Origin of the sequence: Microbacterium sp. 18062, from assembly GCF_902706225.1 — a bacterium.
Taxonomy (GTDB): domain Bacteria; phylum Actinomycetota; class Actinomycetes; order Actinomycetales; family Microbacteriaceae; genus Microbacterium.
This window is the reverse complement of record NZ_CACSKB010000020.1, coordinates 1-54,366: the sequence shown is the minus strand read 5'-3', so window position 1 is coordinate 54,366 and position 54,366 is coordinate 1. Positions and strand designations below refer to the sequence as shown.

The 54,366-nt window shown below is 70.0% G+C and carries 59 protein-coding genes, 2 tRNA genes and 3 pseudogenes (1 of these 64 only partly in view); 31 read left to right on the top strand and 33 right to left on the bottom strand.

All coding sequences use genetic code 11. The features are described from left to right. A protein-coding gene (locus tag GVL03_RS09445; RefSeq protein WP_159500741.1) for a Rieske 2Fe-2S domain-containing protein crosses the window boundary here: on the bottom strand, positions 1-1,030 show its 5' portion. It extends 308 nt beyond the left edge of the window; only the first 1,030 of its 1,338 coding nucleotides appear in the window; it begins with the start codon at positions 1,028-1,030; its stop codon lies beyond the left edge, outside the window. A 49-nt stretch (positions 1,031-1,079) separates the two neighbouring features. Then, the gene (locus GVL03_RS09440) at positions 1,080-2,024 is read right to left on the bottom strand and encodes a PDR/VanB family oxidoreductase (protein WP_159500740.1); all 945 of its coding nucleotides are present in this window, start codon (positions 2,022-2,024) and stop codon (positions 1,080-1,082) included. A 143-nt stretch (positions 2,025-2,167) separates the two neighbouring features. On the opposite strand from GVL03_RS09440, the gene GVL03_RS09435 reads away from it, so the two are divergent. After that, a complete protein-coding gene (locus GVL03_RS09435; RefSeq protein WP_159500739.1) occupies positions 2,168-2,875 on the top strand; it encodes a GntR family transcriptional regulator in 708 nt (235 codons plus the stop codon). A gap of 269 nt (positions 2,876-3,144) precedes the next feature. Here GVL03_RS09435 and GVL03_RS09430 read toward each other — a convergent pair whose 3' ends face one another. From GVL03_RS09430 to GVL03_RS09410, 5 genes are all read right to left on the bottom strand, one after another. Then, positions 3,145-3,660, bottom strand: a complete 516-nt coding sequence (locus tag GVL03_RS09430; protein WP_159500738.1) for a hypothetical protein — start codon at positions 3,658-3,660, stop codon at positions 3,145-3,147. A 3-nt stretch (positions 3,661-3,663) separates the two neighbouring features. After that, positions 3,664-5,634 (bottom strand): primary-amine oxidase, encoded by a 1,971-nt coding sequence (locus tag GVL03_RS09425; protein WP_159500737.1) that lies wholly within the window; start codon positions 5,632-5,634, stop codon positions 3,664-3,666. 91 nt (positions 5,635-5,725) lie between these two features. Beyond that, positions 5,726-7,222, bottom strand: coding sequence for a gamma-glutamyltransferase (locus tag GVL03_RS09420; protein ID WP_159500736.1), 1,497 nt, complete (start codon positions 7,220-7,222; stop codon positions 5,726-5,728). A 1-nt stretch (position 7,223) separates the two neighbouring features. Next, positions 7,224-8,336: an N-methyl-L-tryptophan oxidase gene (solA, locus tag GVL03_RS09415; RefSeq protein ID WP_159500735.1), complete on the bottom strand. Its 1,113-nt coding sequence runs from the start codon at positions 8,334-8,336 to the stop codon at positions 7,224-7,226. Then, on the bottom strand, positions 8,333-9,589 hold the full coding sequence (locus GVL03_RS09410) for an aminotransferase class V-fold PLP-dependent enzyme (RefSeq protein WP_159500734.1): 1,257 nt from the start codon (positions 9,587-9,589) through the stop codon (positions 8,333-8,335). The genes solA and GVL03_RS09410 overlap by 4 nt, the downstream gene beginning before the upstream one ends. Before the next feature lie 72 nt (positions 9,590-9,661). On the opposite strand from GVL03_RS09410, the gene GVL03_RS09405 reads away from it, so the two are divergent. The 5 genes and pseudogenes from GVL03_RS09405 to GVL03_RS09390 all read left to right on the top strand — a co-directional run bounded on the left by GVL03_RS09405 (position 9,662) and on the right by GVL03_RS09390 (position 13,034). Then, complete coding sequence (locus GVL03_RS09405) at positions 9,662-10,456, top strand: class II glutamine amidotransferase (protein ID WP_235038100.1); 795 nt, start codon at positions 9,662-9,664, stop codon at positions 10,454-10,456. A 134-nt stretch (positions 10,457-10,590) separates the two neighbouring features. After that, positions 10,591-11,322 (top strand): annotated as a pseudogene (locus tag GVL03_RS09400) (DUF2252 family protein); the annotation flags it as partial. Positions 11,323-11,389: 67 nt separating this feature from the next. Next, a complete protein-coding gene (locus GVL03_RS22305) occupies positions 11,390-11,620 on the top strand; it encodes a DUF2252 family protein (protein ID WP_373683835.1) in 231 nt (76 codons plus the stop codon). A gap of 539 nt (positions 11,621-12,159) precedes the next feature. Further along, on the top strand, positions 12,160-12,678 hold the full coding sequence (locus tag GVL03_RS09395; RefSeq protein WP_159500732.1) for a DUF6328 family protein: 519 nt from the start codon (positions 12,160-12,162) through the stop codon (positions 12,676-12,678). A gap of 50 nt (positions 12,679-12,728) precedes the next feature. Further along, the gene (locus tag GVL03_RS09390) at positions 12,729-13,034 is read left to right on the top strand and encodes an ATP-dependent DNA ligase (RefSeq protein WP_159500731.1); all 306 of its coding nucleotides are present in this window, start codon (positions 12,729-12,731) and stop codon (positions 13,032-13,034) included. 223 nt (positions 13,035-13,257) lie between these two features. Here GVL03_RS09390 and GVL03_RS09385 read toward each other — a convergent pair whose 3' ends face one another. The 5 genes from GVL03_RS09385 to GVL03_RS09365 all read right to left on the bottom strand — a co-directional run bounded on the left by GVL03_RS09385 (position 13,258) and on the right by GVL03_RS09365 (position 17,767). Beyond that, a complete protein-coding gene (locus GVL03_RS09385) occupies positions 13,258-13,704 on the bottom strand; it encodes a MarR family transcriptional regulator (protein ID WP_159500730.1) in 447 nt (148 codons plus the stop codon). A 464-nt stretch (positions 13,705-14,168) separates the two neighbouring features. Next, on the bottom strand, positions 14,169-15,329 hold the full coding sequence (locus tag GVL03_RS09380) for a glycerate kinase (protein ID WP_159500729.1): 1,161 nt from the start codon (positions 15,327-15,329) through the stop codon (positions 14,169-14,171). A gap of 9 nt (positions 15,330-15,338) precedes the next feature. Next, complete coding sequence (locus GVL03_RS09375; RefSeq protein WP_159500728.1) at positions 15,339-16,136, bottom strand: SDR family oxidoreductase; 798 nt, start codon at positions 16,134-16,136, stop codon at positions 15,339-15,341. A gap of 20 nt (positions 16,137-16,156) precedes the next feature. Further along, positions 16,157-17,161, bottom strand: a complete 1,005-nt coding sequence (locus GVL03_RS09370; protein ID WP_159500727.1) for an alpha/beta hydrolase — start codon at positions 17,159-17,161, stop codon at positions 16,157-16,159. A gap of 63 nt (positions 17,162-17,224) precedes the next feature. Continuing rightward, positions 17,225-17,767 carry a TetR/AcrR family transcriptional regulator gene (locus tag GVL03_RS09365; RefSeq protein ID WP_159500726.1) on the bottom strand — a complete coding sequence of 181 codons (543 nt, stop codon included), beginning with the start codon at positions 17,765-17,767 and terminating at the stop codon, positions 17,225-17,227. Positions 17,768-17,862: 95 nt separating this feature from the next. Between GVL03_RS09365 and GVL03_RS09360 the strand changes: the two genes are divergently transcribed. From GVL03_RS09360 to GVL03_RS09340, 5 genes are all read left to right on the top strand, one after another. After that, the gene (locus GVL03_RS09360) at positions 17,863-18,756 is read left to right on the top strand and encodes an alpha/beta hydrolase fold domain-containing protein (protein WP_200847124.1); all 894 of its coding nucleotides are present in this window, start codon (positions 17,863-17,865) and stop codon (positions 18,754-18,756) included. Positions 18,757-18,928: 172 nt separating this feature from the next. Continuing rightward, positions 18,929-19,948 carry an ABC transporter substrate-binding protein gene (locus tag GVL03_RS09355; RefSeq protein WP_159500725.1) on the top strand — a complete coding sequence of 340 codons (1,020 nt, stop codon included), beginning with the start codon at positions 18,929-18,931 and terminating at the stop codon, positions 19,946-19,948. Between the two features lie 2 nt (positions 19,949-19,950). Beyond that, positions 19,951-20,709: an ABC transporter ATP-binding protein gene (locus tag GVL03_RS09350; protein WP_159500724.1), complete on the top strand. Its 759-nt coding sequence runs from the start codon at positions 19,951-19,953 to the stop codon at positions 20,707-20,709. Beyond that, positions 20,706-21,506: an ABC transporter permease gene (locus tag GVL03_RS09345; RefSeq protein WP_159500723.1), complete on the top strand. Its 801-nt coding sequence runs from the start codon at positions 20,706-20,708 to the stop codon at positions 21,504-21,506. The genes GVL03_RS09350 and GVL03_RS09345 overlap by 4 nt, the downstream gene beginning before the upstream one ends. Next, positions 21,503-22,228 (top strand): GntR family transcriptional regulator, encoded by a 726-nt coding sequence (locus tag GVL03_RS09340; RefSeq protein ID WP_159500722.1) that lies wholly within the window; start codon positions 21,503-21,505, stop codon positions 22,226-22,228. Before GVL03_RS09345 ends, GVL03_RS09340 begins: the two co-directional genes overlap by 4 nt. 116 nt (positions 22,229-22,344) lie before the next feature. Here GVL03_RS09340 and GVL03_RS09335 read toward each other — a convergent pair whose 3' ends face one another. From GVL03_RS09335 to GVL03_RS22715, 3 genes are read right to left on the bottom strand one after another with little or no spacing between them, the layout of a single operon-like run. Continuing rightward, positions 22,345-22,536, bottom strand: a complete 192-nt coding sequence (locus GVL03_RS09335; RefSeq protein ID WP_159500721.1) for a hypothetical protein — start codon at positions 22,534-22,536, stop codon at positions 22,345-22,347. Positions 22,537-22,548: 12 nt separating this feature from the next. Beyond that, positions 22,549-22,917 (bottom strand): hypothetical protein, encoded by a 369-nt coding sequence (locus tag GVL03_RS09330; protein WP_159500720.1) that lies wholly within the window; start codon positions 22,915-22,917, stop codon positions 22,549-22,551. A 49-nt stretch (positions 22,918-22,966) separates the two neighbouring features. Next, complete coding sequence (locus GVL03_RS22715) at positions 22,967-23,281, bottom strand: hypothetical protein (RefSeq protein WP_373683836.1); 315 nt, start codon at positions 23,279-23,281, stop codon at positions 22,967-22,969. 412 nt (positions 23,282-23,693) lie between these two features. On the opposite strand from GVL03_RS22715, the gene GVL03_RS09320 reads away from it, so the two are divergent. From GVL03_RS09320 to GVL03_RS09305, 4 genes are read left to right on the top strand one after another with little or no spacing between them, the layout of a single operon-like run. Beyond that, positions 23,694-23,975, top strand: a complete 282-nt coding sequence (locus GVL03_RS09320) for a type II toxin-antitoxin system prevent-host-death family antitoxin (RefSeq protein ID WP_159500718.1) — start codon at positions 23,694-23,696, stop codon at positions 23,973-23,975. Further along, positions 23,972-24,421, top strand: a complete 450-nt coding sequence (locus GVL03_RS09315) for a PIN domain-containing protein (RefSeq protein WP_159500717.1) — start codon at positions 23,972-23,974, stop codon at positions 24,419-24,421. The genes GVL03_RS09320 and GVL03_RS09315 overlap by 4 nt, the downstream gene beginning before the upstream one ends. Before the next feature lie 40 nt (positions 24,422-24,461). Continuing rightward, positions 24,462-24,923, top strand: coding sequence for an addiction module protein (locus GVL03_RS09310; RefSeq protein ID WP_159500716.1), 462 nt, complete (start codon positions 24,462-24,464; stop codon positions 24,921-24,923). 54 nt (positions 24,924-24,977) lie between these two features. Then, positions 24,978-25,406: a hypothetical protein gene (locus GVL03_RS09305; protein ID WP_159500715.1), complete on the top strand. Its 429-nt coding sequence runs from the start codon at positions 24,978-24,980 to the stop codon at positions 25,404-25,406. Positions 25,407-25,453: 47 nt separating this feature from the next. On the opposite strand, the gene GVL03_RS22620 is transcribed toward GVL03_RS09305, so the two are convergent. Further along, positions 25,454-25,582, bottom strand: a complete 129-nt coding sequence (locus GVL03_RS22620; protein ID WP_306770325.1) for a hypothetical protein — start codon at positions 25,580-25,582, stop codon at positions 25,454-25,456. Between GVL03_RS22620 and GVL03_RS09300 the strand changes: the two are divergent. Further along, positions 25,577-26,008, top strand: a pseudogene (locus GVL03_RS09300) (DDE-type integrase/transposase/recombinase); the annotation flags it as partial. The gene GVL03_RS22620 and the pseudogene GVL03_RS09300 sit on opposite strands and share 6 nt — an antisense overlap. Further along, on the top strand, positions 25,900-27,006 hold the full coding sequence (locus GVL03_RS09295) for a recombinase family protein (RefSeq protein WP_306770326.1): 1,107 nt from the start codon (positions 25,900-25,902) through the stop codon (positions 27,004-27,006). The pseudogene GVL03_RS09300 and the gene GVL03_RS09295, both read left to right, overlap by 109 nt. A 59-nt stretch (positions 27,007-27,065) precedes the next feature. On the opposite strand, the gene GVL03_RS09290 is transcribed toward GVL03_RS09295, so the two are convergent. The 3 genes from GVL03_RS09290 to GVL03_RS09280 form a co-directional block, all read right to left on the bottom strand. Further along, positions 27,066-27,245, bottom strand: coding sequence for a hypothetical protein (locus tag GVL03_RS09290; protein ID WP_159500713.1), 180 nt, complete (start codon positions 27,243-27,245; stop codon positions 27,066-27,068). A 493-nt stretch (positions 27,246-27,738) separates the two neighbouring features. After that, positions 27,739-28,035, bottom strand: coding sequence for a transcriptional regulator (locus GVL03_RS09285; RefSeq protein ID WP_159500712.1), 297 nt, complete (start codon positions 28,033-28,035; stop codon positions 27,739-27,741). After that, positions 28,028-28,681 carry a hypothetical protein gene (locus tag GVL03_RS09280; RefSeq protein WP_159500711.1) on the bottom strand — a complete coding sequence of 218 codons (654 nt, stop codon included), beginning with the start codon at positions 28,679-28,681 and terminating at the stop codon, positions 28,028-28,030. The genes GVL03_RS09285 and GVL03_RS09280 overlap by 8 nt, the downstream gene beginning before the upstream one ends. Positions 28,682-28,799: 118 nt before the next feature. Here GVL03_RS09280 and GVL03_RS09275 point away from each other — a divergent pair, with 118 nt between their 5' ends. The 3 genes from GVL03_RS09275 to GVL03_RS09265 are packed head-to-tail and all read left to right on the top strand — an operon-like array spanning position 28,800 to position 31,214. Further along, positions 28,800-29,735, top strand: coding sequence for an ABC transporter ATP-binding protein (locus GVL03_RS09275; RefSeq protein WP_159500710.1), 936 nt, complete (start codon positions 28,800-28,802; stop codon positions 29,733-29,735). Continuing rightward, positions 29,732-30,616: an ABC transporter permease gene (locus tag GVL03_RS09270; RefSeq protein WP_159500709.1), complete on the top strand. Its 885-nt coding sequence runs from the start codon at positions 29,732-29,734 to the stop codon at positions 30,614-30,616. The genes GVL03_RS09275 and GVL03_RS09270 overlap by 4 nt, the downstream gene beginning before the upstream one ends. After that, a complete protein-coding gene (locus GVL03_RS09265; protein WP_159500708.1) occupies positions 30,609-31,214 on the top strand; it encodes a hypothetical protein in 606 nt (201 codons plus the stop codon). Before GVL03_RS09270 ends, GVL03_RS09265 begins: the two co-directional genes overlap by 8 nt. Positions 31,215-31,437: 223 nt before the next feature. Here the strand turns inward: GVL03_RS09265 and GVL03_RS09260 are convergent, their stop codons facing one another. The 3 genes and pseudogenes from GVL03_RS09260 to GVL03_RS09250 form a co-directional block, all read right to left on the bottom strand. Further along, positions 31,438-32,001 (bottom strand): alpha/beta fold hydrolase, encoded by a 564-nt coding sequence (locus tag GVL03_RS09260; protein ID WP_235038099.1) that lies wholly within the window; start codon positions 31,999-32,001, stop codon positions 31,438-31,440. Continuing rightward, positions 31,979-32,664: pseudogene (locus GVL03_RS09255) on the bottom strand (IS3 family transposase); the annotation flags it as partial. The pseudogene GVL03_RS09255 and the gene GVL03_RS09260, both read right to left, overlap by 23 nt. A gap of 288 nt (positions 32,665-32,952) precedes the next feature. Continuing rightward, the gene (locus GVL03_RS09250; RefSeq protein WP_159500706.1) at positions 32,953-33,564 is read right to left on the bottom strand and encodes a TetR/AcrR family transcriptional regulator; all 612 of its coding nucleotides are present in this window, start codon (positions 33,562-33,564) and stop codon (positions 32,953-32,955) included. A 107-nt stretch (positions 33,565-33,671) separates the two neighbouring features. On the opposite strand from GVL03_RS09250, the gene GVL03_RS09245 reads away from it, so the two are divergent. Then, positions 33,672-34,016, top strand: a complete 345-nt coding sequence (locus GVL03_RS09245) for an EthD domain-containing protein (protein ID WP_159500705.1) — start codon at positions 33,672-33,674, stop codon at positions 34,014-34,016. A gap of 37 nt (positions 34,017-34,053) precedes the next feature. After that, a complete protein-coding gene (locus tag GVL03_RS09240; RefSeq protein ID WP_159500704.1) occupies positions 34,054-34,881 on the top strand; it encodes an SDR family NAD(P)-dependent oxidoreductase in 828 nt (275 codons plus the stop codon). A 97-nt stretch (positions 34,882-34,978) separates the two neighbouring features. Here the strand turns inward: GVL03_RS09240 and GVL03_RS09235 are convergent, their stop codons facing one another. Both GVL03_RS09235 and GVL03_RS09230 read right to left on the bottom strand, forming a co-directional pair. Continuing rightward, a complete protein-coding gene (locus GVL03_RS09235; protein WP_159500703.1) occupies positions 34,979-35,389 on the bottom strand; it encodes an IS3 family transposase in 411 nt (136 codons plus the stop codon). Between the two features lie 5 nt (positions 35,390-35,394). Further along, positions 35,395-35,700, bottom strand: coding sequence for a transposase (locus tag GVL03_RS09230; protein ID WP_159500702.1), 306 nt, complete (start codon positions 35,698-35,700; stop codon positions 35,395-35,397). A gap of 531 nt (positions 35,701-36,231) precedes the next feature. Between GVL03_RS09230 and GVL03_RS09225 the strand changes: the two genes are divergently transcribed. Then, a complete protein-coding gene (locus GVL03_RS09225) occupies positions 36,232-36,687 on the top strand; it encodes a hypothetical protein (protein ID WP_159500701.1) in 456 nt (151 codons plus the stop codon). A gap of 120 nt (positions 36,688-36,807) precedes the next feature. On the opposite strand, the gene GVL03_RS09220 is transcribed toward GVL03_RS09225, so the two are convergent. Continuing rightward, positions 36,808-37,518 (bottom strand): hypothetical protein, encoded by a 711-nt coding sequence (locus GVL03_RS09220; protein WP_159500700.1) that lies wholly within the window; start codon positions 37,516-37,518, stop codon positions 36,808-36,810. A 107-nt stretch (positions 37,519-37,625) separates the two neighbouring features. Here GVL03_RS09220 and GVL03_RS09215 point away from each other — a divergent pair, with 107 nt between their 5' ends. Beyond that, positions 37,626-37,838, top strand: coding sequence for an AlpA family transcriptional regulator (locus tag GVL03_RS09215; RefSeq protein ID WP_159500699.1), 213 nt, complete (start codon positions 37,626-37,628; stop codon positions 37,836-37,838). Beyond that, the gene (locus tag GVL03_RS09210) at positions 37,835-38,950 is read left to right on the top strand and encodes a hypothetical protein (RefSeq protein WP_159500698.1); all 1,116 of its coding nucleotides are present in this window, start codon (positions 37,835-37,837) and stop codon (positions 38,948-38,950) included. The genes GVL03_RS09215 and GVL03_RS09210 overlap by 4 nt, the downstream gene beginning before the upstream one ends. Positions 38,951-39,001: 51 nt before the next feature. Here GVL03_RS09210 and GVL03_RS09205 read toward each other — a convergent pair. The 6 genes from GVL03_RS09205 to serS form a co-directional block, all read right to left on the bottom strand. Next, a tRNA-Ser gene (locus GVL03_RS09205) sits at positions 39,002-39,093 on the bottom strand. A gap of 123 nt (positions 39,094-39,216) precedes the next feature. After that, positions 39,217-40,497: an LCP family protein gene (locus GVL03_RS09200; protein ID WP_200847122.1), complete on the bottom strand. Its 1,281-nt coding sequence runs from the start codon at positions 40,495-40,497 to the stop codon at positions 39,217-39,219. A gap of 14 nt (positions 40,498-40,511) precedes the next feature. After that, positions 40,512-41,777 (bottom strand): LCP family protein, encoded by a 1,266-nt coding sequence (locus GVL03_RS09195; RefSeq protein WP_235038095.1) that lies wholly within the window; start codon positions 41,775-41,777, stop codon positions 40,512-40,514. 148 nt (positions 41,778-41,925) lie between these two features. Further along, positions 41,926-42,010, bottom strand: a tRNA-Ser gene (locus GVL03_RS09190). A gap of 326 nt (positions 42,011-42,336) precedes the next feature. Beyond that, positions 42,337-43,260 (bottom strand): HAD family hydrolase, encoded by a 924-nt coding sequence (locus GVL03_RS09185; RefSeq protein ID WP_235038094.1) that lies wholly within the window; start codon positions 43,258-43,260, stop codon positions 42,337-42,339. After that, positions 43,257-44,522: a serine--tRNA ligase gene (serS, locus tag GVL03_RS09180; protein WP_159500696.1), complete on the bottom strand. Its 1,266-nt coding sequence runs from the start codon at positions 44,520-44,522 to the stop codon at positions 43,257-43,259. Before serS ends, GVL03_RS09185 begins: the two co-directional genes overlap by 4 nt. 185 nt (positions 44,523-44,707) lie before the next feature. Between serS and GVL03_RS09175 the strand changes: the two genes are divergently transcribed. The 3 genes from GVL03_RS09175 to GVL03_RS09165 all read left to right on the top strand — a co-directional run bounded on the left by GVL03_RS09175 (position 44,708) and on the right by GVL03_RS09165 (position 48,382). Continuing rightward, the gene (locus GVL03_RS09175) at positions 44,708-45,706 is read left to right on the top strand and encodes a diacylglycerol kinase family protein (RefSeq protein ID WP_159500695.1); all 999 of its coding nucleotides are present in this window, start codon (positions 44,708-44,710) and stop codon (positions 45,704-45,706) included. Positions 45,707-45,878: 172 nt separating this feature from the next. Then, complete coding sequence (locus tag GVL03_RS09170; protein ID WP_159500694.1) at positions 45,879-47,231, top strand: deoxyribodipyrimidine photo-lyase; 1,353 nt, start codon at positions 45,879-45,881, stop codon at positions 47,229-47,231. A 98-nt stretch (positions 47,232-47,329) separates the two neighbouring features. Further along, complete coding sequence (locus GVL03_RS09165; protein WP_373683834.1) at positions 47,330-48,382, top strand: LLM class flavin-dependent oxidoreductase; 1,053 nt, start codon at positions 47,330-47,332, stop codon at positions 48,380-48,382. A gap of 185 nt (positions 48,383-48,567) precedes the next feature. Here GVL03_RS09165 and pheA read toward each other — a convergent pair whose 3' ends face one another. Then, on the bottom strand, positions 48,568-49,521 hold the full coding sequence (pheA, locus tag GVL03_RS09160; RefSeq protein ID WP_159500692.1) for a prephenate dehydratase: 954 nt from the start codon (positions 49,519-49,521) through the stop codon (positions 48,568-48,570). Positions 49,522-49,644: 123 nt separating this feature from the next. On the opposite strand from pheA, the gene pgm reads away from it, so the two are divergent. Further along, the gene (gene pgm / locus GVL03_RS09155; protein ID WP_159500691.1) at positions 49,645-51,288 is read left to right on the top strand and encodes a phosphoglucomutase (alpha-D-glucose-1,6-bisphosphate-dependent); all 1,644 of its coding nucleotides are present in this window, start codon (positions 49,645-49,647) and stop codon (positions 51,286-51,288) included. A 37-nt stretch (positions 51,289-51,325) separates the two neighbouring features. On the opposite strand, the gene GVL03_RS09150 is transcribed toward pgm, so the two are convergent. Further along, positions 51,326-52,369 carry a LacI family DNA-binding transcriptional regulator gene (locus tag GVL03_RS09150; protein WP_235038092.1) on the bottom strand — a complete coding sequence of 348 codons (1,044 nt, stop codon included), beginning with the start codon at positions 52,367-52,369 and terminating at the stop codon, positions 51,326-51,328. A 129-nt stretch (positions 52,370-52,498) separates the two neighbouring features. Here GVL03_RS09150 and GVL03_RS09145 point away from each other — a divergent pair, with 129 nt between their 5' ends. Together GVL03_RS09145 and GVL03_RS09140 are read left to right on the top strand one after the other, a co-directional pair. Further along, a complete protein-coding gene (locus tag GVL03_RS09145; RefSeq protein ID WP_159500690.1) occupies positions 52,499-53,419 on the top strand; it encodes a carbohydrate ABC transporter permease in 921 nt (306 codons plus the stop codon). Further along, on the top strand, positions 53,416-54,294 hold the full coding sequence (locus GVL03_RS09140) for a carbohydrate ABC transporter permease (RefSeq protein ID WP_159500689.1): 879 nt from the start codon (positions 53,416-53,418) through the stop codon (positions 54,292-54,294). Before GVL03_RS09145 ends, GVL03_RS09140 begins: the two co-directional genes overlap by 4 nt. Positions 54,295-54,366 lie beyond the last annotated feature (72 nt).

Sequence of the window (54,366 nt, the reverse complement as noted above, 5' to 3'; positions counted from 1 at the left end):
ACTGGTCGTGCACATTGATGTCCAGGCCCATCCCGGTGTAGGTGAGCTCCTTCTGCTCCCGCGGATCGAAGCCCCAGTTGTTGCTCCGGTTGCGCAACGGCCGGTAGTCCGGAAGGCTCACCCCGTCCAGGCGCTGCTGCAGCAGGGTGTCCTTGTCCGTCGTCTCCGCGAAGTCGTACCAGATCATGTACCAGTAGTGGTTCTCGTCATCGATCGGCACATGCCACTGCGTGAACACCTTCGTGTTCCCGAACGGCACCACGAACGCGTTCGGGAACATCAGGTTCGTCACCCGCACATGCTTGATGTCCTCAGTGAGCTGACGCAGCGCATACACCCGCAGGCCGTGCTCGGCGCTCTCCACCTCGATATCGGGGCGATAGCTCTCACCGACGAGCATCGAGAGCTTCTTGCCCGTCCCCTCGACCTCCTCGGCGAACTGCTGCCCGTACATCTCGCGAGGGTCCTCCTGGATGAACCGGTGCAGGAACGAGACGTGGCTCGGGTCGATGCCGCCCTCCAGCCCCTGCAGCCAGTTGCACTCCCACAGGCCCTTGAACGCGAACGTGTACTCCTCCGGCGCCACGAAGCAGTCGTAGTCCGGGAACGGCGGCGCCTCCCCCGCCCCCATATACGCGAAGATGATCCCGTTGCGCTCGACACACGGATAGTTCGCGATCCGCACCTTCCCCAGGAACTGGCTGTGATCCGGCTCCGCCGGCTGCTCCACACACCGCCCCTCACCGTCATAGAGCCACCCGTGATACAGGCAGCGGATGCCGTCCTCCTCCAACCGCCCGTACGAGAGATCGACGCCACGATGCGCGCAATACCGGCTGATCAGACCCCACCCCTCACGCTTCTTGAACAGCACCAGATCCTCGCTCATGATCCGCACCTGCTTCACCGGCCGCTCCCCCGGCATCTCCGACACCAACCCCGCCGGCTGCCAATACGACCGCAACAGATTCCCCAGCGGCGTCCCCGGACCCGACCGGGTGATCTTCTCGTTATCTTCCTGCTTGAGCATGCGATGCGCTCCTTCAGTGCGGTTCGGGGGTCGGGATTCGGTGGCGTTCTCAGGCGTCGAGGACGAGGAGCGGACAGGCGGCGCGCGAGACGCAGACCATCATGCAGTCGCCGTGCGCCTTCTCCTGGGCGGTCAGGACGAAGTCGCGGTGCTCCGCCTCGCCGTCGACGATGCGCGTCTCGCAGCTGCCGCAGATGCCCGACTCGCAGTCGGAGAGCACGTCGACCCCCGCCCCGCGCATGACCTCCAGGATCGACTCCTCGGGCTGCACCTCGAGCTCGAGTCCGCTGCGATCGAGGCGGATGCGGAAGGGCCCGCCGGGCTCGTACTCGATCTCCGGCGCCGAGAAGTACTCGACGCGAAGACGCGTCTCGGCGTCGGGCACGGCCTCGGCCAGGGCGGTCAGCATCCGCTCGGGTCCGCACGCGTAGACGAGTGCGCCGGGCGACGCGGCGACCTCGGCGACGAGATCGGCCCTCGTGCCCTCGTCACGGGCGATGACCGTCACGGCGTCGCCGAGCGGCGCGAGCTCGTCGAGGAACGGCATGCGGGTGCGCGAGGCGCCGAGGTAGAGCAGCCGGAATGCCGCTCCCGACCGCGCGGCAGCGCGCGCCATCGGCAGGATCGGCGTGATCCCGATACCGCCGGCGATGAAGAGGTACTCGGGCGAGGGCTCGAGCGAGAAGTGGTTGCGCGGCTCTCGCAGCACGAGCTCGTCGCCGGGGCGGAGCCGTTCGTGCACGGCGCGCGAGCCGCCGCGGCTGTCGGGCTCGCGGAGGACGGCGATGCGGTAGCGGGATGCCGCGGGGTCGCCGCACAGGGAGTACTGGCGCACCGGCGCGCCCGCCACGACCAGATCCACGTGCGCGCCCGGCTCCCACGCCGGCAGGGCGCCCGAGAGCGGCTCGAGATCCACCGAGAGCACGCCCTCGGCCTCGCGGACGAGCCCACGCACCCGGACGCGGATGTCGACGATCTCCTCGGCAGTGGACATGGATGGATCCTAACATGGCTTTCCTGGATCCAATATGTTCCTCTTGGGACGCCACGCGATGGCGATCGGGGTCCACGACGCCGCCTTCTGCTACCGTTCCCCTCGTGCGGCAGGGGGTCTGTGCGCGGGAGGAGAAAACGCATATGGCCGGTGCTGACGAAACGTCCGCGCACGCGCTCGTCGACGAGATCGCCGCGAAGATCCGCGCGCGAATCATGAACGGCGACATCCCGATCGGGTCCCAGCTGCGTCAGGCGGAGCTCGCGACCGACTTCGGCGTGAGCCGTACCCCGGTGCGCGAGGCGCTGCGTCAGCTGCAGACCGGCGGCCTCATCGACGTGGTGCCCAACCGGGGCGCCGTCGTCCGCGTCCCCGCCCCCTGGGAGGTGCGCGAGGCGTACGAGGTGCGCGCCGAGCTCGAGGCCCTCGCCGCGGCCCGCGCGGTGAGTCGCATCTCGAGCGCCGATCTCGAGCGGCTCCGCACCGCCAACCAGGACATGTACGAGCGCTCGGCCGTCGCCGGCCGCTCCGGCACCGAGCGTGCGCTCGAGAGCCGCCAGGAGAACGACATCTTCCACAACACGATCGCGACCGTGTCGGCCAACGCCCGGCTCGCGCGCTCGATCGAGGAGATCAACGAGACCTTCCCCCGCAACGTCTCGGCGCAGCTGCTGGTGAACGACGACCGTCACCGCGAGGAGAACTACCAGGAGCACCTCCGCATCCTCGAGGCGATCGAGCGCGGCGACGCCGAGGCCGCGAGCGCCCAGATGCGCGCGCATGTGCTCGGCGCGGGCGAGCAGCTCGCCCGGTGGTACGAGCGTCGCAGCAGCACGGTGTTCACCGGCTGACCCGGGCGGTTGAGCCGGCGAGGCCCGGCCGATCCCGGCCGAGCGGACTGAGCCCGGCTGAGCCGAGGTGCCTCACCCGCCCGTTCTGTTCACAGCTCATGACGGTTGCTGCGCGCCGCCCGCGTTTCCGGGCGCCGCCGCCGTCTCCGGCCCGAATGTCATGAGTTGTGAACGGCCGATGAGGCAGCGGCTTCTCCCGGATCAGCAGCCGGGGTCGCTGACGACCAACGAAGGAAGCGAAATCTCCCCACTCCGGGGAGACTTTCGGATCAGTGCGGCTGGACGAGGGCGGCGGCGGCGAGCGCCAGGAGCGACGCGGACATCGCGAGGTGCTGCACCCGGTCGAGACGATGCGCCCGGCGCGCGGCGAGCAGCGACGAGACGGCGAAGACCCCGCTCGCCGCCACGAGAGCGCCGATCACGAGCGTGGCCGAGGAGCCGTGATGGGATGCGGCAGCGCCGCCGCCGTGCCCGCCCGGCATCACGAGCATGAGCGCCGCCATCAGCACCGCACCGATCGCGGAGGACACCCGCATCCGCGTCAGCGCGGCCGGCTCCGGAGTCCGGCGCCGGCGTGCCCCCAGCGCCATCGCGAGCACCGTGACGAGCGCGCTCCACCCCACGACCGGCAGCACCGAGGCTCCGGTCACGATGTCGAGCATGGCCGCCAGCATCACGAGCGAGAGCAGCAGCTCACGCACCCGGGGGCGCGGCCCGTCGAGCGCGACGCAGCACGCCCCGAGGCCCGCGGCCCCGAGCGCGCCCAGGTGCAGCACCTCGCCCACGGATCAGTGGCAGGCGCAGGCGTGCCCGCCGCCCGCCATCGGCAGCTCCGTCCGCGCGGCCCGGGCGTCCGCGGTCGGTGCGTGGCAATGCGCCTTCGACACCGACGGCGGCACGTCGAGCGCCGGGTTGCGGTCGAAGAAGCCGTCCGGCTCCATGCGGAAGCCGATGCGCTGCAGCGGCATGATGGGCCAGTCCTCGGGCCGCACGTAGTGGTGCACGCCCACGATCGGCCACACCACGAGCTCCGCCCCGTCGAGCGGCCGGTCGGCCTGCTGCCAGGCCGTGATGCCCTCCTCGCCGAGCGGCGCCTGGTTCGGGTACTCGCCGGCGATGAACCGCTCCGAAGGGTCGTACGCCGTCGCCCACAGATGCTTCGCGATGAACGGCGCCTTGCGCTCCACGACACTGCCCGGCTTGGCGAACAGACGCGTCGTGTTCGGCAGCACCAGCCGGAACGAGGTCGGGTCGCCGTAGCGGTTGGTGCGCTCCGTGCTCTCGATCCGCCAGTGCACCGCACGGGAGGCGTCGTTCGAGCGCGCCGCCTCGCTCTCGGAGCCGATCGTCGTCGAGACCATGCGCACGGCGTTGCCGAAGGGGTTGAGCGTCTCGTCCTCCTCGACCTCGGCGTGCACCTCGACGAGCCGGTTCCTCGGGCCGTCGATCGCGGTGTCCATCCGGATGGCGAAGTAGTGCTGGTGGGTCGGCGCCTGCACGTGGGGGGCCACCATCCGCCCGTAGGCGGGCTCGGCGCCGTCCTCGATGCCCGACACCGAGAGGATGCCGGTGAGCTTCACCTCGAGCTCGATCGCACCGTCCTGGTAGAGCGACCAGTAGAACCCGTAGTCGTAGTTGGCGACCGTCGCGAAGAAGGAGATCACGAGGCGGCGCTGGCGACGGACGTCTGCCTCGCCGGTGCGCGTGTTCACGTGCTTCCAGAGGATCGAGTCGTCCTCCTCGTGCATGCAGATGCCGTTGACGATCGTCTTCGCGTCGCCGTAGCCGTCGATGTAGTGCGCGTCGAAGTACCGGATCTCGCCGAGGCAGTCGCAGCCGAGCTCGAGGGAGGCGGTCAGCGGCCCCGCGCCGTACTCGCCCCAGTCGAAGAAGTTCTTGCGGTACGCGGTGGGGTCCGCGTCGAGGTACGGCACGTACATCTCGTTGATCGCGGCCCGGCGCAGGACCGGGCGGAGCGTCTCGCCGTCCTGGTAGCCGACGTCGTGCAGCACCAGCCCTTCGCGGTGGGTGAACCCGATGCGGAACGACCAGTTCTGCCAGGTGACCGAGTGGCCGTCGACGTGGAAGCCCGGCCCTTCGGGCTGGATGATCTCCAGGGGCGCGACCTCGCGGTCGGGGCCCCAGGTTCCGGAGCGGTAGTTGCCCGTCTCGCTCGCCATCGGGATGACGCCGTGGTCCTCGAGGCGCACGATCTCGAGCGTCTCGAGATCGATGATCGGCACGAGGCCGGCGACGGGGCGCGCGTACCCGTTGTCGTCCTCGGACTCGCGATGCCACACCGTGCCCCACGAGAGGCGGCGGTCGGCGAGGTCCTCCGGCTCGAACCCCGTGATCGACTCGGGGTCGACCCACACGAGCGACGAGTCGTGGATGCCGCGCCGCGCAAGCGCCTCCTTGAGGATCGGGCTGTTGCGCGCCGCGACCGCCACCATCCGTGCCTCGTCGGACGAGACGCCGGGGCGCTTTGCGTCGACAGGGCTCCACCCCGAGAGGCTCGCCTCGCGGTCGCTGCCCGAGGTCCACCCGGTGACCTCCCACGCGGCGTGCGCGTCGGGGTTCATGACGACCAGGCGCACCGGCCGCCCCTGCCCGGGGCTCAGCGCACGCGCGAGGCTCTCCTCGACGGCGATCCCCCAGAACCGCGGACGCTCGCCGATGCGCTCGTCGGAGCGCACGAGCGCGGCGATCTCGGTGATCTCGGCGGGTGTGACCGGGTCGCTCCAGGTGCGGATGGTCATGAGGTCCTCCTCCAGGCTCGGGGGCGGGTCGGCGACCCGGGGCCGCTGACGTTCAAGGATGATGGGGAGATCCCGCCCCGGGATTCTCGCATCAGACGACGATGCCGACGCCGTCGGCTCGGGGATCGCTCGCGGCGTCGAGGCCGGTGCCGCCGCGACGGACGAGCTGCACGTGCCCCGCGACATCGGCGTGCGCGGGAAGGTCTGCGGTCGCGATTCCCGCGGCATGCGCGGCGGCGATCACCCCCGACGGCAGCCCGGGCTCGGCCGCCAGGGTCAGGCGATCGAACCCGAGGTCGACGTCGCCGACGACCCACCGGGGTGCGGCGAGCACACGATCGAGCGGGGCGAGCGTCGAGGCCGGGTCGGCGAACAGCTGCGCGAGGATCCACGGCTGCGCGCGACCGCCCTGGCACCCGGCGACGATCGTCGCCGCCGCGCCGTCGATGATCAGCGGGCAGAGCGTGTGGGGCGGGCGGGCGCCGGCGCGGATGCGGGCGGGCGAGCCGGGGTCGACCGTGAACGCGCCGCCGCGGTTGTGGAACAGCACGCCCGTCTCGGGGTCGAGCAGGCCCGACCCGAACGTGAAGTACACGCTCTGCACGATCGTGACGGCCCAACCCTCGTCGTCGGTCGCCACGACCGCCGCCGTGTCTCCGCTCGCCCTCGACTCGAGCCGCGTCGTGACGCGGTCCGGGGCGGCGAGGTCGAGGAGGGCCGACACGTCGACGGCGGTGCCGCGCGGATCGCCAAGGTGGGCGCCGCGCGCGGCGACGCCCCGGACGCTCGCTTCGACCAGGCGCGCCGCATCCGCGTCACCGGACTCGTCGAGAGCCGCGGCGACGACGCCGGGGATGAGCGCCCCGGCCGAGGGGGGCGGCGCGACCGACCAGGTGCGGCCGCCGGCCGCGACCGACAGCGCCGGCACGACCTCGACGGCGAACGAGGCGAAGTCCTCCGGCGCGTGCACGCCGCCGGCACGCTGCAGCGCCGCCACGAGATGCGACGCGGTGAGACCCCGGTAGAAGTCGTCGGGGTCGTCGGCGAGTCGATCCATGGTCGCGGCGAGCGCGGGCTGTACGAACGAGTCGCCCTCGCCGAGGCGTGCGCCGGCGGGGGCGAACACGGAGCCCAGCCCCGGGTCGTCGGCCACGGCGTCCGCCCGGGACTCGATCGCCCGGGCGAGGCCCGCGCTCACCGGCGAGCCGCGGCGTGCGGTGTCGGCGGCGCCGCGGAACGCGCCCGCGAGACCACGGACGGAGCCCCGGGCGGCGATCGCCTGCCAGCCGGCGACCATCCCCGGCACGGTGACCGAGTGGGCGCCCTGTCGGGGCACCGCCGACCATCCGCCCGCGACGGAGTCGATCGCCGCCGGTGCCGTGCCCGCCGCGATCACGGCCGTGGTGGCGCCGTCGGGGTCGCGGACGAGGGCGATGAGGTCGCCTCCGAGCGCGCACTGATGGGGGTAGACCACCGTGAGCATGACGGCCGCCGCGAGCGCCGCGTCGAGGGCGTTGCCCCCGTCCGCGACGGCGCGCTGGCCGGCGGCGACGGCCTCGCGGTGCGGAGCGGCGAGAGCGACGGCCATGTCAGAGGCCCCTTCTCGCCGTGGAGACGAAGTCCAGGTCGGTGCGGGGATCGCCCTCGTACAGGTCGGCCACCGCGTCGCCGACGGCCGCGCCGAACTTGAACCCGTGGCCCGAGCAGGCCGAGACCGCGATGACCTCGGGGGTGCCCGAGAGCGCGCCGATCACGAAGCGCTTGTCGTCGGTCATCGTGTAGAGGCACGCGGCGGCCTCGGTCGCGGACGTGTCGATGCCCGGCACGTACCGGGACATCAGCGCCCGCATGCCGTCGATCTCGTCGGGCGCGGCCGGGGCGACGGGGACCTCGGGGTCCCAGACGGCCCCCGCGTCGATGCCGAGCTTGAAACCGTTGCCGGCCGCATCGGGGATGCCGAAGACGAGTCCCTCGGCCCGGTCGACCGAGAACGAGCCGAGCTGCGGCGGCGTCGCCACCGCCTGACCGGGGGCGACGGTGAGGGTGAGGATGCGCCACACCTCTACGAGCGGGGCGAGGGCGGGAAGGATGCTGCCCGCCCAGGGTCCGGCGGCCACGACCAGTCGCTCGGCCCGGATCTCGCCGCGGTCGGTGCGCACGACGACCCCGTGCGCGGTCGTGTCCCATCCCTCGACGCGCTCGCCGAACCGCAGGTCCGCACGATTTCCCGCCGCGCTGGACCGGAGGGCCGCGAGCGCCGCCTCGGCCTCGAGCACGCCCGCGCTCGGGTCGTAGACGGCGCTGTAGCCGTCGGGGATGCGAAGTCCCGGCATCCGTTCGGCGACCTCCTCGGGCGAGACGAGCGCGATGCAGTCGGGCCCCTGCAGCTGCGACGCGCCCTCGTGCGCGTACACGCCTCCGGTGCGGTGCACGAGCGTCGTCCCGCTCTCGCGCTCCAGCTCCTCCCATGCGGCGTAGGCCTGCGCGACGAACGGGTTCCACACCGGGTTCGGGTAGGCGCGCCGGATCATGCGGGTGCGTCCGTGCGACGAGCCGCGCGCGTGACCGGCGGCGAACCGCTCGATCCCGACGACCCGGTGTCCGCGACGGGCGAGACTCGCCGCGGCGGCGCTCCCGTGCACGCCGAGGCCGAGCACGACCACGTCGGTCGAGGTCGTCTCGCCGGTCCCGACCGTGCTCATGCCGCTCCTGCCCGCCGCGCGCGCGCGATGTCCGTCACGCATTCGACGAGCGCCGCCATGTCATTCTCGTCGTTGTAGACGTGGATCGATGCCCGCACGACCGCCTGGATGCCGCGATCGCCGAGGTCCCATTGGCCGTGGGTCGCCGGCACCGACACCAGTCGCACGCGGCGGGCGGCGAGCTCGGAGACGACCTCGCCCGCCTCGACCCCGTCGACGACGAACGTGACGATCGCGGATGCGGTGTCGACCGGCTCGGTGACGGTCACGCCGTCGACCTCGTCGAGCGCCGCGCGCAGCGACCGGCCCGCGGCGCTGAGCCACTCCTCTGTCGCGGGCATGCCGCGACCGAGCGCCTGGTCGATGGCGACGCCGAGCCCGAGGCGCCCGGCGATCGCGGCCTCCCAGGTCTCGAAGCGACGCGCCGATCCGTCGACCTGCCAGTCCCCCTCGGCCGTCCACTGCGACGCCCGCACGTCGGGCGCGGTCGGCAGGAGGCGATCGAGCACGTCCGAGGCGATGTACGCGAAGCCGGTGCCGCGGGGGGCGCGCAGGAACTTGCGCCCCGTGGTCACGAGCACGTCGCACCCGATCTCGGCGACGTCGGTGTCGAGGTGGCCGACCGACTGCGTGGCGTCGAGCACGTAGAACCCGCCGTGCGCCCTCACCAGTGCGCCGATCTCGGCGACGGGCTCGACGAGCCCCGACGAGGTCGGCAGATGGGCGACGGTGACGATCGCGGGCGGCCCGTCGGCGAGCGTCCTCTCGAGCGCCTCGAGATCGACCCGCCGGTCCGCCCCGACCGACGCGATCTCGAGTCGCACGTTCTCCTCCCGCGCCAGCGTCATCAGGTGCAGCGCATGGCTGACATAGGTGCTGCGCGAGGCGATGACCCTCGCCCCCTCCCGAGGGCGGAGCGCGTCAAGGATCACACGGAGCCCTGTGGAGGCGCTGTCGAGCAGGGCGATCTCGCGGCTCTCGGCGCCGATGAGACGCGCCGCCGCGTCGTAGACGGCCTCGATGCGCGGCCTCACCTCCGCCGCGGCCTCGTATCCGCCCATCGACTCCTCGCGCCGCAGGTGCTCGACGACCGTCGCCACGACGTCGATCGAGGGCAGGGCGGAGCCCGCTGCGTTGAAGTGCCGGGTGTTACGGGAGCCGGTGGTCTGCGCCCGCTCCCCGGCGACGTCTATCCGCCGCGACGGGGCTTCGGACGCCGGCGACGAGGAGTCCGCCGTGGGGATCGAGTTCATGGGCCTTCCCGGAGCTAGGTAGGATCCAAACGTAACATATATGGATCCAATACTGAGGTCGCCGTGTCTCGCATGCTCGCCTACGTCTCGCCGCACGCGCTCCCCGCGAGCACCGCGCTCGGCGAACCTCTCCTGCGGTCGTTCCTCTCGCTCGCGCGGCTGCACCGCGACGGCTGGGGATACGCGTGGGCGACCGGGCCCAGCGCCCCTCCCGTGCTCGACACGGGGCTCCGCGACGCGCCCGCGTCTCTGTCTCGGGCGGCCGGCGCCCCCGCCACGACCGCGCTCGCGTACCTGCGCTTCGCGAGCAGCGGCACCGGGGTGTCGCCCGAGAACCTGCAGCCCTTCGCGGGCGACGGGATGGCGTTCGCGCACAACGGCGCACTCGTGCCGCGCGAGCGGGCCGAGCAGCGGCTGCGCGCACCCGAGCGGCGGGCGCTGCGGGGCACGACCGACAGCGAGGTGTACTTCGCCCTGCTGCGCCGCGGGCTGCGCGGCCCCCGCACCGCGTCGATCGAGACGTCTGTGGCCGCGGGCGTCGCCCGGATGCGCGAGCTCTATCCCGAGGCCTGCCTGAACGCGATGCTCGTCGCGCGGGGGGAGCTCGTCGTGGTGCACGCGCCGGGCACCGTCGGCCCCCCGCTCGCGGCGCTCGCCGCGCGGGGCGGGGCCCAGCTGCCGCCGGGACACGATGCCGGATACAACGCGCTGTGGACGACACTGCGGCCGACCGGGGCACGGGTGGTCGCGACGACCGGCGTCGACCTGTCACCCCGTGCGGACGGGTCGACGTGGCGGCCGCTCGAGCGCGACGCCGTGCACGTGTTCGCGCCGGACGGCGACAGGCGCATGGCGCAGGTGCGCTGAGCCTCGGCCGGCCGCGGCCGGTGGGTGCGGTCGCCGCCGCGACGGCGACACCGGATCCCGACGGTGCACAATGAGCGCATGCGCATGACCGACTCTTCGCACGGCCCCCTGGGCGTCGCCAACTTCGGTTCTACGCGTCGCCCCAGCGCGCGGTCGTGTTCGACCCGAACGACTTCGACGAGGCGGCGTGGGCCCCGTGGGAGTGGGATCTGAAGCGCCTGATCGCGAGCATCGTGGTCGCGGGCCTGGCCACATCCCGCGACGAGAGCGCGACGACGGATGCGGCCCGCTCCGCCGTGCGCGCGTACGCGAGCGCCATGTCGGCGAGCATCGCCCTGTCGCCGACCGCACGCTATTTCTCGCACCTGGACGCCGAGACCGGCATCGGCCGGATGGATGCGGCCTCCCGCAAGGTGTTGCAGACCGCGATCCGCGACGCCCGCAAGCGCACCGGCGAGCGCGCGGCGCGGAAGCTCACCACGGCGGGCCCCGGCGGACGCCTGGTGTTCGTCGAGAACCCGCCCACGATGATGCACGGCGAGCCGGAGATCGAACGGCGGGTGCACGAGTTCATCGGGCGGTACGCCGCATCCGCGCAGGCCGACGTCCACCAGCTGATCGGCGCGTACACGGTGGCCGACGTCGCGCGCCGCGTCGTGGGCGTCGGCGGCGTCGGCACCCGCTGCGCGCTCGTGCTGCTGCAGGACGGAGACGGCAACGCGCTCGTCATGCAGTCCAAGGAGGCGGGCGCGAGCGTGCTCGAGCAGTACGGCGGGATCGAGCAGCCGCGGGGGCTCGGCGACCACGTCGCCGCGCACGGCCAGGGCGGACGGGTCGTGGCGCTGCAGCGGATGCTGCAGCGCCACGTCGGATCCCTTGCTCGGCTGCCTCCGCTCCGAGGGCACCGATCTGCACGTGCGGCAGTTCCACGACATGAAGGGCGGGATCGATGCGGAGACGCTCGAGGACGGCCCGTTCTCGACCTACGCGCAGGCATGCGCGGTCACTCTCGCACGCGCACACGGCCAGTCGGCGCGGGCCGCGGAGATCACCGGCTACGTCGGCAGCGGACGCGTGCTCGGTGACGCCCTGATCGCCTGGGCGTACGCCTACGCCGACCTCTCGCGCCGCGACTACGAGGCGTTCCTCACCACGTCCGCCTGACCGGCCGGCGGATGCCGCATCCTCAGGCCGCCGCCGAGGCGAGGCCCCTACGCCACCGGGGCGAGCGAGCCGCAGGCCGGAGCGGCGGGCCGGGACGAACGCATCGGCGCAGGCCTCGAGCGCACCCTTGGCGGCGTCGAGGCTGACGAAGGTGCCACGGCGGCGTCCGGCGCCGTCCATCGTCTCGAAGCCCGCACCGGTGACGGTGACGGTGCCGACGAAGGCGGCGTCCGTGTTGGCCACGTGCAGCCCCGATTCGACCTGGATCCAGACGGCGCGGGACGGCGCGGGCACGGCTTCGATGATCGGGAGGGTGAGGGGCTCCGTGGGCGGCATCGCGTCGATGTCGGGCCGGGTCGAGCGAGCGGCGTGCACCATCCGAGCTCCAATCGTCGGGGTCTGGAGACGATCATCGCCAACGCGACCCGACGATCGGGGGGACTGGCACCCGGTGGCGGGATCTGCTAGATCTATTTCGCCCCGGGGCGCGTCGACCGCCCCCGAGTGCCCCTCACCCGCGACCTCGACAGGAGCACCCGATGGACCGGTCGCCCACGCCCGCCGACGACGCTCTTCCCGGCGACGGCCGGCGCGAGAGCGTCAACGAGCGGGCGGACCGCAACTGGGACGAGCTCATGCAGGAGCTGCGCGTCATGCAGACCGGCGCGCAGATCCTCACCGGGTTCCTCCTCGCGGTCGCGTTCCAGCCCCGCTTCGCCGATCTCGATGCGTGGCAGGTCGGCCTCTACGTCACCCTCGTGGCGCTCGCCGCGTTCTCGTCGCTTCTCGCTCTTGCGCCCGTCGCCCTGCACCGCACCTACTTCGCCCGTCGCCGCAAACCCCGCCTCGTGGCCGTCGCCGCGCGCATCGTCACCGCCGATCTGATCGTCATCGGGCTGTTGAGCGTCGGCGTGACGACGCTCGTCTTCGATGTCGCCGTGAGCCGTCCGGCGGGTGTCGCCGCGGCCATCGCGGGGGTCGTCGTGGTCGCGGCGCTCTGGGTCGTCGTGCCGCGGCTCTTCGCCCGCGCGGGCGCGAACGCCGAGAGGAATAGTTAACCGGGTTAACCAGACTTAGTTAAGGAAAGGATCCGGCGTAGTGTGGGCGCGTGGGACAGTTGCTTTACGATGCGGGGTCGCAGTCTTTCGACATCGAGGACCGCACCCTCGCGCATCTGCGCATCGTCTTCATGAACAAGCTGCGCCGCGGCGAGCCGTTCGCGTTCCACGTCCCCGACCCGAACGGCATGGGCACGCGCAGCCTCTGGATCCATCCGGCGGTGGCCCTCGTCTTCACGTTCTACGGCAGCCGCAATCCCGCTCTGAACCGGGAGTGGATCGACGCGCTGATGTCGGAGGCGAACGGCCCGAACGGCCTCACCGTCGGCCCGGAGCCCCACGGCGACCAGCGCTGATCAGCGGCCCGGCTCGCTGATCAGCCGACGAAGGATGCGAAAGCGCTCCGTGGGCTGGCGAAAGCCCGATCGCTGCCCTTCGTCGCGGAGCCGTGCTCCTCGCCCAGGGACCGAGAGGGAGACATTCGCATCAGCTTCTCCGCGCCCCTGCGGGACGCTCTGTGGGGCGCGAAAGTCCGGTCGCTGAGCGAGCGCAGCGAGACGAAGCGTGAGGACTTTCGGGTCAGCGGCATTCGGAGTCGACCGAGCGCGTGATGCGCTCGATGAACTCGGCGACAGCGTCCGCGACCTCGGGCGGGAGCTCGTCCGACGCGTCCCTGATGTTCGCGGTCAGCGGGTCGATGTCGTCGGCATCCGCCGATCGGTCGAACGGGACGATCAGCTTGCTGCGCCGGTCGTCGGGGTTGGTGTGGAAGGTGATCATCCCACCGGCGTGCAGCTTGTCGAGGATGCCGGTCACCGCCGCCGCCGACACCCCCAGGTGCGCCGCGACGGCACGCGGGGTCACCGTCTCGGTGAGGTCGGCGCGTTCCAGGATGAAGCGCATCGCGGCACGGGCGTTCTCGCTCGGCCCGCAGGCCGTCTGCCTGCGTCGCGACAGGCTCGCCTCCGCGAGCCTCAGCCGCTCCACGGCTCTCGATGCGCGCTGGCGCGCTCCCGGATCGGCCATGTCCGCATCCCTTCGTCATCGCACGGGTCGCAAGACCGGGCACGTCGTGGCCTACACGTTAGCGGTCGCACCCGGACGACGCACGCCCGGCGGGCACCCCTGCTGCATCCGGGCCGCGAGCGCGCGACCCCTCTCGGGCGCGCGAGGGCCTCGGTTACATTCGCGGGATGTACGTGCTGGAAGGCGGGCCGCGTACAGGCCTGCTCGTGGACGAGCTTCCCGAGGGGTACGTCCCCTGTGGCGCCGCGTCACGCGCGTCCTCTGCGCCCGCCGTCGGCGACATCCCGGTCGCCGACGCCGAGTGGCGCGCCGCCTGCCGGCCGGGTGCACCGCCGCGCGGCCTCGCCCGAGTCCCGCCGAGCCAGCTTCTCACCGCCTCTGACGGGGCGGCACGAAGCCCGGTCGCTGCCCTTCGTCTCGTCGCGCCGCTCCTCGCTCAGGGGCCGAGAGCGGAGACTTCCGCGTCAACGGGAGCCGCCGACCTTCCCCGCGAGGCGCGCAGCGGCCGCCGCGATCCAGCGCGCGGGATCGCGCATCGCCGCGGCGGAGGAGCCCGCGAGGCCGGTCAGCGAGACGGATGCGGCGAACCCGTCCGTCGGCGCGCCCGGCGCGATGCGGCCGGCGACCAGCGCGGCCGGGACGCCCGCCGCGGCGGCGAGCCCGGCGACGTGAGAGGGAACCTTGCCTGCCGCCGACTGCCCGTCGAACGAGCCCTCGCCGGTGAGCACGACGGACGCGCCGGCGAGCGCGTCGCCGAGACCGATGAGGTCGGCGACGGCCGACGCACCCGGGACGATCCTCGCTCCCCACGCGAGGAGCGCGAATCCGGTGCCGCCGGCGGCTCCCGCACCGGGCGAACCGGGCGGCACGTCCACGAACCGCGCGAGGCGTGCGAGGCCGGCCTCCAGCGCGATGACGGCCGCCGGGTCGGCACCCTTCTGCGGAGCGAAGACGACCGCGGCCCCCGTCGGCCCGAGCAGCGGGTTCGTCACATCGCCGAGCACCGTCACGCCGCCGGCCGGCGGCGTCGGCAGCGCCGACAGGTCGACGCGCGCGATGTCGGCCAGTCCTCGACCGCCCGCCGGCACGGGCCGATCCGCGGCATCCGTCAGTCGCGCGCCGAGCGCGGTGAGCAGGCCCGCGCCGCCGTCGGTCGAGGCGCTGCCGCCGATGCCGACGACGAGCTGCGAGACGCCGTGGGCGAGCGCGGCGGCGATCGCCTCGCCGAGGCCGAGGGTGTGCGCGTCGAGCGGGCGCAGGCGGGGCGGCGATCCGAGCAGCTCGATGCCCGAGGTGCTCGCGAGCTCCACGACGCCGGTGCCGTTCGACGCCGCGTCGGTCTGCGGGAGGAGGAGCCAGGCGGTCTCGATCGGGGTGTCCTCCGGACCCGTGACCGAGAGCGGGATGCGCCTCGCCCCGGGCACGGCGGTCGCGAACGCGTCGAGGGTCCCCTCGCCCCCGTCGGCCATCGGACGCAGCACGAGCTCATCGTCGGGACGGACGGAACGCCAGCCGTGCGCGAGGGCGGACGCCGCCGCGGCCGCGGTGATCGACCCTTTGAACGAGTCCGGCGCGATGACGACGCGGACCGGCGGCGGCCGGTCCCCGGCGATCGACGAGGACATCGGGGCGGCTCAGTCCAGCAGGGACTTCATCCGGTCCGCGATCAGCGCGGTCGCCCGCTGCGGGATCAGGCGGGTCAACCGGTCGAGCAGGCGCGCGTCGCCGCCGATCCGAACCCGGAAGGTGCCCTTCTCGACGGCATCGACGATCTGCCGGGCCGCATCGGGAGGGGTCGTGAGCTTGCGCTCGCCGCCGGATGCGGCGGGGCTGTTCCGGGTCACGCCGGAGTTGCCGAGGATGTTGGTGCCCACGCCGCCGGGGAAGACCACGGTGACCGCGACCGAGGTCCCCCGAAGCTCCGCGTAGAGGCCCTCGGTGAGCAGCTTGACAGCGGCCTTGCTGGCGCCGTAGGCGCTCTGGCCGGGCACCGGGGCGAGAGCGCCCATGCTGGAGACGTTGACGAGGCTCGCCTCCGGCCGGTTGAGGAGGCGGGGCAGGAAGGCCTTGACGGTGTTGACCGTGCCCCAGAAGTTCACCCCGACGACGCGTTCGATCTCCTCGAAGGAGAGATCCTGCACGCGCGCGAAGCGGTGGACGATGCCCGCGACGTTCACGAGTCCGTCCACCGCACCGTGGGCCGCGACGACCTCGTCCGGGAGCCTTTCGACGGCGGCGCGATCGGTGATGTCGAGCGCGTGCGCGGTGACCGGCGCGCCCTGAGGGGCGAGCGCGACGGTCTCGGCGAGGCCGGCCTCGCTCAGATCGACGGCGGCGACCCTGGCGCCGCGCGTGAGGAGGGCCAGCACGACCTCGCGGCCGATCCCGTTGCCGCCGCCGGTGACGACGAACGTCTTGCTCCTGATCTGCATGCTCTGCTTCCTCTCCCCGGTCACGGGTACGGGTCCTGGTCGGATGGTGCGGTTCCGCGGGTCGCGGGGCGGTCCGGGGCCGATGCGGAGGCGTCGTCGCGCGCGGGCCCGAGATGATCCCCGAGCCACGCGTGGGCTCTCGCGACGAGCGCCCGGGCCGGGCCTGTGTCAGCGGCCCAGTTCTCGAATCCGTGCGGGGCGCCGGGGATCACATCGAGGACGACATCGACGCCCGCGTCGCGGAGCCGTCCGGCGTATGCGCGGACCTCGTAGGCGAACAGCTCGATGTCGCCGACGCAGATCCACGCGGCGGGAAGACCGCCGAGGTCCTCGCGACGGGCGGCGACGGCGTACGGAGGCACGTCCCGTGCGCCGGGATCGGTGCCGAGGTACGAGGCCCACCCGAACCGGTTGGCCCGGTTGTTCCACACCCAGTGGTCGAGGGCGTCGAGGTCGCGCCGGGCCGCGGTGCGGTCGTCGAGCATCGGGCCGAACAGCCACTGGGCGATCGGCCTGGTCCCGCCGGCGTCATACAGCCGCTGGGCGAGGCAGGCGGCGATCCCGCCACCCGCGCTCTCGCCGCCGATCACCACCCGGGCAGGATCGATCCCGAGCGACCGGGCGTTCGCCTGCACCCACGACCAGGCATGCTCGACGTCCTCGAGCGCAGCGGGGAACGGGGCTTCGGGCGCGAGACGATACTCGGCCGACACCACGGTGATGCCGCATGCGGCGGCCGTCTCGGCGCACAGGCGGTCGTCCTGCTTGGCGGATCCGATCACGAGGCCGCCCCCGTGCACCCACACGAGGCCCGCGTCGCTCGCCCTGGCGGCCGGCTCGTAGACGCGGACGCGCACCGCGCCGTCCCGCACGTCGCGCACGGTCACGCCGTCGACACGATACGCGGGCAGCAGACGGCGACCGGCCCAGCGCACGGCGGAACGCACGAGCCGGTTCGCCACCGGGGGGACGGGAAGCCTCCGCGTGGCGCGGTGCAGTTCCGGGTCGACGACTCCGATGTCCATCCATCCACTATCCGTGGTTGCGCAGAGAGTGTCAACAATGTTGACTTTCTCCGTGGACCGGCATCAGGAGGTGAGAAGGCTCTGCAGTATCGCACCGTACCGGAGAACGACCACCTCCCGCTGCCCCTCGGCGACCTCCTCATCGCCGACGACCCACAGCGAGTACATGAGCCCCGCGACCATCGCCGCCGCCAGGCGTGCCCGCAGGTCTGCGTCGACGCCGGGAAGCCGCCGCCGGAGGGGCGCGACGAACTCGTTCTCGTGGGTCGTGCGGAGGACGGACTCGATCTCCCCGACGTCGCTGGCGCGGAGCAGGGCGAGGAAGATGCCGCGGGCGCGGTCGTCGGCGTCGAGGAGGAACCCGACCAGACGCGGACCGAGGTCCTCGACGGGTCCGTCGAGGACCTCCTGGAACGTGAGATCCAGACGCATCGAGTCGACGAACAGCCGTTCCTTCGACCCGAAGTGCCGGATCACCAGCGCGGCGTCCACCCCCACCTCGGCGGCGATCATCCGCAGCGAGGTGCGTGCGTACCCGTGCTCGGCGAACAGTCTCACCGCGGCATGCGCGATCGCGTCCTTCGTCGAACCCGGCAACCGAGGCATCCTGTCAGCGTACCGGCGGAGCCGGCACGACCCGGCCGCCGGGCCCGAGTGCCGAGGGTGGACCGCCCGATGACCGACCTATCGGAAGGAATGACGTGACGTTTCCTGTGTGGCTCGCCGACGGCGTGGCCAAGCTCATCCAGAAGGCCCCCGGATCCCCTCGCCTCGCGCCGGAGATCGCGTTCGCGGAGATCCCGGCGACGACCGAGGAGATCACGATACCCACCCGGCACGGCGACCTCCGCGCCGTGCTGTACCTGCCCCCGGGCGGCTCGGCGGGCCGGGGGGTGTACATCAACCTGCACGGCGGCGGCTTCGTGCTCCGCCATCCCGAACAGGACGACCCGCTGTGCCGCTACGTCGCGGCGCATGCGGAGGTCACCGTCGTCAACGTCGACTACGTGCCCGCCCCGCAGTCGCGGTTCCCCGGCCCGATCGAGCAGGTCTACGACGTCGCCGTATGGGCCGCCGCCCCCGACCGGCCCTGGGACGGTGGCCGGCTCGCCATCGGCGGGCAGTCCGCCGGCGGCGCACTCGCCGCGGGCACCGCCCGACTCGCCCTCGAGCGCGGCGCTCCCGCCATCCGGCTGCAGGTGCTCATGTACCCGCCCCTGGACCTGACGGTGCCCGCGAAGGTCAAGAAGACCGAGGGCAAGGAGTCGTTCCTGGTCAGGATGGGACCGATCTTCGACACCGTGTACTGCCCCGACACCGCCCGACGCGCGGACCGGCTCGCCTCCCCCGCCGGTCCCGCGGACACCGCCGACCTGTCCGGCATCGCCCCGGCACTCGTCGTCACCGCGCAGAAGGACATCCTCCGGGAGGAGACCGTGCGCTACGCCGAGCGGCTCCGTGCGGCCGGCGCGCTGCGGGAGCACATCGACGTGTCCGACGTCGGGCACGGCTTCAACATCCTGGGCGCGCCCCGCGACACCGTGCTCCCCGTCTACGACGCCATCGCCGGGCATCTCCGACAGAGCCTCGCCTGAGGCGGGGACCACCGGCACTCGCCCGGCTCCGGCGCGTCGGAGCCGACGGGCGCGTCGGCACAGCGGCGTGTCCGGGAGGTTCCGCCATGTAAATCACGTGTAAACGTTGCGGCGGAGAGTTGCCGATGGTTTTATAAAGTGTATTTGATGAAGCGAAGGAGGTTCATCACCCATGAACAAGCGCACCATCCCTCTCATCGCAGCCGCCGCGTCGCTCGCTCTCCTCGCCGGATGCGCGGGCGGCGACCCGTCCGACACCGGCACGGATGCCGGCGCGACACCGGCGGGCGACCCCACCGACATCCGGTATCTCACCTCGTTCAACACCTTCGGTCGTGACGCGTACGTCTACGTCGCGGAGGAGGAGGGGTACTTCGCCGAGGCGAACCTGAACGTCGAGGTGACCCCGGGGACGGGATCGGGCGACGTCATCAAGCTCATCGCCAGCGGGCAGGCCGACTTCGGCATCGCGGACATCAACGCCCTCGCCGTCTCGCTCGCGTCGGAGGAGCTCGACGTCGTCGCGGTCGCCGCGATCCACCAGAGCTCGCTCGCCGGTCAGATGACGACCGCGTCGTCGGGGATCACCGACGCGGCGGACCTCGTCGGCAGGTCGTTCGCCGACCAGCCCGGATCGGTCAATGAGACGCTCTTCCGCGCCTGGGCCACCGCATCCGGCATCGATCCGACCGAGGTGCAGTTCGTGTCGTCGACACCGCCCGCTCTGCCACAGCTGCTGGCGTCCGGGCAGGTCGACACCATCGGTCAGCTCGCCGTCGGACAACCGCTCATCCAGGCGGCTCTTCCCGACGACGAGGCGGTGTTCATCCCGTACGCGGCCGAGCTGCCCGATCTCTACGGCAATGCGCTCATCGTCAACAAGGACTTCCTCGCCGAGAACCCGGACGCCTCCGCCGCATTCGTCGACGCTCTTCTGGCGGGTCTGGAGACGTCCGTCGCCGATCCCGCGCTCACGGGAGAGGTCCTCGTGACGTTCCAGCCGACGCAGAACGCGGACGTGGCGGCCCAGGAGGTCGAGATCATGTCCGAGTACGTGGGCACGAGCGGCGACATCGGAAGGCTCGACGCCGACCGGCTCGAGGCCACTCTGGCGACGCTGGTCGATGTCGGCGCGATCCCGGAAGGCAGCGTCGGCGTCGATGACCTCGTGACCTTCGACCTCCAGGAGTAGACGTGATCGAGGTCAGCGACGTCTCGCAGGTGTTCAGCACGGGATCGGGGACGGTGCACGCCCTCTCCCACATCGATCTCGACGTGCACGAGGGCGAGTTCGTCGCTCTCGTGGGTCGATCGGGCTGCGGGAAGTCGACTCTCCTGAGGACCGTCGCCGGCCTCAACCACGCGACCGAGGGCACCGTCACCATCGCCGGAACCCCGGTGACCCGCCCGCGCCGGGATGTCTCGTTCATGTTCCAGAAGTCCGCCCTCCTGCCGTGGCGCAGCGTGCTGGGCAACGTGCTCTTCCCCATCCAGCTGCGCGGGCTGCGACGTCGCGACTACCTCGAACGCGCCCACGACCTGCTCGAGCTGGTCGGACTGGCAGGTTTCGAGAAGCGCCGCCCGAACGAGCTGTCCGGCGGCATGCAGCAGCGCGTCTCCCTGGTGAGATCGCTGATCACGGAGCCCGAGGTGCTGCTGATGGACGAGCCCTTCTCCGCGCTGGACGCGCTCACCCGCACCGAGCTCAGCGAGGAGTTGCAGCGCGTGCACATGGAGACCGGGACCACGGTGGTGTTCGTGACGCACTCGGTGGAGGAGGCCGTGCTGCTGGCCGACCGAGTGGTGGTGCTCTCCCCGCGCCCCGGCCGGATCCACACCGTGCTGCCGATCGACGCGCCTCGACCGCGATCCTTGTCTGCCGAGCAGGCCGACGAGATCGGACGGTACTCCGGTATCCTGCACGACCTGCTCATGAGGAAGGAGCTCGAATGACCGTCGCCGTCACGACGAAGCGCCCCGGCCGGCTCGGTGTCCAGAGCACCGCGCTCAAGATCGGCCTTCCGGTCGCCACCATCCTGCTGCTGCTGCTCATCTGGCAGGTGAGCGTGGACCTGCTCGACGTGCCGAGGCTGATCCTTCCCTCGCCGATCGCGATCACGGAGGTGTACGTCGAGTTCCAGGGCTATCTGTGGGAGGGTGCCTGGGTCACGCTGAGCGAGGCGCTGGCCGGGTTCGCGCTCGCGATCGTCGTGGCCGTGCCCGTCGGCATGCTCGTGGCGTCGTCGAAGTACGTCGAGACCGCGCTGTATCCGCTCCTGGTCGCGGTGAACGCGATCCCGAAGGTCGCCATCGCACCGCTGCTCGTGGTCTGGATGGGGTTCGGCATCCTCCCCAAGATCGTCATGGTCTTCCTGATGTGCTTCTTCCCCATCGTCATCTCCACCGCCACCGGTCTGCGCTCCGCGCCCTCCGAGCTCGTCGAGCTCGGCAAGTCCAACGGTGCGACCGGTCTGCAGACCTTCGTCCTGGTGCGCCTGCCCTGGGCGACGCAGCAGATCTTCGTCGGATTGAAGGTCGCGATCACGCTCGCGGTCATCGGTGCGGTGATCGGAGAGTTCGTGGGAGCCAGCCAAGGTCTCGGATACCTCATCGTGCAGTCGGGTGCGAGCGCGAACACCGCCCTCGCGTTCGCCGCCATCGGCCTGCTCGCACTGCTCAGCATCGTCCTGTTCTACGGCATCGGGCTCGTCGAGAAAGCGCTGCTCCCCTGGGCGGAGGACGCCGAATGAGCGCGGCGGCGCAGTTCGTCCCGACCTCGGCGAGCGCACGGCGCACACTCGCCGAGCAGGCGCTCGCGGTGCTGTACGAGCGGATCATGTCGGGCGACATCCGACCGGGTGAGCAGCTTCGGCTGGTCGAGCTGGCGGAGGAGATGGAGATGAGCCTGTCTCCCGTGCGGGAGAGCCTGCGGCGGTTGGAAAACCTCGGACTCGTGGTCATCGAGGCCCACAAGGGCGCCCGTGTGCGCGACATCTCGCTCGAGGACTTCGAGGACACCCAGCACACGCGCCTCGCCCTCGAGACCATCGCCATCGAGTTGGCGGCGCAGAAGTTCACGCCCGACGACGCGACGCGTGCCCGCGCGGCCCTCGACGACTACCTGGAGAGCGAGCGGCGCGGTGATCCGATCGCCGCGCGACGCGCGCACACGGTGTTCCACTTCTCGCTCTACCGCAGCGCCCGCTCCACGTGGATGCTGCACGCGATCGAGCCGGTGTGGGAGAACAGCGAACGGTATCGCTTCGCCTACCCCGGAGCGGATCACCATCGGGACGCGAGCGATCGCGAGCACGAGGCGATCCTGACCGCCTGCGCCGCACGCGACATGCCCGGCGCGGTCGCCGCGCTGCGGGAGCACATCACGCGCGCCTCCGACAGGATGCGCGCTTCCCTGCTGCCGCGTCTGGCGGGGACGGGCGCCTGGGAGAGGGCGAACGAGGGGAACGGCTGAGCGGGACGCTCGCTCCCTCACACCGTCGCCGGCATGGACGTCGCCCACGGCAGACGGCGGGTGGGAACCACGACGATGGAAGATCAGCGGCGACCGGATTCACGTGTGCCCCGATCTCAGTCGATGGTCGCGCGGATGAACGCGCGGAGGTCGTGGGCGAGGATGTCGGGTTGCTCGAGGGCGGCGAAGTGTCCGCCTCGGTCGTCGATGTCGGTCCAGCGGACGATGGTGCTGCTCGCTTCGGCGAGGTGACGCAGTCCGATGTCGTGAGCGAACTGGATGGCTGCGGTGGGCACGCCGGAGTTCACGGGCTCCTGCCCCTACTCCTCGTCCTGGGCATAGCCGACGTACGCGGCCGACCCCGCAGTGGCGGTGAACCAGTAGAGGGAGGCATTGGCGAAGACGAACTCCTCTCCGAGCAGGTCGGTGGCGGGTATCTCGGCGGGTTGGCTCCAGGCATGGAGCTTGTCGAGCATCCACGCGAGTTGTGCGACAGGACTGTCGGCGGTCATCGCGCCGATCAGCCCGGGGCGGGTGGACTGGACGGCGATGTAGCCGAACTCGTTCTGCATGAACTCCCCGACCCGGCGCAGACGGTCCAGCTCGATCGGGGTGAGCCGGGCACGGGTGTCGTCGTCGACCTCCGCGACGAACTCGCCGAGCGCGCCGTTGACGTGCACGCCGATCACCCGGTCGGGCGCGATGCGGCCGGGCAGTAGACGCGGTCCCGGGCTCGGTCTATAGCCGACAGGGACGACGAATCCGCACCTCAGCCATGATCCCGTTGCGATATCGAGTTCGCGGCTTTGCCGCCGACACGAGCGCCGTAGAGAACCAGCACCAGAATGACGACGGCAGCGACCAGGACGCCAACGATGACAACCGGCACGGGGAACGGCAGGAGCGCCAGGACGCCAGGACGCCAACGATGACAACCGGCACGGGGAACGGCAGGAGCGCCAGGAAACCGCTCGCGGCCGAGACGATCCCGGCCCAGAGAGTCGGCCGCCTCGCACGGACATGCGCGGCCAGCCACGCCTTGTCGCTGACCATCGTGCTCGGGATGCGGATGCCCGCGAGCGGATTGCGCTTCAACCGACCCGAGGCAGCGGCCTGCGCCATCCAGCACAGGAGCACACCGGAGCCGACCATGACGAGGAACTGGGATAAATGACGGAGACGGGGGGATTTGACCCCTCGGTCCCCGAGCAACCTAGCGGATGGCGGAGAACCCTTGTGTTCATTGGGAAGTCGGAGCCCCGGCCCTCCCGCACGCCTCGCACTCGTCGCACTCGTCGCACTCAGGAAAGGTGCGAGAATCGCCAATCTCGGGACACTCGGGACACTTTTAGGACACTCGGGCGAGTTACCTGAGAGCCGTGTGAACTCCTTCGGAGGCTGCTCGACGCGACTGCCGATCTGCGGTATTGTGTACGCAAGGATTACACAATGGAGGGACTCGGCCATGGCTGTGACGGTAGGTGTGCGCGAGTTCCGCCAGGACCTCGCCGACTACATCGACGGCGACGAGCCTGTGACGGTGACGCGGCACGGCCGCCGCGTCGGCGTGTTCATCCCGACCCGCGGCGACCGTGCGGAGGCGATCGCCGCATACCAGGCGGCGACACAGAAGCTCCATGCACTGATGGCCGAGCAGGGCGTTGACGAGGACGAGGTCGTTGCCGAGTTCGACGCGGCGCGCAAGGCGCGCCGGAAGGCGCAGCGAGAAGCCGCCGCCGCATCGTGACCTCGCGGCGGATCGTTCTCGACGCCAACATCCTCATCCGAGCCATGCTCGGCGTGAAGGTCGGCAAGCTGCTGACCGAATACGCGGAGTCGATCGACTTCTGCGCGCCGTCCGTCGCCTTCGAGGATGCCGAGGCGAACCTGCCCGGCATCATGGCCAAACGTGGGATCGGACCCACGGCACTGTCGCTCGGCCTGGACGCGGTTCGCCTTCTCGTGGAGGAGATCCCGAGCGAGGTCACCGAGCCAATACAGGAGAAGGCCTTGCAGCGGATCGGTCGCCGCGACCCCGACGACTGGCCGATCGTCGCTGCCGCGCTTGCGCTGGACTGTCCGATCTGGACCGAGGACAAGGACTTCTTCGGCGCGGGCGTGGCGACCTGGACCAGCGAACTCGTGGAGATTTACCTCCGAGGCGACGAGTCACTCGGAGTCGCTGACGACTGAGACGGTCGTCAATGTCCGACGCCGCGCTTAGGGTCAGGCCATGACCTCGAACCCCGCTGAACTCGTCCGCCTCGTCCGGGCGCTCGACCCGGCCGAGCGAGTGATCGCGGCGGTGCACTTGCTCGACGTCCTGGAGGAGATCGACGGCGTCTGGTCGGACACCGCCGATCCCGGCGACCCTCCTAACGCCGCCGCGCGATCGGTGACGTATGAGGAGTTGGCCGACGCTGGTGCCGCCCTGCCGCTCGCCAAGCGAGCGGACCTGGTGTGGGAGCTGGCGCACACCCTCGATGAGGACTGGATCGCGCAGAACCGCGCACCGATAGACCCAGAGTGGCGGGCGGATATCAGCCGCCGACTGGACGACATCCTGCTCGGCCGCGCATCCGGTGTCGACAAGTCGGAGGCGCTCCGGCTGATCAAGGCGTTGCTGTACCTGCGGACGACCGGCGAGTCAGTGCGTTCCGTCGCGCCCGCCACCGGCGACATCGGCGAGCAATAGTCGCGCCGCCGCGCACACGTCAATGGGCACGCACGACCCTCCTAGTCTGTGAGCATGACCCGCCCGACCGCTGATCGCGTCCACCTGGTGATCCTGGTCATCTGGATCGCGGGCTTCCTCAGCGGCACAGCCAGCCATGTCCTCGACCTGATCGCGGGCGGAGCCGACACCTACGGAGAGTTCCCCACCGCGCTACGTGTGTTCTGGCTCTCGCTGACCGTCCTCGATCCGCTGACGGCGCTGCTCCTCCTACTTCGGAAGCGAGCGGGCATCATCCTGGGCCTCATCGTCATCCTCGCCGACATCGCCGTGAACTGGACCGTCTTCTTCACCATCGGCGGCAATCCCCTGTTCGGCGTCGTGAACCAAACCCTTTTCGCCGTCTTCCTACTCGCCACCGCCCCCGCGCTATGGCGGTGGTTCCGCTCCGCCAAGAGCCGAGCCGTCGGCCACTGCGGGAGTGGCCCGCGTCTGGCGCGGTGACGCCCGAGTCGGGCCCTTCGAGTGTGAGTCGCCCGGCGTAGCGAGGGTCAGTCGTTGATGGGTGCCGCGAGAGCTTCGGCCTCGCCCGCGTTCACCACGGCGCGCAGGGCGCGTTCGAGCACTTGCAGGTCTTCGATCGTCTCGACGGAGGTCGGCTGGCTTCTTGAAACCGCCACGTGTTCGCGAACCGGATCGTGGGGTATTCCATCGACTCGCGGATGAAGGCCCGACTGGCGGTGAACGCCCTCGAGGACGCCGTGAACCGACGTGGGAACCCGACCAGGGTGATCGTGCATTCGGACCGAGGCAATCAGTTCCGCAGCCGACGCTTCCGGCGAGCACTGCGTCGACATCACCTGCAAGGTTCGATGGGTCGCGTGGGCGCGTGTGCGGACAATGCCGCGATGGAGAGCTTCTTCAGCCTGCTCCAGAAGAATGTCCTCAACCAACAGCAATGGGCCACCCGCGAGCAACTGCGACTCGCGATCGTGCACTGGATCGAAGCCCGCTACCACCGACCTCGTCGACAACGCCGCCTTGGGAAGTTGACGCCCATCGAGTTCGAAGCAATCATGAACACCACCGCCGACCTGGCGGCATAAGGAAACGAGTCAACCAAACCTTCAGCATTCCCGTCCTCATCCCCGAACAGGCCGTCGTGGTGCGGGAGATGGCGGACAGATTCCTGGCCGGGCAGTCGCTGCGGTCGATCACGAAGTGGCTGAACGAGGAGTCCGGGATGCCGTCGCCTCGGGCGGGGAGGGGCACGAGGTCGGTGTGGTATCCGACGACGGTGAAATCGATCCTCACCTCGGCGCGCATCTCCGGGCAACGCGCCTACCAGCCAACGTTGAGACCGGGCGAGACCGAGCCGCCGCAGGGGCGGGAGATTCTCGGGCCGGGGAACTGGGAGCCGATCATCACCCCGGAGGAGACCGCACGTATCCGGGCGGTGTTCGCGGGCCCCGACCGGCGGGTCGGGGCATCGTCGATCAACCTGCTCTCCGCGATCGCCACATGCGGCAGATGCGGGGCGGGCCTGGTCGCCGGCCGCCACAAGGACGGCCGGGGCGGGAGTGGCCCGAACAAGCGGTTCTACTACCGGTGCGCGGCGATCCCCGCCTACCCCGAACGCGGCGGCCTCACCGTCGCCGGGATCGCACTGAACGACCTCGTCCGCGACGCCGTCATCGCACGCCTCGCCGCCACCGAACTCCCCGCCACGGGCGAGAGCGCGGGTGGAGTGGTCGGGGACGCGATGGGGCGGATCACCGCCGCGAGGCAACGGATGGAGGACATGGCCCGCGACTACGGCGCCGGGCTCCTCACCCGCGGCGAATACCACGCCGGACGCACCGCCGCGCAGCACACCGTCCGCGACGCGGAACTCCTGCTCGGCAAGGTCAACCGCGGTGCCGCGCTCACCGGGCTCCCCGTGGGCGACGAGGCCGCGTTACGCCACGCGTGGGACGTGGAGTGGTCGGTGCCCCAGAAACGCGCGATCCTCACCGCCCTGATCGACACCCTCACGGTCTACCCGGTGCCCAAGGGCACGAACCACTTCCGGCCCGACCGCGTGCAGCTCATCTTCAAGGCGTGAACCCGCCGCACCACCCGTCACCGCGCAGCCGAGGGCGAGCATCGCAGAGCGATCGACGGTCACGCGGGGTGGCGGATGAGGTGGTCGAGCTTGCGGAGCACCACCGGGTCGGTCACCGCGAACGACACCCCCGACGCCTCGCACGCCTGACGCGTCCACGCCACCACGTCGAACGCCGAGGGCGATACCGTCCTGGCGGCGGCAACCGTCTCTGGTGTTTCTGCACGCACCTGACTCATACAGGACAGGCGTGCGACCAAACCCCAACATATTGTGGCTTCGTCGATGCATAACTACTATATGTTGATGTTTACAACGTCTCGGGTGTGCGCGGTTCCGGTAAGTTGCCGGGACCAGAGCACCTGGTGCGAGCATGCCGAGTCGGCACCCCCGCGCACGTGGCCCACCACGCTCGGGCAGGCGGCGACGGTGCCCCAGAATCTGGTGCACCGTTCCCTTGCCCGCAGCATTTCCCCAGATCACACGGTGGCGCCGAATCGGCACCACCGCCGGTTCACACTCAGAGGAACTTTTCCCTGATCGCACGGTGGGGCCACCGTGCCACCACAGTGCAGAACACAGGGGCGAGGTTCAGCGGCGGAGCAAGTTTCTCCAGGTCACACGGCTCCGCCACCGTGGCGGCACCGTCTGACAGCAACCCCTCAAGAACGCTGCCGCCCAACACGACCAAGCGGCGATAGTCCCAGTTCACTGGGAACCAGAGAAACAGCGTCAGATGGGGTCTTCGAGAAGAGATCGGAGGTTCTTCTTATAGACGCGGAAGGCGGTGCGTCCGTCTTCGGTCAGTCCGATGTAGGTGACGGGACTGCGTCCTTCGAGGACCTTGCGCACGCGGATGTAGCCGCTGTCTTCGAGCTTGCGGAGGTGGGTGGCGAGGTTTCCCGACGTCACGCCCAAGAGCTTCTGGAGGCGGGGGAAGGAGAGGGAGTCACCGGGGCCGAAGGTATCCAAGATCGTGACGATGCGCAGTCTCGCTTGGACATGGATGACTGGATCAAGCTCATCCATCAGTTTCCCGAGTGATCCTGCCCGAGGTCAGCTGTGGGCGCAGCGCCTGGACCACTGCGAGCGCGAGGAAGCCGAGGCCTCCGGCAGCGCCGGCGAGAAGATTGTGCGGAGGAGCTACAGCGATCGACACGAATCCGACGACGAACGTCCAGGAACCAAAGATCAGTTGCGATCGGTCGTTCCACATCGCGGCACCGGCGAGGAAAAGGATGCCGACGATGAGACATGAGGCGGCGACCCAGTAGGACAGCATCGGCTCCAGCGCGAATCCCGAGCTCATGAGGCGCCAGCCGAGCAGGCCCATGAGCATGAACGCGACGCCGAAGGTGTTGCCGTAGATCGCGCCCTGCACCATGGACGGTCCGCGCGACCCGGCGCTGCGGAGAGAGGAATGGACCGCCGACAAGACGATCGCCGCCACGAGCACGGCTCCCCCGATCGCCGCTCCGAGCGCGAACGGGATCAACGGCCGCTCCGCAGGGACGAACGCCGCATAGAACGCCAGGAACCCCACTGTCCACGCGATCCCCCATGTCGCATAGAGCAGGACCGCGTTCGGGGCGAGGGCGCGTTGCGCCTCTCGCTGGTCCTCATCGATCGCCCGCAGGATCGATGAGGGATCGCCGTAGCGCTCATCGTCGCTCATACACCCTCCCATTCCAGAGTTCTCTACCGTTTCTACCACACAGCACTTTCTAACAGATGCTACTTTGTGCTAGAAAGTTCATCGCGGCTCTGTCCGCCATAACTCTGACGGAGGCGCCATGGACACTACGCACCCACCCGCGATGATCGACGCGCGCGAGGTCGGCAAGACGTACCGAGGCGATGTGCGTGCGCTCGACGGCGTGACGCTGCGCGTGGCAGCAGGCGAGATATACGGGCTGGTCGGCCCCAACGGGGCGGGCAAGACCACGCTCCTGCGCACGTTGACGGGGCTCATGGCACCGACGAGCGGCAGCATTCGCACCGGCGCCGCAGAGTCGGCCGCGGTGATCGGATCGCTCATAGAGTCTCCCGCGTTCTACCCGTCCATGTCCGGCCACCGGAACCTGACGCTGCTGTGCGCCTACTGGGGAGCCCACGGGGCCGCCGCCGACCGGGCGCTCGAACTGGTCGGGCTGACCACGCGGGACGGGCGCCGCTCCTTTCGTCACTATTCGCTGGGGATGAAACAGCGCCTCGGGATCGCCGCAGCGCTACTGGGCGATCCCGGCATCGTCGTGCTGGACGAGCCGACCAACGGGCTCGATCCCGAGGCGATCGCGGGAGTGCGCGACATCGTGCGAAACCTCCGCGACCAGGGCTGTGCGGTGCTGTTGTCGAGTCATCTGCTGGGCGAGGTCGAGCAAGTCGCCGATCGGATCGGCGTCCTCTCCGCGGGAAGACTCGTCGCAGAGGGCACCGTCGCCGAACTCCGACACACGCTCCGCTCTCGTCGATGGGTCGAGGTGGACGTGGACGACGCCCGCAAGGCGACGGACGTCGGGCTGAAGCTCGGCCTCGCAGTCGCCGACGGCTCCGGTGGACGGTTGCGGTTCGAGTTGAGCGATGCGATCGAGCCGCACGAGGTCAACAGGACGCTGGTCGGTGCAGGCATCCGGGTGAACGCCATCGCCGAGATCGGCGACTCGCTAGAGGCGACGTTCTTCGACCTCATCTCCGATGCCACTCAGTCCGACGAGAGGAACCACCGATGAGCACCCTGGCTGCTGTCCACACCACAGTGTCACCGGGTCGCCCCGGCTTCGCAGGCGCGCTCCGCGGCGAGCTCCTGCTGACGCGTCGCAGAATCAGCGTATGGGTGTCGCTCGCGGTATGGGCGCTCTGCATCGTAGCCTTCGCCTACCTCGTCAGCTACGTCTCCATAGTCGGCGCGGAGTGGTACACGCCCGAGCAGCAGCGCATGTTCGTGGACGCCATGCTCCCCTCGGGGACCTCGTACTACGTCCTCGCTTCGCTGCCCCTCTACGGGGCGCCGCAGTTCGCGATACTCGGCGCGATACTCGGATCGTCAGACTACGCACGCGGAACCATTCGCACGATCATGTCGCGCTTTCCGAGCCGCACAACGTTCATCGCCGCACGCCTGACGAACCTCGCCATCGTCTCGGCCATCGCCGCGATCGTCACGCTACTGACCAGCATTCTTTCCAGCATCGGGGTCGCGATGGCTTCAGAGCGCGAGATGGAGTTCCCCCCGCTCACAGACCTGGCCGCGACCGCCCTGGCCATCTGGCTCGTCGCCCTTGCATTCATCACCATCGGCTTCGCGGTCGGAACAGCGACCCGGAGCATGATCGCTGCTGTCGCGATCGCGATCGGGTGGGTGCTGGGCGTGGAGTCGCTGCTCATCGGCATGCTCGCTCCCGTCATCCCCGCCCTGGAGACCCTGCAGGGCCTCCTCCCTGTCGGAGCGACCTCATCACTCGCGGCGGACTTCCTCCCCGCAGGACAGCAGACCGTCCCGGCGATCGTCGCCACGACGACGCCCGGTGCAGCCGCCGGGGTACTGCTGCTGTGGACCGCGCTTGCCGCAGCGGTGAGCTTCACCCTTACCCGGAGACGTGATCTTGCCTGAGACAACGACGACCGCGTCCGAAGAGCACGGCTCGGCGTTGCGGACGCTCGCGCCCCTGCCGATCATCCAAGCCTTCTTCATGCTCGTCTATGCCGTGTGGTGGAGTCTCGCGTGGCCCGGCTGGGGCACCGCCGCCTTCGCCCTCGCTGTCATCTATGCCATCGTCGTGGCCATCCTGAGCGTGCGGAACATCCGCCACTCGCGCCAGTTCGAGAACATCCCGACCGAGGATGGACGCCGCATCGGACGACAGATGGGCATGCTCATGGGAATCACCTACGGACTCGTCTGGATCGCGATCCTCACCCTCGCCCTCACTGGACAGTTCCGTTGGATCCTGCCCGCTGTCGCCACTCTTATCGCACTCCACTTCTTTCCCTTCGTGCGAATCTTCGACCGGAAGATCGACTACCTGCTCGCTCCGATCGCCCTGACCTTCGCGCTCGTCGGGCTCTGGCTCGCCGCACAGAGCACAATCGACTGGCTCGTCGTCTTCGCGGTCACCGGCATCGGCGGAGCACTCGCCACAGGCGTCTACGCCGGCTACATCCTGCACGGATACTCCCAGCTGGCGAGCCAAGCCGAACAGCCGGAATAGCTGACCACGGAGCACCAGCTCCCCTTCATCGATTTCGCACCGGATTCCCGATGCCAATCTGCTCGACTCTGCGCCCCCAACATATGACTGGCGACTACCCGGCGCGGCTCTGGCGTGCGGGCGCGGGTAACCCATCCCTCCGATCGACGAGTGCGGCGGCCCGGTGGCGTCGATCCATCCTTTGAGCAGTTTTCAGTTATGGACGCAGGCCACCGACGGTAGGTCACGCGAGCTGTCGCAAGAAGGCGACGATCTCAGCGTTGAACTGCTCTGGCGTGTCCGTGTTGAGTTCGTGCCCGCCACCGTCGATGACGCGCAACTGTGCGTTCGGGATGCCGGTTGCAAGTGCTCGTGCGGCGGAGAGGTTTGCGTGGTCTCTTGATCCGCACAGCACGAGCGTCGGGGCGGCGATGCGTGCAAGATGGGGCCGGAAGTCGATGCGTGCAACCTCGGCCAGCACTGCACGCACCCGTTGCTTGCTCGTGCCGTCGGGTGCGACGAGGTGCGCGGGCAGGATTCGCATGAGCGCGGATTGCAGCGTCATGAGCGCGCGCGGCGGATGCACCTGCCCACCCGAGAGCGTGAGCGACGCCACACGGTCGGGATAGTCGATCGCGGTCTGCACGGCGATCATCGCCCCCAGCGACAGCCCACACAGATGCGCCCGGTCGACGCCTCGCCGGTCAAGGTCGCGAATCACGTCTGATGCTGCGCCGGGGAGGGTGAACTCGTGTTCGTCGGCTGAATCGGCCGGGGTTTCGTTCCTATCGGGAGCCTTGTCCGACAGATGCCAGGTTGGCTGATTCGTGGTCAGCGTAGTACGCGTTCTCGATTTCGATCGGGGTGCGCATGTCGAGCTCGCCGTGGAGGCGGGAGTTGTTCCACCACCACACCCATTCCAGGGTCGCGAGTTCGACCTGCTCGACCGTCCTCCACGGGCCTTGTTGGCGGATGAGTTCGGTCTTGTAGAGGTTGTTCACCGCGTCTGCCATCGCGTTGTCGAAGCTGTCGCCGACGGTTCCCGTCACCCGCCTCGACTTGCGGACGCCGCGCACCCCGGCCAGGCGCATGAGGCGTTCGGTCTGGTCTCGGCCGACATCCCGCCCCTGGCGGCGCATCAGCGCGTGCATCTTCCGACGCCCGTAGACCCCGTAGTTCTCCGCATGCAGCCGCGCGACCTCCGCAACGAGCAGTTCGTCTCGCAGGCGCCTGGCTGACGGCGGGCGCCGTTTCGCGGCGCGATACCCGCGAGAGGTGATGAACCCACGAACCGCCGAGCTCAGCACGCGGCAGATGGCCTCGACCCCGAACTGATCCCGATGCTCGTCGATGAAGCGGATCATTTCGTCGCGGGGCGATCGAGTTCCTTCGCGAAAAACACGCTCGCCGCCCGCAGGATCTCGTTGGCGCGTCGCAACTCGGCGACCTCGCGACGCAGCCGGGCGTTCTCCTAAGGTGACGTGCACTTCCCGGATCAGCCCAGTCAGCCACTGACGGCGCAGCTCGGACTGGGGCAGAGGCTTCCGTTTGACGCGGTAGTAGTGCTGCCGGGCCACCCCGAGAACGCGGCAGCAGCGGTCGATCGGGACTTGACCGATGGCCCGAACGAGGAGGATCTCGCGAGACTCCGGCGTGCCGAACGATGTGGTGAACGGCGAGACTGGCGGCAGGATGTTCCGCCGCACCTCGAACGGGGTGTGCTCCTACCGAGATCCGTGTGCCATCCGCGGCCGGTGGATCAAGGCCGCAGGGGAACCTCACCGCAGATGTGTGATACGGCATTGTCGATCAGTGCGCCCTCGTCTTGCCACGGGAATCCCGGCAGCGATGGCCTGAGAACGGCGATCCCATGCAGTGTCGCGAAGAGCGTCTGCGCGTCCCGAATGAGATCTTCGTCAGAGCTTCCCCTTCCCGCTGGCGTATACCGCATGGTCTCAATGAGCACGTCGAAGGCCTTGATGCCTTCCCGGTACGGATGGGGCGGCGAGACGATGTTTGAGGAGGCCCTTTCGAAGAGAACTCGGTACTGGCCCGGATAATCGCGGGCGAAGCGTACGTAGGCCGTACTGAGGGCGCGAACCGCCTGAACTCCGGCCTGCGCAGAACCGACCGCCGCCGCACCTATCTCGGCGAGGCGCTCGAATCCACGCTCGACCACTGCGTCGAGGATCGCGTCCCGGTCGGAGAAGTGTGGGTAGATCGACGGTGCTGCGATGCCCGCCTCCCGGGCGATCGCCCGCAGCGTCACCGCCTCACTCGAGGCCCGCTCTGCGAGCAGGCGCTCGGCCGCCTCGATGATCTCCGAACGCAACTCACCGCCGAAGCCGCGCTTGTTGCCCACGCGCTTCACAACCGGACTTGATCCCATCCGGCCACGCTACCAGACTTCGACTAACGCGCGTTAGGTGACTGTGCTATGGTCGACTTACATGTGTTAGTCAACGAACTGGAGATGCGATGATCAAGCTCACGATCCTCATGCGCCGCAAGGCGAACCTCACGCGCGAGGAGTTCATCGCGTACCACCGCGAGCAGCACGCGCCGCTGTTCATGTCGATCGGCGCCGTGCGTGACAACGTGCGCCGCTACGTGCAGCAGCACGCGGTCGACGCGGAACTGCCGGGCTTGCCCGCGCCGACCTTCGACGGGGCGACTGAGCTGTGGTTCGACGACTTCGATGGCATCGGCCGCGTCTTCGGCGACCCGGAGTACCTCGCGGTGATCCGTCCCGACGAGCAGAAGTTCATCGACCTAGCCGGCTGCGAGTTCCTCGTCACCGTCGAGAACCCGGTCCACGGTTGACCGCCGCCGATCCCGCACTCCGAGGAGGAATCAGGAAATGAACAAGACCATCGTGATCACCGGCGCAAGCGACGGGATCGGCGCTGCGGCGGCGACCCAACTCCACCGCTGCGGCCACCGAATCGTGATCGTCGGCCGATCCGAGGAAAAGACGCGCCGCGTCGCCTCGGCCATCGCCGCCGACCGCTTCACCGCGGACTTCGGTGACCTCGGCTCCGTTCGCGCCCTCGCGGCGACGCTGACGGATCGCTACCCGCGGATCGACGTTCTCGCCAACAACGCCGGCGGGGTGTTCGGCACCCGGGACAAGACGGCGGACGGCCACGAGAAGACCTTCCAGGTCAACCATCTTGCCCCGTTCCTGCTGACGAGCTTGCTGATGCCGACCCTCGTCTCGAGCTCTGCGACCGTGATCCAGACCGCGAGCGTCGCGGCCAGGCTCTACGGGAAGATCGACCCCAGCGACCTGGAGAACGACAGTCGCTACTCGGCCAACAAGGCCTACGGCGACTCCAAGCTGGAGAACATCCTCTTCACCAAGGAGCTCGACCGCCGCTACCGCGCCCAAGGGATCAGCGCCGTTGCCTTCCATCCGGGCTTCATTCGCTCAGGTTTCGCCGCCGACACCACCAGCTTCGGCATGAAGCTCGTCTACTCGAATCCGATCGGCAGGCGCTTCCTCAGCACAGCAGAACAGGGTGCCGACCAACTCGTCTGGCTGGCGCAGTCCGCGCCAGGCACAGACTGGCAGCAAGGGGCCTACTACGAGAAGCGGCAGGTCACGACACGCATCAACCCGCAGGCCAACGACGCGGGTCTCGCCCGCGAGCTGTGGGATCACAGCCTGGCGATACTCGGCATGTGAGCCGATGACATGACGCACGTCGAAGGCGCCAAGAAACGGCGGCAGCGGCCGAGGCCGCCTCCCGTGTTCGCCGGACGGCGTCGCGACGTAGGTCACGTCACAGACCCACAGCCTCCTCGGCACGGGCGCCGTGAAGCGCCTGTTCACCAGATCGGCGCAGCGTGGTCGTCTTGTCGGAGCGGGTCGTGAACACCCGCTTCGACTTGCGCACTCCTCGCACTCCGGCGAGGCGCATGAGGCGTTCGGTCTGGTCTCGGCCGATGTGCCATCCCTGGCGGCGCATCAGCGCGTGCATCTTCCGGCGCCCGTAGACGCCGTAGTTCTCCGCATGCAACCGCGCGACCTCCGGCACCAGCAGGTCATCACACAGCTGCCGCGCCGAGGGTGCACGGCCGACGGCGGCGCGGTAGCCGCGGGAGGTGAGGAACCCCTGCACTGCCGGTCTGAGGACGCGGCAGATGAGCTCGACCCCGAAACGATCCCGGTGCTCGTTGACGAACCGGATCATCTCGGTCAGGGGCGGTCGAGCTCCTTCGTGAAAAACACACTCGCAGCCTTGAGGATCTCGTTTGCCTTGCGAAGCTCGGCGTTCTCCTTCTGCAGCCGTCTGATCTCCGCCGCCGCATGGGTGGTCACGCCCGGCCGCTGCCCAGCATCGACCTCGCGACGCCGATGCCACACACGCAGCGTCTCCGCGCTCATGCCGAGCAACCCGGCGACATACCGGACCGCGGTCATCAGGTTCGGATGCTCGGGCTTGGCCTCGTCCAGCATCCGCAGCGCGCGCTCACGCATCTCCGGCGAGTACTTCTGATCCATCAGGTTCCATCCTTACTTGAAGAACGGAACAGAAGTCAGGCCGATTCACTTCTGGCACCCCTACGGTGGAACCGCCGGGCCCGAGCTAGATCTCAACTGTTCGCCGGCGTGATAGCAGGCCCTGAGATGCTTCCTCCCGTAGCGAACTGAGGCCCACGGCCAGTACAACTCATCCGCCGAGCCCTAGGGTCGCGGTGAGAGGGCAACGGGAGAGGGACCTCATCACCTGGCGGGGTCCCTCTCCCGTCCCGCCGGCATTGTAGGCCGGTGCGTTGCACCTGGGACGCGGCCGGTATCCCTAGGAGGCCGCAGTAACCTTTGACCATGACCCCATTGCGTCACGAGATTGATCTGCGTCCGGCTCAGGCCGTCGCGGCGCTACTGGATGCAACGGGAGAACGAGTTACGTCGGTCGTCCCTCCCGGCTACGAGGCTTACGTTCGCATTCTCAATCCGATCGAGCTGCGCGACGGCTCCACTGCTTCCTGGACCGATGTCGTCACACGGAGCGGAGTCGAGCCGCGAGCGTGGATGCAATGGCCGGAGCTCGTGGCCGTGGACGGTGTCGTTCTTCCCGACGGCGGTGTGGAGCCCGACATGGGCAGTCCTCCGGCTTCGCTGGCGAGGCATCTCATCGAGGCGCTCCGTCCGGATCGCGGCGTGCACCACTTCGCGTCCTGGGCCGGATATGCCATGGAGATATCGGAGCCGTACGTTCCGTTTTCTCCGTATCGACGCGAGATGGTGCTCTACTCCGGACCCCTGATCGACGAGGAGGGGTCGCCGATCGTGCCGACCACCGCGACCGGACGCGTGCCCATGTACTGGTGGCCGAAGGACCTCCGCTGGTTCGTCGGTCAGGACATCTATGCGCGCAGCCTCATCGTCGGATGCGCCCGAGCCACGGCCCGCACGATTCTCGAATCTGACCAACTCGACGCGTATCCCGTTAGTTCTTCTGACGACATCCTCAACGAGGAGTTCTAGACGATCGAATCAGTCGGCCGAGCCGGATGACCTGGGGACGCGGTCGATGAACTTGCCACCGATGACGGGGCCGGAAATCTGTCGGACGCGGCGACCATCGCGGGGGCGGCCGATAGTCTCCTACCCCGCCCTGCCCTGGCGACCGGGCGGGAGCAGGCCACGGGCTCGGGCGCGGGTGACCCAGCCCTGCGCCGTGGACAGTGCGACGCCGCTGATGTCGGCCATCGTCGCGGAGGGGTTCGGATCGCCGTGGCCTGCGAGCCGGCCGTGCTGGAGCGCGACCAGCTCGTAGAAGTCCGGGGTCTTCTTCGGATCGCCCAGCGGCTTGAGCAGGTCGCGCTCGGACACCTTGCGGCCGGAGGGAAGGACGATCTTGCCGCCGGTGATCGTCTCGGCGCGCGTCATGGCGAATAGCCGCTTGTTGATCGACGCCTCGATCCTCGCCGTCGGCAGCTCGCGGAGCAACTGGCTCGTGATCGGATCGCCCGGTCGCCAGGGAAGGTAGATGACGCCGGTGATCCGCACCTCCTCGGGAACGGCGAAGGTTTGGCGCTGGAGGCGGATCAGCACCCGGGTCGCGGTGGCGGTGTGCTCGATGTAGCGCCAGCGACCGTCGATCGTCTCGTTCGCCTCGGAGTCGAGCTGCGCCTGCCGGTCGGCGTCGGTGGCGGCCTGGTCGTTGTAGCCCAGGATCGCGTCGATCTGCTCGCTTGCGTCGTCGTCCCGCTCTCCGGGGAACCGAGACGGAAGGTGCCACCCGTCGGGCAGGTCAGCAGCGACGATCAGGCCGTCATAGGACTGATCGCCGGGGCGGCGCGGGGATGCGGGCATGAGGCGAGTCTAGCGAACCTGGGAGTTATCTCATGTAGTTGCGGTTATCTGCGTTACGGTCTATTCTCAAATATCCGCAACTATCTGAGGAGTGAGAGGAGGCCAGGATGGGCGAGAGCACGGAGGGCGTCGTGCAGACCGGGCCGGCGCCGCTGTTCTACTCCGAGGAGGAGACGGCGGCGCTGCTCGGTATCCACCGCACGACCCTGCGCGCCCTCGCCGTGTCCGGCCAGGCTCCGGTGGAGCCGATTCGGCTCACCCAGCACAAGCGCGTCTACCGGCGCATCGACGTGGAGCGCTTGGCGGGGGTTGTCGAGTGATCGAGCCACGCACGACCAAGGCGGGCAAGACCTACTACCTCGTCCGGGTCAAGTCCGGCCGGACGCTCGTGGCGTCCAAGTCGTTCGACACCAAGCGCGAGGCCGAGGTCTGGGAGCGCAAGCAGAAGCACCTCATCGAAACGGGGCGGCCCCTGGCCCCCAAGCGGTCATTCACGCTGCAAGAGCTGGTGACGATGTTCCTCGCCGCACGACAGGGCGGCAACCCTCACACCGTGGACACCGACCGCAACAACCTCGATACCATCCCCGCAAAGATGCTCACCCGGCCACTCGCGTCGATCCAGGCCGACGACATCCGCGCGCACCTGCTCGCGGAGCTGCGCGGCGGCAAGGCCGCCTCGACCGTCGCTCGCGCCAAGACGACCCTGAGCGCGCTGTTCACCTACGCCGACGAACAAGGCTTGCTGCACCAGCCGCACCCGGTGCGGACCATGAAGAAGATTCCTGAGCTGGGCACCGTCGCGCTGCGCGCGGTGAACCCGAACGAGATTCCCTCGCCCGGCCGCGTCGCCGCCGTGCTCGCGACGCTGCGGCAGCGACGTAGTGACATCGCGGACGTGTTCGAGTTCATGTCGCTGACCGGCGTGCGCTGGGGCGAGCTGCGCGCGATCCGCGTCCACTGGCTCTCCGAAGTTCCGTTCCCTCAGCTCAACGTCGAACGGTCGCACTCCGACCGCTACGAGGAGAAGGCCCCGAAGTCCTGGCGCGGCACCCGCCCTGTGCCGCTGTCGCCGCGAGCCCTGGCGATCTTCCGGCACTACGCGACGGGCAAGGCGGCCGACGACTACCTGTTCACCAATCAGCAGGGCGGGCAGCTCTCCGTCGGCGTCGCCCGCAAGTTCCCGCTCGGCTTCCGCCGCCACGCGCTCCGGCACTTCGCCGCATCGACCTGGCTGCGCCTCGGCACCCCCGTCCACGAGGTCGCCGAGTACCTGGGCGACGATGCCCGCACTGTCCTCGCGGTCTACGCGCACGTCCTCGGCGAAGGACAACGCCGCGACCATGTGCGCCGCCTCGCGGCCGCCGAAGAGTTCGGCCGCAGCGGGGGTCACCTGGGGGTCACCTCGAAGGGTCCGAGCCTCGGACTCTGATCGCCAACCCTGACGGTTGAGCCGGAAAAATGGCTCTTGACCTGGGAAAAATGGCGGAGACGGAGGGATTTGAACCCTCGGTCCGCTTACGCGGACTCCACCTTAGCAGGGTGGTGCACTAGGCCTGACTATGCGACGTCTCCAGGTGCACGGTTCGCGCCGCCGCGCACACCCGCCCATCATACCGGGTCGTCCCGCGGATGCAGAACCCACCGCCGCACCTACCGACCCGCTCGCGACACCGCCCGATCCGCGACCTGCCGCGACTACCCCTCTGGCACCGTGCAGGTCACCTGGGCCGCCGTCTGGCCCGGGATCTGCGACGGCAGCGCCACCGCCTCGTCCGACGGAACGGCGGCGTCCGGCGCGGTCTCCTCCGGCACGGCGTCCTCCGCCGGCGCAGCGTCCTCCGGCACAGTCTCGGTCGGCGGCGTCGCGGGCGGTGCCTCGCCGGTCACCTCGACGCCGAACCCCCCGCTGGCGTCGCCGGTCAGCTGCAGCGGTCGGTTCTCTCGGAGTGCCGCGAACAGGGCGTCCGCCGCATCCGTGATCGGCCGTAGACCATCGCCGCTGTAGTACGTCGGGTACTGCACGAAGACGATGTCCTCGAACGGCACGTCCTTCAGGGCCATCGCGATCTGCACCATGAGGTTCGGGTTCGCCAGGCGCGTGTCGAGCACGAGCTGCTTGTCGCGCACCTGCTGCAGCGCGGTCGAGGCGAAGCCGAGCAGGGTGGCCGGGTCGCCGAATACCGCGTCGCTCTGCAGCTTACGCACGAGCGCCGACATGAACTGCTGCTGATTCGAGATGCGGCCGAGGTCGGACCCGTCGCCGATGCCGTGCCGGATGCGGAGGAACTGCAGCGCCTGCACCCCCTGCAGCGTGTGGGTGCCCGCCGAGAGCGCGAGCCCCGTGTGCCGGTCCGAGATGTCGCCCTGGACGCACACGTCCACACCGCCGACGGCGTCGGAGAGGTTGATCACACCGGTCCACCGGATGGCCGCGGCGAACTGGATCTCCTCGCCGGTCAGCGCCTCGACGGTCGCGACCGAGCAGGCGAGGCCTCCGTGCATGTACGAGGCGTTGATCTTCTCGATCCCCCCGCCCCGCGTCCGGCCCTCGTCGTCCTCGCACTCGGGAACTTCGACGTACGTGTCGCGCGGGATGGAGACGACTGTCACCCGGCGCGGCTCGTCGCTGATGTGCACGAGCATCGTCACGTCGTTGCGCTCACCGCCGTCGTCGTCGATGCCGCAACGGGGAAACAGCGCCAGGTCCTGGCCTTCGCACGAATCGGTGCCGACGAGCAGCAGGTTCACCCCGCCCTCGATCTCGCCGATCCCGGGCGGCAGCGCCGCGTCGTCGCCGCCGATGTCTACCGCATTGTCGCGGATAGCCGTCGCCGCATCCCACACGTGGAAGCCGACCACACCGGTGACCGCGGCGATGCCGACGAGCACCGCGACCGCCACCATCGAGACGACCTGCGACACCGGATGCGGCGAGCGCAACCGGCCATGCCGCGCGATCGGGGTGCGATCGCGCATCCGCGCGGACAGCACTAACGCAGGTTGCCGTTCGAACAGGTCTCTTCGGCCGCGGTCTGACCCGTGATCGAGGACGGGAGCTCGGCGACCGTCGACGGGTCGACCGTCGTCTCGGTCTCCGCCGGCTCCTCGGTCTCGGTCGACTCCTCGGCGGGCGTCTCGGTCGGCTCCACCACGATCGTGCCGTCACCCTGGCTGCTCTCCCCGGTCAGCACGAGCTGCTGGTTCGCCTCGAGCGCCGCGAACAGCGCATCGGCCGCATCGTAGTTCGGGACCACCTTGTTCGAATCGGAGGGATCCGTGTACGTCGGATACTGCAGGAACACGATGTCGTCGTAAGGGACGTCCTTCACCGCGAGCGCGATCTGCACGAGCGTGATGGGGTTCGTGAGGCTCTGACTGGGCGTGACATTGTCGACCGCGACCGATGCGAGCTTGTACAGCGTGCCCGCATCCGACAGCACGTCGTCGCTCACGAGCTTGCGGGCGAGCCGAGACATGTACTGCTGCTGGTTCGAGATGCGGCCGAGGTCACCGCCGTCGCCGACACCGTGCCGGGTGCGCAGGAACTGCAGCGCCTCGAGTCCCTGGATGTTGCGCGTGCCGGCCGGCCAGTCGATGCCCGTGTACCGGTCCCGGATGCCGTTCGCGATGCACACGTCGACGCCGCCGACGGCATTCGTGATCTCGATCACGCCGCCCCACGTCACCTTCGCCGCGTAGGGGATGCTCTGCCCTGTCAGCTGCGAAATGGTCTTCACCGTGCACGACAGTCCGCCGTAGGTGAACGTCGAGTTCAGCGGCTGCTTGCTCATCGCCGAGGTCGTCGAGCCGTCCTCCTGCTCGCACGACGGGATCGGGATCATGAGGTCCCGCGGGAACGAGATCACCGTCACGCGCCGCGGGTTGTCGGAGATGTGCACGAGCAGGTTGACATCGTTGAGCTCGCCACCCGCATCCGCCCCCGTGCACCGCTCGCCGAAGTACGCGGCGTACTCCTCCTCGCACGCATCGGTGCCGGCGAGGAACAGGTTGACGCCGCCCTCGATCTCCCCGATGTCCGGCGGCACGGACTCCTGCCCCTCGAGTGCGACCGCGTCGTCGGTGAAGTTCGTCGCAAGGCTCCACACGTTGTAGCCCACGACGCCCACGCCGGCCACCAGCACGACGGCGAGGCCGACGGCGAGGATCTTGAGAAGCTGCGTGACCGGATGCGGCGAGCGCAACTGGCCATGGCGCGCCACGGTCTCGCGGCGCCCAGGTCGGTTCGTCGGGCTCACTCGTGTCCTCTCGTGCAGCTGATGCGGTGCGGCGCACGCCCCCAAGCGGTACGCCCCCACGCGACGCGTCTCGTGGAGTGACGACAGGGACGAACCCGCGCCCCCCAGATGGTATGCCGCCGACCCTGAAGGGTCGCCGACATTCCCGCGGAGGGTGTGGGATTCGAACCCACGGGACATCTCTGCCCACTGGTTTTCAAGACCAGCTCCATCGGCCGCTCGGACAACCCTCCCGACGGGCCGGGTGACCGGTATCCGTCGAACGAGCCCCGAGTCTAGTCGACGGCGCTGCGCGTCATTCTCGCAACGGCGTCTGGACGGGTGCTGCACGACGCGCCCGAGCGAGCAGAGTCCGTCCGGCAGGCGTCAGTCGCTCAGCACCTCTCGGCGTGCGAAAGGTCGGGTCGCTGCCCTTCGTCTCGTCGCTTCGCTCCTCGCTCAGGGACCGAGAGCGGAGACTCTCGGGTCAGCTTCTCCGCGCCCCTGCGGGGCGCTCCGTGGGGCGCGAAAGTCCGGTCGCTGAGCGAGCGCAGCGAGACGAAGCGTGAGGACTCTCGCATCAGAGCGCGCGCAGGACCGCCGCGGCGCCGCCTTCGGTGACCGATGCGGTGCTCTCGCCGGCCGCAGCGTGGACCTCCTGCGGCCCCTGCCCCATCGCGACCGCGCGACCGCCGTGCTCGAGCGTCCACGCGAACATGCCGATGTCGTTGCGGCCGTCCCCCATCACCAGCACCCGCGATGGCTCGGCGCCCAGCCAGCCGCTCACGAGCGCCAGGGCGGTGCCCTTGTCGACGCCCTTGGGCGCGATGTCGAGCCACGCCGTCCACCCGACCGCGTACGAGACCTGGTTGAGGCCGACCCGCTCGACGAGCTCGACGAAGTCGCTCTCGGTGCGCTCGGGCGAGACCACGACCACGCGGGTGACCGGCCGGCGCGAGAGCTCCTCGAACGAGACGCGATCGGCCCGGTCGAGGTTCCAGTCGTCCATGTAGTCCGTGTACTCACGGCGTCCGTCGGGCAGCTCCACGAGGTAGTGCGCGTCGGGCAGGTGCTCGCGCAGCAGCACCAGCACCTCGTGCGCGTCGAACGTCTCGGTGTGGAAGCGCTCGTAGCGCGGCGCACGATCCGCCCCGTCGTCGACGCGCTTCATGATGACCGCCCCGTTGGAGCAGACCGCGAAGTCGGGCGCGATCTCGAGCACCTCGTGGATGCGGCTGGTGGCCTCCCAGCTGCGTCCGGTCGCGAGCATCACCCGGTGCCCCGCGCGCTGCGCGTGCGCGACCGCCTCGACGATGCCCGGGCTCGGAGTCTCGTCCTCGAGGATCACGGTGCCGTCGACGTCGAGGGCGATGAGCATCGGCGCGTTCGCCGCATCCGTCTCCGCCCCCTCGACGCTCTCGGCGAGCTCCTCGACGAGCTCCGCCGCCTCCTCGTAGCTCTCGACCTCGACCTCGCCGGTGTCGGGCAGTCGCGCGTCGTTCACGCGATCGGCTCCAGCACCTCGAGGCCGCCGAGGTACGGGCGCAGCACCTCGGGCACCGTCACCGAGCCGTCCTCGCGCTGGTGCGTCTCGAGGATCGCGACGATCCAGCGCGTCGTGCCGAGCGTGCCGTTGAGCGTTGCGACGGGTGCCGTCCTGCCGCCCTCGGGACGGTGCCGGATGTCGAGGCGCCGCGCCTGGTACGTCGTGCAGTTGCTCGTGCTGGTGAGCTCGCGGTAGGCGCCCTGGGTGGGCACCCAGGCCTCGACGTCGTACTTGCGCGCGGCCGACGAGCCGAGGTCGCCCGCGGCCACGTCGATGACGCGATAGGCCAGGCCCAGGTCCTGCAGCATCCGCTCCTGCATCGCGACCAGCCGCAGGTGCTCGGCCTCGGCCTCGGCGGGATCGGCGTAGACGAACATCTCGAGCTTGTTGAACTGGTGCACGCGGATGATGCCGCGGGTGTCCTTGCCATACGAGCCCGCCTCGCTGCGGTAGCAGGTGGACCAGCCGGCGTAGCGCTTCGCCCCGGCGGCCAGGTCGAGGATCTCGTCCATGTGGTAGCCGGCGAGGGGCACCTCGCTGGTGCCGACGAGATAGAGGTCCTGCTCCTCGAGGTGGTAGACCTCGGCGGCGTGCTTGCCGAGGAAGCCGGTGCCGCGCATCACCTCGGGACGCACGAGCGTGGGCGGGATCATCGGGGTGAACCCGGCCTGCAGCGCCCGGTCGAGCGCGAGCGTCATCAGCGCCAGCTCGAGGCGGGCTCCGATGCCGGTGAGGAAGTAGAAGCGGCTGCCCGAGACCTTCGTGCCGCGCTCCATGTCGATGGCGCCCAGCTTCTCGCCGATCTCGAGGTGGTCGCGCGGGGCGAAGTCGAACGTCGGGATCTCGCCGTGCGTGCGGAGCGTGACGAAGTCGTCCTCGCCGCCGGGGGGAACACCGTCGATGACGATGTTCTCGATCTGGGAGAGCGCCTCGACGGCGGCCTCCTCCGCGACGGTCACGGCCTGCTGCGCGGCCTTGACCCGGTCGCTCAGCTCCTTGGCCTCGGCCACGAGCGCGGCCTTCTCGTCCTTCGGCGCCTGCGCGACCCGCTTCCCGTGCGCGTTCTGCGCGGCGCGCAGCTCCTCGAACGCGGTGATGGCGGCGCGACGCTCACGGTCGGCGGCGACGGCCGCGTCGACCGTCTCCGGCGACTCCCCCCGCGCCTGCTGCGAAGCTTTGACGAGCTCGGGGGCGTCGCGAAGGAGAGCGAGATCGATCACGCGCCAAGTCTAGACGGGCTGCGACGGGGTATCGGCGGCGCGGCGCTGCTCCTCTCTGCGCGCTCTCTGCGCGCAACTCCTCCTCCGGCGCACCCGCGGCGTCCGGCAGCGCTGTCGGCCGCGTCCCGACGGTCTTCCTGAGCCGTGCGCGGCCGCAGCGGAACACCGGCGGCTATCGTGTGACCATGACAGCGGATGCGGCGGGGCAACGCCGCGCCGCCCTCGTCTACAACCCCACGAAGGTCGACGCCCACCAACTGCGTGGCCAGGTCACGCACTTCGCACGGCACGCCGGCTGGGCCGATCCCCTGTTCTTCACCACGACGGTGCAGGATCTCGGCCAGGGTCCCGCCCGCGAGGCTCTCGCCCAGCACGCGGATGCGGTGCTGGTGGCCGGTGGCGACGGCACCGTGCGAGCGGTGGCCGAGGCGCTCGTCGGCACTGGGGTGCCGCTGACGATCGTGCCGAGCGGCACCGGCAACCTGCTGGCCCGCAACCTGCGGCTGCCGCTCGACGACCCGGAGCGGATCATCCGCACCGCGTTCGCCGGCGACCGCCTGCGGGTGGACGTCGGCTTCGCGGAGCTCCGGCGCGCCGACGGCACCGCACAGACGCACGGCTTCGTCGTGATGGGCGGGATCGGCCTGGACGCCGCCATGATCGCCAACACCAGCCCGGCTCTGAAGAAGAGCGTCGGCTGGGTCGCCTACGTCGACGGCGCCGCCCGCTCGCTGGTCGCCGCCAAGCCGTTCCGCGTCGTCTACCAGGTCGGCGGGCACCGCATGCACTCGGCGCGCGTGCAGAGCGTGCTCTACGCCAACTGCGGTTCGCTGCCCGCCGGGCTCGAGCTCATCCCCGAGGCGTCCGTCGTCGACGGCTCGATGGATGTCGCCGTCTTCCAGCCGAAGGGCTGGTGGGGGTGGATCTTCGTGTGGCGCCGCGTCGCGTGGGACAACAGCGTGCTGCGCCGCTTCCGCGCCGGGCGCCGTGTGCTGTCGCTGCGCACCCGCGACAACTCCGTGCGGTACGCACGCGGCGCGACGCTGGACGTGGCCGCGTCCGGTCCGCAGCCCGTGCAGCTCGACGGCGACGAGTTCGGCGAGGCCGTGCACATCAAGGCCCGGATCGAGCCCGGCGCCCTCACGGTCACGGTGCCCCCGGGCCACGACGTCGGCCGGCTCTGAGCCCCGTCTGATCCCCCGCCGGCATGGCCCCTCCCGTCCGATCCCGCGCCGGTTCAGCCCAGCCCCGCCGGCCCATCACAGGCCCGCCCGATCCCCGCGCCGGAGCGGCGAGGCCGACCGAGAGCGTGTCAACCCTCGCGAGCGGAAGCCGGCCGCCCGCGAGGATGGCAGCATGACCAGCCCCTCGATCGTGTGGTTCCGCGACGACCTGCGCCTGGCCGACAACCCCGCCCTCCGCGCCGCGGTCGACCGCGGCGAGCCGGTCGTCGGGCTGTACGTGCTCGACGAGCGGTCGCCCGGGATCCGCGCCCTCGGCGGCGCCGCGCGCTGGTGGCTGCATCATTCCCTCGCCTCCCTCGCCGATCGCCTGCGCGAACGCGGCGGCGTGCTCGTGCTCCGGCGAGGACCCGCGGCCGAGGTCGTGACCGCGATGGCGGCGGATGCCGGCGCCGGCGCGGTCTTCTGGAACCGCCGCTACGGCGACGGCGAACGCGAGATCGACGCCGGGCTGAAGTCCCGGCTGCGCGAGGACGGCCTGGAGGTGCGCTCGTTCGGCGCGAACCTGCTCTTCGAGCCGTGGACCGTGCAGACCGGTCAGGGCACGCACTTCTCCGTGTTCACCCCGTTCTGGCGGGCGTGTCTGCACCTGCCCGCGCCGCGACGGCCCCTGCCGGAACCCCGCGAGATCACCGGTCCCGGGCGGCATCCGTCGTCCGACGACCTCGCCGACTGGGCGCTGCTTCCGACCTCGCCGGACTGGGCCGGGGGCCTCCGCGAGGCATGGCAGCCCGGCGAGCCCGCGGGCCGGGCTCGCCTCGGCGCGTTCCTCCGCGACGACCTCGCCGACTACGACACCGCCCGCGACGAGCCCGCGTCCGGGGTGACGTCGGCATTGTCACCGCGGCTGCGCTGGGGCGAGGTGAGCCCGCACACGGTGTGGCACGAGACCCTGTCGACCGGTGCGGATGCGGGCAGGTTCCTGTCCGAGCTCGGCTGGCGCGAGTTCGCGTGGCACACGCTCTTCCACCATCCCGACCTCGCCGCGGTCAACCTGCGCCGCCGGTTCGACGCCTTCCCGTGGCCGCGCCTTCACCCGGCGCAGCTGCGCGCCTGGCAGCGGGGACGCACCGGCGTCCCGCTCGTCGACGCCGGCATGAACGAGCTCTGGCGCACCGGCGTCATGCACAACCGGGTGCGGATGGTGGCCGCGTCCTTCCTCGTGAAGAACCTGCTGATCGACTGGCGGCGGGGCGAGGAGTGGTTCTGGGACACCCTCGTCGACGCGGATGCGGCCAGCAACCCGTTCAACTGGCAGTGGGTCGCAGGCTCCGGGGCGGATGCGGCGCCGTACTTCCGCATCTTCAACCCCGAGACGCAGGCCACGAGGTTCGACCCGCACGGCGAGTACGTCTCGCGCTGGGCGCCGGGTTATGCGCACGGGGATGCGCCCGAACCGATCGTCGATCTCAAGGCGACCCGGTCACGGGCCCTCGACGCCTATGAGAAGGTCAAGAACGCCGACTGACGCCGAGGCGCCGGCGGGTCGCGCGCGGATGCCGGCGGCACCGGAAGGCCGGTGCGGGCTCGCGGTCGGGAATGGCCGTCCGCGAACCCTGGTTGACGATGGCGATGAGCATCTCCCTCTCGGTCCTCGACCTCGTGCCCGTGCGCACTGGCCAGACCAGCGCCGACGCGGTCGCCGCGTCCCTCGCCCTCGCCGAACGCGCCGACGAGCTCGGCTTCACCCGCTACTGGTTCGCCGAGCACCACAACATGCCCGCGGTCGCCTCGACGACCCCGCCCGTGCTGATCGCCGCCGCCGCCGCGCGGACCCGCCGCATCCGGGTCGGATCCGGCGGCGTGATGCTGCCGAACCACTCCCCGCTGATCGTGGCCGAGCAGTTCGCCGCCCTCGAGGCGATCGCCCCCGGGCGCATCGATCTCGGCATCGGGCGCGCTCCCGGCAGCGACCCGGTCATCACCCAGCTGCTGCACCGCAGCGGCACGACGAGCGACGTCGAGCGGTTCCCCGACCACATCCGCGACATCCTGGCGCTCACGAGCGACGACGGCGCGACCGTGCAGTTCTCCTCGGGCGGCACCTACACCGTGCGCGCGACGCCCGCCGCGACCGGTACCCCCGAGGTGTGGCTGCTCGGCTCGAGCGACTACTCCGCTCAGCTGGCCGCGGCATCCGGTCTGCCGTACGTGTTCGCGAACCACTTCTCCGGAGAGGGCCTCGACCGGGCGCTGCGGCTCTATCGCGAACAGTATCGGCCGAGCGCCGCGCACCCCGAGCCGCGCACGTTCGTCACCGCGAACGCCGTGGTCGCACCGACCGCCGACCAGGCCTGGGCGCGCGCGCTGCCGCAGGTGCGGATGATGGCGCGGCTGCGCACCGGGCGTCCCCTCGTGGCGCTCGAGACGGTCGAGGAGGCGCGCGACGCGGAGGCCTCGGACGGCCTCGCGGCGCCCTTCGCGGACTGGGCACGCTCGTCGTGGTTCCTGGGCACGCCGGCGGATGCGGCATCCGCCCTGCGCGCGTTCGCCGCCGAGCACGGCGTCGACGAGATCATGATCTCGCCCGTCGCCGGGGCCTTCGCCGCCGAGCCGCAGGATCTCCCGCTCGGCCGCGTGCAGACCCTCGAGCTGCTCAGCGCCGAGCTCGCCGCGTAGCCCCTGCGGAACCCTCCGTGGAGTGACGAAGGCCCGGTCGCTGCCCCTCGTCTCGTCGATCCGCAGGGACCGAGAGCACGAGACTTTCGCTTCAGCTGCTCAGCGCCCCTGCGGGGCACTCCGTGGGGTGGGGAAAGCCCGGTCGCTGAGCGAGCGCAGCGAGACGAAGCGTGAGGACTTTCGGGTCAGCCCTCGGGTTCGCCGCTGACCAGGCCCCGCAGCCAGTCGCGCGCCTCGACGAACACGTCGTCGGAGTACCGGTCGGGGTAACGGTTGATCACCCGGTCGGCGCGCGGGTACGAGCCGAGGAAGATCATCTTCGGGCTGAAGCGGCGAAGGCCGAGCAGGGCGTCCGCCATCCGCTCGTCGAGGATGTGCCCGTCGGCGTCGATCACGAACCGGTACCGGCCCAGTGCGTCGCCGATGGGCCGGGAGGCGAGCAGGCTCAGGTTGATGCCGCGCGTCGCGAACTGCTCCAGCATCTCGAGCAGCGCGCCGGGGTGGTCGTCGGGCAGCTCGACGACGAGCGAGGTCTTGTCCGCCCCGGTCGGGGCGGGCGGGGCGACCGTGCGCGCCACGAGCACGAAGCGCGTGACGGCGTCCTTCTTGTCGCCGATCCCCTCCGCGAGCAGCTGCAGGTCGTGGTGCTCGAGGATCCCGGGGGGCGAGATCGCCGCATCCGCATCGCTCGTGCCGTCGATGAGGCCGAGGGCGCTGGCGACGTTGCTGGATGCGGGCAGGTGGGCGTGGCCGGGCAGCTCGCGGCCGAGCCACTGCAGGCACTGCGCGTAGGCCACCGGGTGCGCGGCGACGAGCGAGACGTCGGCGAGGCTCGTGCCGGGGCGGCCGACGAGCACGAAGTTCACCGGGACCAGGTACTCGCCCACGATCCGCAGGCCCGGCATCGTCGCGAGGGCGTCCTGCGCCGTCGACACCCCGCCGTCGACCGAGTTCTCGATCGCGATCATCGCCGCGTCCGACCGCCCCTCGACGACGTCGGCGAGCGCCTCGGCGACGTTGCGCACGGGGTTCCAGCTCTGACCGCGCGCCTCCGGGACCTGCGCGAGCGCGGCCTCGGTGAACGTGCCTGCGGGGCCGAGATAGCTGTAGGTACGACGGGCGGATGGGGGGGTGGTCACGGGGATTCAGCCTAGACCCGCTCCGTCTCGAGGCGCTGTTCACGCCCCGTCACCTGGTCCGCGGCGAGCGAAACCTGCGACCAGCGGCGTGACCGGAGCCGCCGCGCACGGCAGACTGGGGGGATGAGCCGTGCCGGAGCACCCGCAGAAGCATCCGATCTCATCGACATCGACGAGCTGATCAACGCCTACTACGACCGCAGACCGGATGCCTCGGTGCCCGAGCAGCGCGTCGCGTTCGGCACGAGCGGCCACCGCGGATCGAGCCTGTCGACGAGCTTCAACGAGGACCACATCCTCGCCACCACCCAGGCGATCGTCGACTACCGCACCGCGCAGGGGATCGCGGGCCCCCTGTTCCTCGGTCGCGACACGCACGGTCTGTCGCTCCCAGCCGAGCGCAGCGCCATCGAGGTGCTCGTGGCCAACGGCATCGACGTGCGGGTCGACTCGCGCGACTCCTGGGTGCCCACGCCCGCGCTCAGCCACGCGATCCTCGCCTACAACCGCGAGCGCGAGGCCTCCGACCCGGGCCGAGGTGACGGCATCGTCGTCACGCCGAGCCACAACCCGCCCCGCGACGGCGGCTTCAAGTACAACCCGCCGAACGGCGGCCCCGCCGACACCGATGCGACGGGCTGGATCGCGAACCGCGCGAACGAGCTGATCGCCGACGGCCTCGAGGGGGTGCGGCGCACCCGGTTCGCCGACATCGATGCCGACGCCCTCGGTCAGTACGACTTCCGCGAGGCGTACGTGCGCGACCTCGAGACGATCATCGACATCCCGGCGATCAAGAAGTCCGGCATCCGCATCGGCGCCGATCCGCTGGGCGGCGCGTCCGTCGACTACTGGGCGCTCATCGCCGAGCACTACGGGCTCGACCTCACGGTCGTGAATCCGGACGTCGACCCGACGTGGCGGTTCATGACGCTCGACTGGGACGAGAAGATCCGCATGGATCCGTCGTCGCCGAACGCGATGGCGGCCCTCGTCGCCCGCCGCGACGAGTACGACATCCTCACCGGGAACGACGCGGATGCGGACCGCCACGGCATCGTGACGCCCGACGCCGGGCTCATGAACCCGAACCACTACCTGGCCGTCGCGATCGACTACCTGTTCTCGCACCGCGCCGGATGGTCCGCCGGGGCGGCGGTCGGCAAGACGCTCGTGTCGTCGATGATCATCGACCGCGTGGTCGAGGCGCTCGGCCGCCCCCTCTACGAGGTGCCGGTCGGTTTCAAGTGGTTCGTCCCGGGACTGCTCGACGGGTCGGTCGCGTTCGGCGGCGAGGAGTCCGCGGGGGCCTCCTTCCTGCGCTTCGACGGGAGCGTGTGGACCACCGACAAGGACGGCATCCTGCTGTGTCTGCTCGCCGCCGAGATCCTCGCGGTCACCGGCAAGACTCCGTCGGAGCGCTATGCGGAGCTCGAGGACACCTACGGCGCATCGGTCTACCAGCGCGTCGACGCCCCGGCGACGCCCGCCCAGAAGGCCGCGCTCGCGAAGCTGTCGCCGGATGCGGTGACCGCGACCGAGCTCGCGGGCGAGGAGATCACGGCGAAGCTGTCGCACGCGCCCGGCAACGGCGCGGCGATCGGCGGCCTCAAGGTCGTCACGGCCGACGCGTGGTTCGCCGCACGCCCCTCCGGAACCGAGGACGTCTACAAGCTGTACGCCGAGTCCCTGCGCGGCGAGAACCACCTGCGCCTCGTGCAGGACGAGGCCCGGGCGGTCGTCACCGAGGCGCTCGGCGGGGCGTAGCCCCGGCGACGCGGAGCCGGCAGGGGCACCGGGCAGGTCAGCGCCGCGGGCCGGAGCTCTCGCGGACGACCAGCTCGGTGGGCACGAGCAGGCGATCGGCGCCCGGCCCCTGGCCGTCGATCTCGGCGAGAAGCGCGCGGATCGCGGCCGAGCCGACGCGGTCGAAGTGCTGGCGCACCGTCGTCAGCGGCGGCCAGTAGTTCGCCGAATCCGGCATGTCGTCGAACCCGACGACGCTCACGTCTCCCGGCACCCGCCGACCCGCCTCGTGCAGCGCGCGGATCACCCCGAGCGCCATCTGGTCGTTCGCCGCGAACACGGCGGTGATGTCCGCATCCGCCGCGATGGCCCGCCCGAGCGCGTAGCCGGACTCCGCCGTCCAGTCCCCCACGAGCACCCGGGGCACCCGCGCGTCGTGCGCCTCGAGCGTCTCGCGCCAGGCGTCGCGGCGTCGCTCGGCGGCGTACGACTCGAGCGGCCCGGAGATGTGCCAGACCGTGTCGTGTCCGAGATCCAGCAGGTGGTCGGTCGCGAGCCTCGCCCCCTCCGCCTGATCGTTGTCCACGACCGGATACTCGTAGCCGGCGCTGGAGTCGACGACCACCACCGGAAGCCCGCTCGGCAGGGCCAGCTCGGTCTCCCCCAGCCGATGCGTCTCGATCAGGATCACGACGCCGTCGACAGCGTGCTCGACCAAGCGCACGAAGGCGCCCGACACGTCGGACTGGGTCGCCGACTCCACCGTGATGAGCGTCAGCGAGTATCCGCCCTCGGCGGCGACCGAGGCGACCGCGTCGAGCGTGCGGGTGTTGCCGTAGCTCGACAGCGAGAACATGATCACGCCGATGCTGCGGAAACGCCCGGATCGCAGCGCGCGCGCTGCGCTGTTCGGGCGATACCCCAGCCGGTTCATCGCCTCGAGCACCCGCGCCCGCGTATCCGGGTCCACGTTGGCGCGGCCGTTCGCGACGCGCGACACCGTCTGCCCGGAGACCTTCGCCTCCGCCGCGACGTCGGCCATGGAGACTTCGCGTCGACGCGACCGCTGCTCGGTCGGGGCGGATGCCACGTCTTCCCCCATATCGGGCTCCTCCTCGATGTTGACGTTGACATGCTAGCGCGAGGGAGTTATGTTTACGTCAACATATCCCGCGCCCCCTGCGATGCAGCGTCGGCGCGGCACCTGCATCACAGAAGAGGCACCCGGACGATGACGACCACCACGGCACCACCCCGGGCCACGCGCCCGGCGAGAAGGCGGCGGATCGGCGTCGAGCAGCGCGGCTGGATCTTCGTCGCACCCTTCGCGATCGTCTTCGCGCTGGTCTTCCTCGCACCGCTCGCCTACGCGCTGTACCTCAGCTTCTTCCGCGAGCAGATCGTCGGCGGCAACGCCTTCGTCGGCCTGGACAACTACCTCGCCGCGTTCACGGACCCGAAGCTGTGGGACGGCTTCGTGCGCGTGCTGCTGTTCCTGCTCATCCAGGTGCCGATCATGCTGGTGCTCGCTCTGGCCGCGGCCCTCGCGATCGACAGCGTCCGACTCCACGCGTCCGGCCTGTACCGGATCGTCATCTTCCTGCCGTACGCCGTGCCCGCCGTCGTCGCCGTGCTCATGTGGGGCTACATCTACGGCGACCGGTTCGGCCTCGCCGGCAACATCAACGATCTGCTCGGCGCCGAGGTGCTGAAGCCCTTCGTTCCCCAGTGGATGATGGTCTCGATCGGCAACATCGTGACGTGGCAGTTCGTCGGCTACAACATGCTGATCTTCTACTCGTCGCTGAAGACGATCCCCGGCGAGCTGTACGAGGCCGCATCCCTCGACGGCGCCGGCACGTGGCGCACGATCCTCTCGATCAAGCTCCCCGCCCTCCGCGGCTCGATCGTGATCGCGACCATCTTCTCGATCATCGGCAGCTTCCAGCTGTTCAACGAGCCCAACATCCTCAAGCCCCTGGCGCCCAACACGATCACGACGTTCTACACGCCCAACATGTACGCGTACAACCTGTCGTTCGCGGGCCAGCAGTACAACTACGCCGCCACCATCGCGATCATCATGGGTCTCATCACCGCGATCATCGCCTACGTCGTGCAGCTGCGCGGATCCCGTCAGGAGATGCGATGAGCGCCCCCGCCTTCGCCCGGAGGACGCCGCCGGCACGGCGCAGGTCCGTCGTCCTCACCGTCGTGATGAGCCTGTTCCTCCTCTACACGCTGCTCCCGCTGTTCTGGCTCGTCATCAACGCCACCAAGACGCAGGGCGACCTGTTCAGCACGTTCGGCCTGTGGTTCGGCGACAGCTTCAACCTCGGGGACAACATCGTCGAGACCTTCACCTACCGCGACGGCATCTTCCTGCGGTGGCTCGGCAACACCCTGCTGTACGTGGTGCTCGGCGCCGGCGGCGCGACAGTCCTCGCCACGATGGCAGGCTACGGTCTCGCGAAGTACGACTTCCGCGGACGCAAGGCGGTCTTCGCCGTCGTCATCGGCGCCGTGGCCGTCCCGGGCACGGCGCTCGCGGTGCCGACGTTCCTCATGTTCAGTCAGCTGGGGCTGACGAACACGCCGTGGGCGATCATCATCCCGTCGCTGATCAGCCCATTCGGGCTCTACCTCATGTGGGTGTTCGCGAGCGACGCGGTGCCGACCGAGCTGCTGGAGGCGGCCCGAGTGGACGGCGCGGGCGAGTTCCGCACGTTCTTCACCATCTCGGCGAAGCTGCTCGCCCCCGGCATCGTCACCGTGCTGCTGTTCGCTGTCGTCGCGACCTGGAACAACTACTTCCTGCCGCTGATCATGCTGAGCGACCCCGCCTGGTACCCGCTCACCGTCGGTCTGAACCAGTGGAACGCGCAGGCGACCGGCGCCGCCGCGCAGCCCATCTACAACCTCGTGATCACGGGCTCGCTCCTGTCGATCATCCCCATCGTCGTCGCATTCCTCCTGCTGCAGCGGTTCTGGCAGTCGGGGCTCAGCGCCGGAAGCGTCAAGCAGTGACGAGGGGCGCTGCCTGACGCCGCACTCCCCCCCCACCACCACCCCGGGGCGGGACGCTCCGGGGTGGTGGTG

What these genes read in the sequence shown, in the direction of transcription:
- GVL03_RS09215 (WP_159500699.1), top strand. Translation starts at nt 37,626, where the DNA reads ATGGGCGAGAGCACGGAGGGCGTCGTGCAGACCGGGCCGGCGCCGCTG.
- GVL03_RS09270 (WP_159500709.1), top strand. Translation starts at nt 29,732, where the DNA reads ATGAGCACCCTGGCTGCTGTCCACACCACAGTGTCACCGGGTCGCCCC.
- GVL03_RS09380 (WP_159500729.1), bottom strand. Translation starts at nt 15,329, where the DNA reads ATGTCCTCGTCGATCGCCGGGGACCGGCCGCCGCCGGTCCGCGTCGTC.
- GVL03_RS09170 (WP_159500694.1), top strand. Translation starts at nt 45,879, where the DNA reads ATGACCAGCCCCTCGATCGTGTGGTTCCGCGACGACCTGCGCCTGGCC.
- GVL03_RS09175 (WP_159500695.1), top strand. Translation starts at nt 44,708, where the DNA reads ATGACAGCGGATGCGGCGGGGCAACGCCGCGCCGCCCTCGTCTACAAC.
- GVL03_RS09280 (WP_159500711.1), bottom strand. Translation starts at nt 28,681, where the DNA reads ATGAGCGACGATGAGCGCTACGGCGATCCCTCATCGATCCTGCGGGCG.
- GVL03_RS09405 (WP_235038100.1), top strand. Translation starts at nt 9,662, where the DNA reads ATGCTCGCCTACGTCTCGCCGCACGCGCTCCCCGCGAGCACCGCGCTC.
- GVL03_RS09165 (WP_373683834.1), top strand. Translation starts at nt 47,330, where the DNA reads ATGGCGATGAGCATCTCCCTCTCGGTCCTCGACCTCGTGCCCGTGCGC.
- pgm (WP_159500691.1), top strand. Translation starts at nt 49,645, where the DNA reads ATGAGCCGTGCCGGAGCACCCGCAGAAGCATCCGATCTCATCGACATC.
- GVL03_RS09200 (WP_200847122.1), bottom strand. Translation starts at nt 40,497, where the DNA reads ATGCGCGATCGCACCCCGATCGCGCGGCATGGCCGGTTGCGCTCGCCG.
- GVL03_RS09235 (WP_159500703.1), bottom strand. Translation starts at nt 35,389, where the DNA reads ATGATCCGGTTCGTCAACGAGCACCGGGATCGTTTCGGGGTCGAGCTC.
- GVL03_RS09395 (WP_159500732.1), top strand. Translation starts at nt 12,160, where the DNA reads ATGGACCGGTCGCCCACGCCCGCCGACGACGCTCTTCCCGGCGACGGC.
- GVL03_RS09150 (WP_235038092.1), bottom strand. Translation starts at nt 52,369, where the DNA reads ATGGGGGAAGACGTGGCATCCGCCCCGACCGAGCAGCGGTCGCGTCGA.
- GVL03_RS09385 (WP_159500730.1), bottom strand. Translation starts at nt 13,704, where the DNA reads ATGGCCGATCCGGGAGCGCGCCAGCGCGCATCGAGAGCCGTGGAGCGG.
- GVL03_RS22715 (WP_373683836.1), bottom strand. Translation starts at nt 23,281, where the DNA reads ATGGTCAGCGACAAGGCGTGGCTGGCCGCGCATGTCCGTGCGAGGCGG.
- GVL03_RS09365 (WP_159500726.1), bottom strand. Translation starts at nt 17,767, where the DNA reads ATGCCTCGGTTGCCGGGTTCGACGAAGGACGCGATCGCGCATGCCGCG.
- GVL03_RS09440 (WP_159500740.1), bottom strand. Translation starts at nt 2,024, where the DNA reads ATGTCCACTGCCGAGGAGATCGTCGACATCCGCGTCCGGGTGCGTGGG.
- GVL03_RS09220 (WP_159500700.1), bottom strand. Translation starts at nt 37,518, where the DNA reads ATGCCCGCATCCCCGCGCCGCCCCGGCGATCAGTCCTATGACGGCCTG.
- GVL03_RS09245 (WP_159500705.1), top strand. Translation starts at nt 33,672, where the DNA reads ATGATCAAGCTCACGATCCTCATGCGCCGCAAGGCGAACCTCACGCGC.
- GVL03_RS09305 (WP_159500715.1), top strand. Translation starts at nt 24,978, where the DNA reads ATGACCCGCCCGACCGCTGATCGCGTCCACCTGGTGATCCTGGTCATC.
- GVL03_RS09410 (WP_159500734.1), bottom strand. Translation starts at nt 9,589, where the DNA reads ATGAACTCGATCCCCACGGCGGACTCCTCGTCGCCGGCGTCCGAAGCC.
- GVL03_RS09345 (WP_159500723.1), top strand. Translation starts at nt 20,706, where the DNA reads ATGACCGTCGCCGTCACGACGAAGCGCCCCGGCCGGCTCGGTGTCCAG.
- GVL03_RS09225 (WP_159500701.1), top strand. Translation starts at nt 36,232, where the DNA reads ATGCAATGGCCGGAGCTCGTGGCCGTGGACGGTGTCGTTCTTCCCGAC.
- GVL03_RS22305 (WP_373683835.1), top strand. Translation starts at nt 11,390, where the DNA reads ATGAAGGGCGGGATCGATGCGGAGACGCTCGAGGACGGCCCGTTCTCG.
- GVL03_RS09275 (WP_159500710.1), top strand. Translation starts at nt 28,800, where the DNA reads ATGGACACTACGCACCCACCCGCGATGATCGACGCGCGCGAGGTCGGC.
- GVL03_RS09355 (WP_159500725.1), top strand. Translation starts at nt 18,929, where the DNA reads ATGAACAAGCGCACCATCCCTCTCATCGCAGCCGCCGCGTCGCTCGCT.
- GVL03_RS09140 (WP_159500689.1), top strand. Translation starts at nt 53,416, where the DNA reads ATGAGCGCCCCCGCCTTCGCCCGGAGGACGCCGCCGGCACGGCGCAGG.
- GVL03_RS09290 (WP_159500713.1), bottom strand. Translation starts at nt 27,245, where the DNA reads ATGAGTCAGGTGCGTGCAGAAACACCAGAGACGGTTGCCGCCGCCAGG.
- GVL03_RS09435 (WP_159500739.1), top strand. Translation starts at nt 2,168, where the DNA reads ATGGCCGGTGCTGACGAAACGTCCGCGCACGCGCTCGTCGACGAGATC.
- GVL03_RS09310 (WP_159500716.1), top strand. Translation starts at nt 24,462, where the DNA reads ATGACCTCGAACCCCGCTGAACTCGTCCGCCTCGTCCGGGCGCTCGAC.
- GVL03_RS09370 (WP_159500727.1), bottom strand. Translation starts at nt 17,161, where the DNA reads ATGGACATCGGAGTCGTCGACCCGGAACTGCACCGCGCCACGCGGAGG.
- GVL03_RS09340 (WP_159500722.1), top strand. Translation starts at nt 21,503, where the DNA reads ATGAGCGCGGCGGCGCAGTTCGTCCCGACCTCGGCGAGCGCACGGCGC.
- GVL03_RS09240 (WP_159500704.1), top strand. Translation starts at nt 34,054, where the DNA reads ATGAACAAGACCATCGTGATCACCGGCGCAAGCGACGGGATCGGCGCT.
- solA (WP_159500735.1), bottom strand. Translation starts at nt 8,336, where the DNA reads ATGAGCACGGTCGGGACCGGCGAGACGACCTCGACCGACGTGGTCGTG.
- GVL03_RS09375 (WP_159500728.1), bottom strand. Translation starts at nt 16,136, where the DNA reads ATGCAGATCAGGAGCAAGACGTTCGTCGTCACCGGCGGCGGCAACGGG.
- GVL03_RS09230 (WP_159500702.1), bottom strand. Translation starts at nt 35,700, where the DNA reads ATGGATCAGAAGTACTCGCCGGAGATGCGTGAGCGCGCGCTGCGGATG.
- GVL03_RS09420 (WP_159500736.1), bottom strand. Translation starts at nt 7,222, where the DNA reads ATGGCCGTCGCTCTCGCCGCTCCGCACCGCGAGGCCGTCGCCGCCGGC.
- GVL03_RS09425 (WP_159500737.1), bottom strand. Translation starts at nt 5,634, where the DNA reads ATGACCATCCGCACCTGGAGCGACCCGGTCACACCCGCCGAGATCACC.
- GVL03_RS09285 (WP_159500712.1), bottom strand. Translation starts at nt 28,035, where the DNA reads ATGGATGAGCTTGATCCAGTCATCCATGTCCAAGCGAGACTGCGCATC.
- GVL03_RS09320 (WP_159500718.1), top strand. Translation starts at nt 23,694, where the DNA reads ATGGCTGTGACGGTAGGTGTGCGCGAGTTCCGCCAGGACCTCGCCGAC.
- GVL03_RS09145 (WP_159500690.1), top strand. Translation starts at nt 52,499, where the DNA reads ATGACGACCACCACGGCACCACCCCGGGCCACGCGCCCGGCGAGAAGG.